Genomic DNA, 57,671 nt, shown 5'->3' on the forward strand with positions numbered 1-57,671 from the left:
GGCGGCAACCGGCAACTGAAACGCGCGATGTTCCTGTCCGCGTTCGCCGCACTGCACGATCCCGCCTCCCGCACCTACTACGACCGATGCCGGGCCCGCGGGAAGACCCACACCCAGGCACTTCTCCGCCTGGCCCGACAACGGATCAACGTGCTGTTCGCGATGCTCCGCGACGGCACCTTCTACGAACCCAGAACCCCACGCCTCGCTTGACGAAAGACATAGAGGCACCCCCCGGGGACGGGCGGGACCGGGAGCCGGGCGGATTCGAGGCGGGAGCGGGGGGTAGGCGCAAGGACGTCCGCCGGGACCGACGGCCGCCCGGCGGGCGGGTACTCCGAGGGCGGGCGGACGGACCGTGATCCACCCGTTAGCCCACGGTGGGCAACCCTTTCGCCCGGCCGTACGTCAAGTTGAGCGAGAGGTCCCGGCGCGGGCACCGCCAGCGGCTCCGCGCCCGTTCCACCATCGGATTGTCCGGCCATTCCGATGGCGTACAAAGTACCGCCGCCGGGTCGCTCCACCCTTTGGCACACCCCTAGACTGAACCTCCAGCACAGGCGGCTACACGCTCGAAAGGCGCCCCCGTGTCCATCGGCAACTCCCCTGAAGACGAGCGTCCGTTCGAAGACGTTTCCGAGGAAGCCCGCCCCTCTGCCCGCCCCTCCGTCGGCCGAGTTCTGAAGGACGCCCGGCTCGCCGCCGGGCTGACCGTCGACGAGGTCAGCGCCGCCACCCGGGTCCGCATCGCCATCGTGCACGCCATCGAGGCCGACGACTTCGCCCCCTGCGGAGGGGACGTCTACGCCCGCGGGCACATCCGGACCCTGGCGCGTGAGGTGCACCTGGATCCCGCCCCGCTGCTCGCCCAGTACGACGCCGAGCACGGCGGGCGCCCCGCGCCGACCCCGGCCGCCCCGCTCTTCGAGGCGGAACGTATCCGCCCGGAGCGGCGCGGCCCCAACTGGACCGCCGCCATGGTCGCCGCGATCGTCGTCGTCATCGGTTTCGTCGGCTTCACCGCCTTCAAGGGCGGCGGCAGCGGTGACAGCAGCGCCAAGGCCCAGGTCGCCGAGGGCTCCACCCCCAGCACCAGCTCCCCGGCCTCGCCCGGTCCGAAGCACACCCGGCCCGCCGACCCGAAGCCCGCCCCCTCCGACAGCGCCATCGCCGCCGCGCCCCAGGACAAGGTGACCGTGCAGGTCAGCGCGCCGAACGGGCGCAGCTGGATCTCCGCCAAGGACCACAACGGCCGCATGCTCTTCGACGGGCTGCTGAGCAAGGGCGAGTCCAAGACCTTCCAGGACAGCACGAAGATCAACCTGATCCTCGGCGACGCCGGCGCGGTCCAGCTCTACGTCAACGGCAAGAAGATCGAGGACCAGTTCCAGCCGGGCGCCGTGGAGCGCCTCACCTACACCAAGGGCGACCCGCAGGTCGGGTGAGCCCGAGCCCGCGGACCGGGGGCGAACCGGTGGGCAGCCCGGGCGCAGGGGCGCGGGCGGACGGACACCGGAGGGGTTGGCCGAGATCGGCCAACCCCTTCGACGTGGGGTGTCGGCGGGACAAAGTAGTCTTGAGCCCATGCCTGAACGCCGTACCGTCGCACTCGTCACTCTCGGCTGCGCCCGTAACGAGGTGGACTCGGAGGAGCTCGCAGGCCGTTTGGAGGCGGACGGCTGGCAGCTCGTCGAGGACGCCGCGGACGCCGACGTCGCCGTCGTCAACACCTGTGGCTTCGTGGAAGCCGCCAAGAAGGACTCCGTCGACGCCCTCCTGGAGGCCAACGACCTCAAGGACCACGGCAGAACGCAGGCCGTCGTCGCGGTCGGCTGCATGGCCGAGCGGTACGGCAAGGAACTCGCCGAAGCCCTCCCGGAGGCCGACGGCGTGCTCGGCTTCGACGACTACGCGGACATCTCCGACCGTCTGCAGACCATCCTGAGCGGCGGCATCCACGCCGCGCACACCCCGCGCGACCGCCGCAAGCTTCTGCCGATCAGCCCGGCCCAGCGGCAGGAGGCGGGTGCCGCCGTGGCCCTGCCCGGGCACGGGCCGGCCGACCTGCCCGAGAGCCCGGCCGACCTGCCCGAGGGCGTCGCCCCGGCCTCGGGGCCGCGCGCCCCCCTGCGCCGCCGTCTCGACGGCGCCCCGGTCGCCTCCGTCAAGCTCGCCTCCGGCTGCGACCGGCGCTGCTCCTTCTGCGCGATCCCCTCCTTCCGCGGCTCCTTCATCTCCCGCCGCCCCAGCGACGTGCTGAACGAGACGCGGTGGCTGGCCGAGCAGGGCGTCAAGGAGATCATGCTGGTCTCCGAGAACAACACCTCCTACGGCAAGGACCTCGGCGACATCCGCCTGCTGGAGTCCCTGCTGCCCGAGCTGGCGGAGGTCGACGGCATCGAGCGGGTGCGGGTCAGCTACCTGCAGCCCGCCGAGATGCGCCCCGGTCTCATCGACGTCCTCACCTCCACCCCGAAGGTCGCCCCCTACTTCGACCTCTCCTTCCAGCACTCCGCGCCCGGCGTGCTGCGCGCCATGCGCCGCTTCGGCGACACCGACCGCTTCCTGGAACTGCTGGACACCATCCGGTCCAAGGCGCCCCAGGCCGGTGTCCGCTCCAACTTCATCGTCGGTTTCCCCGGCGAGTCGGAGGCCGACCTCGCCGAGCTGGAGCGCTTCCTGAACGGCGCCCGGCTCGACGCGATCGGTGTCTTCGGCTACTCCGACGAGGAGGGCACCGAAGCGGCGACGTACGAGAACAAGCTGGACGAGGACGTCGTGGGCGAGCGGCTGGCACGTGTCTCCCGGCTGGCCGAGGAACTCGTCTCCCAGCGCGCCGAGGAGCGCGTCGGCGAGACGGTGCGGGTACTCGTCGAGTCCGTGGACCCCGAGGACGGCGTGTCCGGCCGGGCCGCGCACCAGGCCCCTGAGACGGACGGCCAGGTGCTCCTCACCGACGGCGAGGGCCTGGTCGCGGGCCGTATGGTCGAGGCGAAGGTGATCGGCACGCAGGGCGTGGACCTGGTGGCGGAGCCGCTGGCGGGTGTGCCGGCGGATGCGCCCGGGTGGAGTGAGGAGGCGGGCAGATGACCGGAGTCCCGGCATCCGCGGCGGGCGGCCCCTCCGGCGCGCGGCCGGTGGCCAAGGGAGCGGCGGCACGTCGCTCCGGCGCGGCCGGGCCCTCCGGCGCGGCGGGAAAACCCGGTGCCGCGAAGGCCGGCGCGACGGCGTCCGGTGCCGTGACCTCCGGCGGCGGGACCGAGGGAACCGAGGGCGCGGTGCGGGAAGAGGACGACGCGAGGCCCGCGCGCGGCGGCAAGATCACGGCCGCCGCCGTCAACCAGGCCAGCGTGTGGAACGTCGCCAATCTGCTGACCATGCTCCGGCTGCTCCTGGTGCCCGGCTTCGTGGCCCTGATGCTGGCGGACGGCGGGTACGACCCGGCGTGGCGCTCGTACGCATGGGCCGCCTTCGCCATCGCCATGATCACGGACCTGTTCGACGGACACCTGGCCCGCACGTACGACCTCGTCACCGACTTCGGGAAGATCGCCGACCCCATCGCCGACAAGGCGATCATGGGAGCGGCGCTGATCTGTCTCTCCGGGCTCGGCGACCTGCCCTGGTGGGTGACCGGAGTGATCCTCGGCCGGGAAGTCGGGATCACCCTCCTGCGGTTCCTCGTCATCCGCTACGGAGTCATCCCCGCGAGCCGCGGCGGCAAGCTCAAGACGCTCACGCAGGGCGTGGCGGTCGGGATGTACGTCCTGGCACTGACGGGCTGGCTGGCCACCCTGAGATTCTGGGTGATGGCCGCGGCCGTGGTGCTGACCGTGGTGACCGGACTCGACTACGTGAAACAGGCCATTGTGCTGCGCAGGCGGGGAATCGCCGAGCGCCGGGCCGCGTTGAAGGAATCGGAAGCGTGAGTTCTGGCGCCGCCGAGGTCGTGGAACTACTGACGGTGAGGGGTGAGACGCTCGCCGTCGCCGAGTCGCTGACCGGCGGTCTCGTCGCGGCGGAGATCACCTCGGTACCTGGGGCCTCCAGGGTCTTCCGGGGCTCGGTCACCGCCTACGCCACGGAACTGAAGCACCGGTTGCTGGGTGTCGACGCCACTCTGCTGGCCGAGCGGGGAGCGGTGGATCCGCAGGTCGCGGCCGAGATGGCGGCCGGGGTCCGCAGGGCTCTCGGTGCGGACTGGGGCATCGCGACCACCGGGGTCGCCGGTCCCGACCCCCAGGACGGACAGCCCGTCGGGACCGTCTTCGTCGCCGTGGACGGGCCACCCGGACCGCGGAACGGAGCGGAGGGTGGCGGGAAAACGGCGGCACTGCGGTTGAACGGCGGCCGGGCGGACATTCGTATGGAGAGTGTACGGAGCGTACTCGCACTGCTGATTGAGCGGATCGCGGGCGAACAGAGCGGAAATGAGCGGGCACAGGATACGGAACGGAACGGGGGGTTTTGATGTTTGCAGCCCTGAGTGAACACGACATCGCTCCCCGCACGGCCGCGTCACGAGGCGGTACGGTGGGGCGTGAAGGATGCGGCTACGCGGTCCGAGGAGGGAGCCACCGATGATTCTGCTCCGTCGCCTGCTGGGTGACGTGCTGCGTCGGCAGCGCCAACGCCAGGGCCGTACTCTGCGCGAAGTCTCCTCGTCCGCCCGAGTCTCGCTCGGCTATCTCTCCGAGGTGGAGCGGGGGCAGAAGGAGGCTTCCTCCGAGCTGCTCTCCGCCATCTGCGACGCGCTGGACGTACGGATGTCCGAGCTCATGCGGGAAGTGAGCGACGAGCTCGCCCTCGCCGAGCTGGCCCAGTCTGCTGCGGCCACCGATCGTGTGCCGGCGCCGGTTCGCCCGATGCTGGGTTCCGTGTCGGTGACCGGCGTGCCACCGGAACGGGTGACGATCAAGGCACCCGCCGCCGAGGCGGTGGACGTGGTCGCCGCGTGACGGTCACGTGCGCGTGAGCTGACGCATACGTCGTGAGGCCCCGGCCGGGGCTTCTCCGGGAGGCCGGAGGAGTACGGCCGGGGCCTTCGTGCTGCGGGACGCCCATGGTCACCTCGAGGGTCCGTCGCGTTGCCGGTGTGCGGTGGTCCGGTGATGGTGGAGGCCGGGCCGGGTTTCGGTCGAAGGGCGCCAGGAAGCGGGAGGACGGCACCTCAGCAGCACCTCGTACGAGCCCCGGTGCGCCCTCCTGCACGCGAGGGCGGCGTTCTGGTGGCGTGCGGCGCGTCGGCTCCTCGGCGGCCGGCATCGGGCTGGAGGTGGGTGCGTGGGTGCGGATGCGGGACCGATAGTGCGCGGGGGAGCCGCCCTGGCGCTCGGTGCGGTGTGGTGGTGGGCGGTGGTGCGCCTGGTGCTGACAGGCGGTGGGGGGCTGTGGGAGGCGACGGTCGCGGCGGGCGGTTGGGGTCTGAGCGTGCTGCCCCTGCACTGTGTCCGGGCGCCGCGCCGTTCCGGGGACCTGGACGAACCTGACCACGTCGACGGCCCTGACGCCCCCGGCGAACGTGACGGCCTTGGCGACCGCAGCCCCCTCGGCCCTCGGCGCTCGGGCAGCGAACCGGTGGCGAGCGAACCGATACCAGGCGAACCGATACCGGGCGAACCGGTGGTGAGCGAACCGGGGCCCGCTCTTGGGCGGCCCCCCGCGGCCGCGGAGAGCGGTGACCCGGCTTCCGCCTCCGGGGTGATCGGCGGGGCGGTGCTCGGCGAGTCCGGGGGGTGGCCCTACGGGCACGGTGGGCGCACGCCGTCCGCCGAGGGCGGTGGCTGGCCGTTCGGGGCCGCGGAGGACGCGCTCCGGGACGAGCGGGACGGAGGGGGAACCGGGGGAGGAGGAGAAACGGGGGGAGGAGAAGAAGCAGGAAGAAGCTGACGTGGCGTCAGCGGTGCGCGCGGGGGTACGGGTAGCGCTCCCGCCACTTCTGCGGGGAACCCGGCGGCGGGGCGGGGCCCGCCTGGCAGGACGGGCACCAGTACGTGGGACGCTCCTGGGAGCCGTCGCCCTGGTCGGCCACCCGGACGGAGGTTCCGCAGCGCAGGCAGGGGCGGGGCGCACGGCCGTAGACGAACAGGTCCTGACCCCGCAGGCCCGTGGTCCGGCGGACCATACGGTCGCGGTTGGCCTCCAGGAGCCGCTGGGCGAGGGCGGGCAGCTTCGCCGCGCGGTCGGCGGGCAGGGCGCCCACGGGCAGCCACGGTGTGACGCGGAGCAGGAAGCACAGCTCGCTCTTGTAGACATTGCCGATGCCGGCGAGGTTGCGCTGGTCGAGCAGGGCCTCGCCGAGTTCGCGGGACGGGTCGGCGAGGAGGTTGGTCAGGGCCAGGTCCGGGTTCCAGTCGGGACCGAGGAGGTCCGGGCCGAGGTGACCGACGGCACGCTCCTCCTCGGTGCTGCGCAGCAGCTCCAGAACCGGTAGGCGGTAGCCGACGGCGGCACGGTCGGCGGTGGCGAGGACGGCCCGGATCTGGTGGGCGGGGCCGCCCTTCCAGCGTTCGCCGCTGCCGTAGACCCTCCAGGTGCCCTCCATCCGCAGGTGCGAGTGCAGGGTGAGGCCGCCCTCGAAGCGGGTGAGCAGGTGTTTGCCGCGCGAGACGGTGTTCAGCACCGTCCGGCCGGCCAGATCGGCCGTGGCGTACTTCGGCACCCGGAAGTCGCTGCGGGTCAGCACCTTGCCCGCGAGCGCGTCGTGCAACCGCCTCGCGGCCTGCCAGACCGTGTCACCCTCGGGCATGCGTCAAGGGTGCCACCGGGCCGGTGCTTCCGGTCCGGTCACAGGGTCTCGGCCGTGCGGTTCCGGTCATGGAGGTCAGGCCATCGGTTCCGGTGGGGCGGGCCGCACGGTCGGGTCATGGGCGCAGGCGCAGCCCGCGGGGTGTCGCGATGAAGCCCGCTCCTTCCAGTAGGGCGCCCAAGGAAGAGGTCAGGGCGGAGGCGCCGTTGACCCGCTCCACCGTGATGGTGCCGAGGGAGCCCGCGCGGGCCGCGGCGGCCAGCCCTTCGGCAGCCTCCCGCAGACGGGGATCGTCGGTGGCCGCGGCGTCCGCTTCGGCGGGCCAGGCCAGCAGGGTCTTTCCGCCGCGTTCCATGTAGAGCGTCAGTTCGCCGTCCACGAGCACCACGAGCGAACCGGCCTTGCGTCCCGGTTTGTGCCCGGCGCCCGTCGGCGGCTCGGGCCAGGGCAGGGCGGCGCCATAGGCGTTCGCGGGGTCGGCCGCCGCCAGCACGACCGCCCGGGAACCGGCGGGGACGTCACGCCCACCGCCCCCTCGACTGCCGGCGCCCGTGCCGTACGCGAAGGCGTGCCCGCCGCCTCTCGGCCCGCCCCGGCCCGGATCGGCGAGGTCCGCGGGCGAGATGTGGTCCCCCGGGGAGAGACGGCCGGATGCCGACCAGTCCGGCTCATGATTCCGGCCCGGCCGGTCCAGGTCTCCGGCCGGACCCGCCGCGCCGAAGTCGTCGTGGGACAGAGGTCCTCCGTCGGGCAGCGGGCCGCGGTCGGGGCGGCCGGCGGCGGGCGGCCCGAAGCCGTCGGGGCCCCCGCCGAACCCCGTTCCGGGCAGGCCCTCGCGCCGCTCCCGGGCATTGGCCACCGCCCGCAGCCGGTCCACGGCGCCGTCCATCGCGAACTGGGCGGCGCCCAGCCCCTCGACCACGTAACCGCGACGGGCCTGACCGCTCTCCTCGAAGGCGGACAGGATCCGGTACACGGCGGAGAAACCGCCTTCGACGCCCTCCGCGGACACCGCGCCCCGGGTGACCACGCCGTGCCGGTCGAGCAGGGTGCGGGCCAGGGCATGGGCGTGCACGGTCGGGTCGGCTTCGCGGCCGGGCAGCAGGGACCAGCGGCCGGCGACGGTCGGGGGGCCGCTGCGCGAGGCGGGCCGGGCCGCTGCCGTCAGGGAGCCGTAGCGTCCGCGCGGGACGGCGCGCTTGGCGCGGTGGGCCGTGGATCCGGCGGTGCGGCCGGAACCGAGCAGTGCACGCATCGGGGCCAGGGTGTCGCTGGTGAGCCGTCCGGACCAGGCGAGGTCCCAGAGCGTGTCCGCCAGTTCGGGATCGGTGGCCTCCGGGTGGGTGGTCGCCCGGACCTGGTCGGCGATCTGGCGGAAGAACAGGCCGTACCCGCCGGAGAGGGCGTCGAGCACCGAACGGTGCAGCGCGGTCAGCTCCAGGGGGTGCGGCGGCGGCAGGAGCAGGGGGGCCGCGTCCGCCAGGTACAGCGAGACCCAGCCGTCCTTGCCGGGCAGCGCGCCCGCGCCCGCCCACACCACCTCGCCGGCGGCGGTGAGCTCGTCGAGCATCGACGGGGTGTAGCCGGTCACCCGGGAGGGCAGGACGAGCTTCTCCAGCGCCGATGCCGGCACGGAAGCACCCTGTACCTGTTCGACCGCGCGCACCAGTCCGTCGACGCCCCGCAGGCCGTGCCCCTTGCCGATGTGCTGCCACTGCGGCAGGAACTGGCCGAGAGCAGCCGGCGGGACCGGCTCCAGCTCGTGTCGCAGCGCGGCCAGCGAGCGACGGCGCAGCCTGCGCAGTACGGCGGCGTCGCACCACTCCTGGCCGATGCCCGCCGGGTGGAACTCGCCCTGGACCACCCGGCCCGCGGCGGCCAGCCGCTGCAACGCCCCCTCGGTGACCGCCGCACCCAGGCCGAACCGGGTCGCGGCGGTCGCCGACGTGAACGGGCCGTGGGTGCGGGCGTGGCGCGCGAGGAGGTCACCCAGGGGGTCCTTGACCGGCTCGGTGAACGCCTCCGGGACCCCCACCGGCAGCGCCGTGCCGAGCGCGTCGCGCAGGCGGCCGGCGTCCTCGACGGCCGCCCAGTGGTCGGCGCCCGCGATCCTGACCCGGATGGCCCGGCGCCGGGCGGCCAGCTCCTCGGCCCAGCCGGGCTCCGCCCCGCGTGCGCTCAGCTCCGCGTCCGTGAGTGGCCCGAGCAGCCGCAGGACGTCCGCGACGCCTTCGACGTCCTTGACGCGGCGGTCCTCGGTCAGCCACTGCAGCTCGCGCTCCAGCTCGGCGAGCACCTCGGCGTCCAGCAGCTCACGCAGCTCCGCCTGCCCGAGCAGCTCGGCCAGCAGCCGCGAGTCCAGGGAGAGCGCGGCGGCGCGGCGCTCGGCCAGCGGTGAGTCGCCCTCGTACAGGAACTGGGCGACGTAGCCGAAGAGCAGCGAGCGCGCGAAGGGGGACGGTTCGGGGGTGGTGACCTCGACCAGGCGGACCCTGCGGGACTCGATGTCCCCCATCAGCTCGACCAGGCCGGGGACGTCGAAGACGTCCTGGAGGCACTCGCGGACCGCTTCCAGGACGATCGGGAACGAGCCGAACTCGCTCGCCACCTGCAGCAGCTGGGCGGCGCGCTGGCGCTGCTGCCACAGTGGGGTGCGCTTGCCGGGGTTGCGGCGGGGCAGCAGCAGCGCGCGGGCGGCGCACTCGCGGAAGCGGGAGGCGAACAGGGCGGAGCCGCCGACCTGGTCGGTGACGGTCTGGTCGACCTCCCCCTTGTCGAAGGCGACGTCCGCCGCCCCGATCGGCGCCTGCTCGGCGTCGTACTCCGCGCCGGTCTTCGCGGGCTGTGCGTCGAGCAGGTCCAGGCCCATGAGGTCGGCATCGGGCAGGCGCAGCACGATGCCGTCGTCGGCGTGCATGACCTGCGCGTCCATGCCGTACCGCTCGGACAGGCGGGCGCCGAGGGCCAGTGCCCAGGGGGCGTGCACCTGGGCGCCGAAGGGGGAGTGCACGACGACCCGCCAGTCGCCCAGTTCGTCGCGGAAGCGCTCCACGACGATCGTCCGGTCGTCGGGGACGTGGCCGCAGGACTCTCGCTGTTCGGCCAGGTAGGACAGGACGTTGTCCGCGGCCCAGGCGTCCAGGCCGGCCGCGAGGAGCCGGAGCCGGGCATCCTCGTCGGACAGGGAGCCGACCTCGCGCAGGAACGCGCCCACCGCACGGCCCAGCTCCAGCGGACGGCCCAGCTGGTCACCCTTCCAGAAGGGCAGCCGGCCGGGCACGCCCGGCGCGGGGGAGACCAGGACCCGGTCGCGGGTGATGTCCTCGATGCGCCAGGAACTCGTGCCCAGGGTGAACACGTCGCCCACCCGGGACTCGTAGACCATCTCCTCGTCCAGTTCGCCGACCCGGCCGCCGCCCTTCTTGGGGTCGGAACCGGCGAGGAAGACCCCGAACAGGCCGCGGTCGGGGATCGTGCCCCCGGAGGTGACGGCGAGGCGCTGCGCCCCGGGCCGGCCGGTGACCGTGCCCGCCACGCGGTCCCACACCACGCGCGGGCGCAGTTCCGCGAACGCGTCCGAGGGGTAGCGGCCGGCGAGCATGTCGAGGACGGCCGTGAACGCCGAGTCCGGCAGGGAGGCGAACGGCGCCGCCCGGCGGACCAGGGCCAGCAGGTCGTCGACCTGCCAGGTGTCCAGGGCCGTCATCGCGACGAGCTGCTGGGCGAGGACGTCCAGCGGGTTGGCGGGCACCCGCAGGGACTCGATGGCACCGGAGCGCATCCGCTCGGTGACGACGGCGGCCTGGACCAGGTCGCCGCGGTACTTCGGGAAGACCACCCCGGTGGAGACGGCACCGACCTGGTGTCCCGCGCGGCCCACGCGCTGCAGCCCGGAGGCCACGGACGGCGGTGACTCGACCTGGACGACCAGGTCCACGGCGCCCATGTCGATGCCCAGCTCCAGGCTGGAGGTGGCGACCACCGCCGGGAGACGGCCCGCCTTGAGGTCCTCCTCGACCAGGGCCCGCTGCTCCTTGGAGACCGAGCCGTGGTGGGCGCGGGCGATGACCGGGGGCGCGCCGTGCGCCGCACCGGAGCCGCCCATCAGCTCGGCCGGGGAGTGGTGCTCGTCCAGGGGCTCCCCGGTGGCCCGCTCGTAGGCGATCTCGTTGAGCCGGTTGCACAGGCGCTCGGCGAGTCGTCGGGAGTTGGCGAAGACGATCGTCGAGCGGTGCGCCTGGACCAGGTCGGTGATCCGCTCCTCCACGTGCGGCCAGATGGAGGGCCGCTCCGCGCCGTCGTCGCCGTCGGCGGCCGGGGCGCCTCCCAGCTCGCCCAGGTCCTCCACCGGCACGACGACCGAGAGGTCGAACTCCTTGCCTGACTCGGGCTGGACGATCTCCACCTTGCGGCGCGGCGACAGGTAGCGGGCGATCTCGCCGACCGGGCGGACGGTCGCGGACAGCCCGATGCGGCGGGCCGGTTTCGGCAGCAGCTCGTCCAGGCGCTCCAGGGACAGCGCCAGGTGGGCACCGCGCTTGGTGCCCGCCACCGCGTGCACCTCGTCCAGGATCACCGTCTCGATGCCGGTCAGCGCGTCGCGCGTGGCCGAGGTGAGCATCAGGAACAGCGACTCGGGGGTGGTGATCAGGATGTCCGGCGGGCGGCTGGACAGGGCGCGGCGCTCGGCGGCCGGGGTGTCCCCGGAGCGGATGCCGACCTTCACCTCGGGCTCGGGCAGGCCCAGACGGACGGATTCCTGCCGGATGCCGGTGAGCGGACTGCGCAGGTTGCGCTCCACGTCGACGGCGAGGGCCTTGAGCGGGGAGACGTAGAGCACCCGGCAGCGCTTCTTCGGGTCGGCCGGGGGCGGGGTGGAGGCGAGCTGGTCGAGGGCGGCGAGGAAGGCGGCCAGGGTCTTGCCGGAACCGGTCGGGGCGACCACCAGGACGTCCGAGCCCGCGCCGATGGCCTGCCACGCGCCGGCCTGGGCCGCGGTGGGCGCGGAGAACGCCCCCGCGAACCAGCCGCGGGTCGCGGGGGAGAAGCCGTCGAGGGCCCGGTGTGCGTCGCTGACCATGCGTCCATCCTGCACCCGGCCACTGACAATGCGGGCTGACCTGGGCATTTGCCGCAGTCTGCGGGGCGAAGGGAGCGCGTCGGCCCGGCGGCGACGGAGAATCGACGCATGGCGGCACCGGGCGGCGAACGGGCACGGCACTGGCAGTACGCGGAACTGCCCGGTGTCGACCTGCTCCGTGCCCGCTACGTTCGCAAGGAGTTCGTCCGCCACACCCACGAGCACTTCGTGATCGCCGCCATCGCCGAGGGCGTCGAGGTGTTCCACCACCGCGGCACCGACCAGTACGCGGGACCGGGGGCCCTCGCGCTGGTCGATCCGGACACACCGCACACCGGTCGCGCGGGCGTGCCCGAGGGATGGCGGTACGGCGCGGTGTACCCGGCGCCCGAACTGGTGGCCGAGATCGCCGCCGAGACGACGACGCTCCGCGGGACACCGGGCTTCGTGAGCCCGGTGCTCGACGACCCCCGCGCCGCCGCACTGGTGCACCGGGTGCTGCGCGCGGCCGACGAGGGGAACGCACTCGCCGCCGACACCCTCCTGAGGGTCACGGTGACCCGGCTCCTGCGGCTGAACGGGGGCACCCGGCCCCAGCGGGAGGTCCGCACGGCGGGGCACGGCATCGCGGCACGCGCGCGTGTCGTCCTGGAGGAACGGATGGCCCGGCCGCCGACCCTGGAAGGCCTGGCGAAGGAGCTGGGGACGAGCCCGTTCGCCCTGCTGCGCGCCTTCCGGGACGCCTACGGGATGCCGCCGCACACCTGGCTGACCGACGCCCGGGTGCGCCGGGCCCTGCGGCTGCTGGACGCGGGCACCGCACCGGCCGCCGTCGCCGCGGCCGTCGGCTTCACCGACCAGTCGCACCTCAGCAGGCACTTCTCCCGGATCGTCGGCGTGCCGCCGGGCGCCTACCAGCGGGAGCGCAAGAACGTACAAGACGCGCGGTCGCGGCTGCTCCTACCGTCCGGGGGGTGGCAGAAGAGACAGCTCTCGCAGACATACGCGCCGGCGGCGCAGGAGCCGCCGACGGAGGAAAACCGGACGCCGCCGTCGCCCGGGACGCCCTCGGGGTCGGGGTCGCCGTAGGACTGTCCGGGTTCGCCTTCGGGGTGACCTCGGCGGGCAGCGGGCTCACCCTGCTCCAGACCTGCGCACTCAGCCTCCTGGTGTTCACCGGAGCCTCCCAGTTCGCCCTCGTCGGGGCGCTGGCGGCCGGTGGCGGTCCGCTCACCGCGGCGGCGGGCGCCTTCTTCCTGGGGATCCGCAACGCCTTCTACGGGCTCAGGCTCTCCCAGTTGCTGGCCCTCCCGCGCTGGACACGGCCGTTCGCCGCACAGTGGGTCATCGACGAGACCACCGCGGTGGCCCTCGCGCAGCCCACGCGGCGCAGCGCGCGGATCGGCTTCACGGTCACCGGCGTCACTCTCTACGTCCTGTGGAACCTCACCACGCTGCTCGGTGCGCTGGGGGCCGAGGCCATCGGGGACACCGGCGCCTGGGGCCTGGACGCGGCCGGACCCGCCGTGTTCCTGGCACTGCTCGCACCCATGCTGAAGACCGCCGCCGAACGTGCGGTCGCCGCCCTCGCGGTGCTCCTCGGGCTCGGCCTGCTGCCCGTCCTGCCCGCCGGGGTGCCGGTCCTGGCCGCAGCCCTCGCCGCGCCGGCCGTGCTGTACCTCGACGGGCGCCGCAGGAGCGGCGCGGCCGGCGGCGAGGGGGCCGGCGTAGCGGACGACGCACCACAGAGCGCACCAGACGCACGGAAGGAAGACCGGTGAACACCTGGACCGCGGTCGTCGTGACCGCCCTCGGCTGCTACGCCGTCAAGCTGGCCGGGCTGCTCGTCCCGGCGGTCGCCCTGGAACGGCCGCTGGTGCGGCGGCTCGCCGCCCTGCTCCCCGTCGCCCTGCTGGCCGCCCTCACCGCGCAGCAGACGTTCGCCGACGGGCGCGCGCTCGTTCTGGACGCCCGGGCGGCGGGCCTCGCTGCCGCCGCCGTGGCGCTGGTGCTGCGGGCCCCGTTCCTGCTCATCGTCGCGGTGGCCGTGGCGGTGACGGCCGGGGTACGGGCCATGGCCGGCTGAGCGGTCCTTCAGCCGATGACGCGGCCGTGGGCCCGCAAGGTGCGCAGGGCCTCGATCGTCACCATGGGCCGCGTCTCCAGCGCGGGAGCGGGCGCCCACTGGCGCCACGTGACCGGCCAGCCGCCGTCCTCCTGCTGCCGGCCGGCGAGGAAGTCGAGCGAGCGGGCCATCTCCTCGTCGGTGAACCACGCGCGCGCGAGGGACCCCGGTCCCCTCGCGAAGTCGTGCGGGAAGTGGTGCTCCGCCGGGGCGTAACCGGGTGCGACCGGCCAGTCCTGCGGGCGTGGGGGGTCCAGCACCGCCAGCCGCTGTGCGCGGACCAGGCGGCCGAGCCGGTCGGCGGCGGCCCGCGCGCGCGGGCGGTCGGGCGCGGAGTCCAGGAAGGCGACGGCCGCCTCCACCTCGTACGGGTGGGACGCGTCGAGGGACTCGATCCGCTGCCAGCAGAAGTCGGTCGCCCGGAACAGCCAGGCGTGCCAGACCTCGTTGCGGTGCAGCAGGCCGACCACCGGCCCGGTGGCCAGGAGGTCGCCCGGCGGCTCGTCCACGATCGGCACGAAGGGGGCCGCCGGATACTCTCGCCGGCCGGGCCCGACCGCGGGCAGCGCGCCGTCGGCGGTGGAGACGGAGGTCAGGTAGCGGCACACGCGCTCCACGCGCCGCCCGCCGCAGCGCCCGATGGAGTCGAGCACCCGCAGCGCGTACGCGGTGTGCAGCGGCCGGCTGACCGGACCGCGCAGATCGGGCTCCAGGGCGTGGCCGTACCCGCCGTCCTCGTTGACGTAGGCGTCCAGCGCGGTCTCCACGGGGTCCGCGCCGCCGTTCAGGAAGTGGTGCGCGAAGAGCCGCTGCTCCAGCACGCGCGCGGTCAGCCACACGAAGTGTTCGGCGCGGAACAGCGGGGAGGCCGCCGGGGGCGGCGAGGGAGAGGGGAACACACCTGTCTCGGCCATGGACCCGACCGTAGGGCGCCCGGCCGCCCCCGCAGGCGGTCCCGGCCGGGGCTACCCCCGGGGGCGGGATACTGGGGGCATGCGGTTGACGGTCTTCTGGGAGCGGATGGCGGAGCACTTCGGTGCCGGGTACGCCGACACCTTCGCACGCGATCACGTGATGTCCGAGCTGGGCGAGCGCACGGTGCACGAGGCACTGGCGGCGGGCTGGGAGGCCAAGGACGTCTGGCGCGTGGTCTGCCATGTGATGAACGTCCCGGGGGAGAGACGGTGACCGGTCACAAAGAGGGACGGGCCGTGCGGGACTGTCGGTGGCGTGGGCGACACTGGCACCGTGGCACCCACTGACGAGTCCGGGCAGACGGCCCCGCACGCGACCCCGACCGGTACGACACCGCCCGCCCGGCCCCCCGCCGAGGGCGCTGCCCGGCCGACCGCGCGCATGCCGCGGTGGCTGCCCCGCGCCATGGTGCTCGCCCTCGCGCTCGTCGCCGCCTTCCAGTTCGGCAGCTGGGCCTTCCACCAGGTGACCGGCCTGCTGGTCAACATCCTCATCGCGTTCTTCCTGGCGCTGGCCATCGAGCCCGCGGTGAGCCGTATGGCGGCCCGCGGCATGCGCCGGGGCTTCGCCACCTTCCTGGTCTTCCTGGGGCTGACGATCGCCGCGGCGGGCTTCGTCACCCTGCTCGGGTCGATGCTCGCCGGGCAGATCATCAAGATGGTCGAGGGCTTCCCGGAGTATCTCGACTCCGTCATCCACTGGGTCAACGCCAAGTTCCACACCGACCTGCGGCGGGTCGACATCCAGGAAGGGCTGCTGCACTCCGACTGGCTGCGCAAGTACGCGCAGAACGGTGCCGCGGGCGTGCTCGACGTGTCCACGCAGGTGCTCGGCGGCCTGTTCCAGATGCTGACGATCGGGCTGTTCTCGTTCTACTTCGCGGCCGACGGCCCGAGGCTGCGCCGTGCCCTGTGCTCGGTTCTGCCGCCCGCCCGCCAGGCCGAGGTGCTGCGCGCGTGGGAGATCGCCGTCGACAAGACCGGCGGCTACCTGTACTCGCGCAGCCTGATGGCGCTCATCTCCGGTGTCGCGCACTACATCCTGCTGCAGGCCCTCGGCGTTCCCTACGCGCCCGTGCTCGGCGTCTGGGTCGGCCTGGTGTCGCAGTTCATCCCCACCATCGGCACCTATCTCGCGGGCGCCCTGCCGATGCTGATCGCCTTCACGGTCAACCCCTGGTACGCGCTGTGGGTGCTGATCTTCGTCGTGGTCTACCAGCAGTTCGAGAACTACATGCTGCAGCCCAAGCTGACCGCGAAGACCGTGGACATCCACCCGGCGGTCGCCTTCGGCTCGGTCATCGCGGGCACCGCCCTGCTCGGCGCCGTCGGCGCGCTGATCGCGATTCCGGCGGTGGCCACGTTGCAGGCCTTCCTCGGGGCGTACGTGAAGCGGTACGCCGTCACCGACGACCCCCGTGTCCACGGCCACCGCACCCGGACCCCGGCAGCGGGCCTGCGCACGCGCGTACGGCGGCTGTGGGCGGCGCAACCCGCGGCGGACCCGGCGGCAGGGCGGGCGCGGAGCGGCGCGCAGGAGGAGCCCGGTGCTCCGGCGGGGGTGGCCGGGGCCGGGGCGGCGGACGCCCGGGGGCCCGCGGTGGCCGAGGAGGGCTCCACCGGGGACTGACCCGGCCGGGCAGCCGGACGGTGTCACTGTGCGGGGCCCGGGCGGGCCGCCCGACGCCGGCCGGGTCCCAGCGGCGGACGCCGTCTCCGTACGCGGCTCAGCGGCTCAGTACCGCCCGGAGTCCGGCGCCGGCGACCGCTGCCGCGTAGGCGCCGACCGCTGCGGTGACGATCCGCACGCGGGCCCGCTCGTCCAGGGACGTGCGCGACAGCAGCCAGGCCAGCGCGGGCAGCACCAGCACGGCGGGCAGACTCACGCCGTGCAACGGCTTGAGCGGAGCGGTCGAGTGGTACGCCGCCTGCTGGTGACCGGTCCGGGTGAGCACCACCCCGCGCGCGATCATCGCGGCACCCGAAGCCGGCGCGACGAGCAGGATCGCGAACCCGGAGCGCAGCGCACGGGCCATCCCCGCGGGTCCCTTCGGAAGGTGCCGGAAGGACGCGAGCGCGCACCCGGTCAGGAGCACCACGAGGACCCCGCCGCCCACGGCGAGCGTCATCGACACCGCCGTGTCGAAGGGCGTCTCCATGTTCAGGTGGGAGGGTACCCGGCGCCATGACTGGAGGGTGATCCCGCCCACCTCGACGACACAGTCGGCGGCGAGGACGACGAGCAGCGCGGCGCGGAGCCGTTCCCCCACACGCAGGTACGACGTGACCCAGGTGAGCGCGATCAGTGTCATCCCGAAGGACAGGCCGAAGGTGACCGGCTTGCGCCAGGACACGGGACCGTCCCACGGGCCGCCGTCGACCGCGAACACCAGCAGGTGGACCAGGCCGGAGAGGACGAGGAAGAGACCGGTGATGTGGCACAGCCGTTCGACGGGACGCAGCGCACGGGCGTGCGCCACCAGGGCCGGCGGGCGCGACGGGAGAGCGGAGACTGCCATGGCGCCAGCCTCCCGAGGGCGCCGCTTCCCGGCGTCGTCCGGGTGAAGGCACCTCGCGTACACCGCGCGGAGTAGCGGAGGGGGCGGAGTAGGCGGGGAGCAGGCCCGAGTCAGGGGCCGGACCACGGGGCGGACCGCGGGCCGGTCCGGCGACGGTGTCCGGCGGTGGGCACCGGGGCCGGGCGTGGAGGGGGCACCGGGGCGGGGCGCGGCGCGCTTGACACAAAAATCGAACATCTATTCTTATGGAGGTTCCGGCGAGGCTCAACCGAGGGGATTTCGCCCGACTTTGGGGTACTACATCCCGTGGTTATCCACAGGCCGGACATGCGTCGAGGCGCATTGTCAGTGGCAGGCGTTAGCGTCTTTGACGTGAAGCGATCGACTCAAGCAAACCGGGTGGAACCCATGGCAGGAACCGACCGCGAGAAGGCGCTCGACGCCGCGCTCGCACAGATTGAACGGCAATTCGGCAAGGGCGCGGTCATGCGCATGGGCGAGCGGTCGATGGAGCCCATCGAGGTCATCCCGACCGGGTCGACCGCCCTCGACGTGGCCCTCGGCGTCGGCGGCCTGCCGCGCGGCCGTGTCGTGGAGATCTACGGCCCGGAGTCCTCCGGCAAGACGACCCTGACCCTGCACGCCGTGGCCAACGCGCAGCGGGCCGGCGGCCAGGTGGCCTTCGTGGACGCGGAGCACGCCCTCGACCCCGAGTACGCGAAGAAGCTCGGCGTCGACATCGACAATTTGATCCTCTCCCAGCCGGACAACGGCGAGCAGGCGCTGGAGATCGTGGACATGCTGGTCCGCTCCGGCGCGCTCGACCTCATCGTCATCGACTCGGTCGCCGCGCTCGTGCCGCGCGCGGAGATCGAGGGCGAGATGGGCGACTCGCACGTGGGTCTGCAGGCCCGCCTGATGAGCCAGGCCCTGCGCAAGATCACCAGCGCGCTCAACCAGTCGAAGACCACCGCGATCTTCATCAACCAGCTGCGCGAGAAGATCGGCGTGATGTTCGGCTCGCCGGAGACCACGACCGGTGGCCGCGCGCTGAAGTTCTACGCCTCGGTGCGCATCGACATCCGCCGTATCGAGACCCTGAAGGACGGCACGGAGGCGGTCGGCAACCGCACCCGCTGCAAGGTCGTCAAGAACAAGGTCGCGCCCCCCTTCAAGCAGGCGGAGTTCGACATCCTCTACGGCCAGGGCATCAGCCGTGAGGGCGGCCTGATCGACATGGGCGTGGAGCACGGCTTCGTGCGCAAGGCCGGTGCCTGGTACACGTACGAGGGCGACCAGCTCGGCCAGGGCAAGGAGAACGCGCGCAACTTCCTGAAGGACAACCCCGACCTGGCCAACGAGATCGAGAGGAAGATCAAGGAGAAGCTGGGCGTCGGCGTGCGTCCGGAGGAGCCCGCCGCCGAGCCGGGCGCGGACGCGGCCGCCTCCGCGGCCACGGGCGACGCGGCCAAGACGGTGCCCGCCCCGGCGACCGCCAAGGCCACCAAGCCCAAGGCCGCCACCGCCAAGAGCTGACCCGTGACACGACGAACGGACTGGCCCGAGTACGAGGACGGGTACGCGTACCCGGCTTCCGGTGCCCCACGGGGGAGGGGCACCGGAGACCGCCTCGGCACCGGCGCGGCCACCGGTCCGGGTGTCCACGGGGACGACGCACCGCACGGGCCGGACCGTGACGCCACGTACCGGAGCGGCGCCTACGGGGACGACGCTTTCGGGGACGGCGCCTACGGGGGCAGCGATACCTACGGACAGGACCCTCCCGACGCCGACGCGTACGGAGGCGGCCCTGACGGAGGCGACGCGTACGGAGGCGACGGGCGCGGTGCCGGTCGGCGCCGGGCAGGGGGCGGCCCACGCGGCGCGGCCGGTCCCCGTACGGATGGCGCACGCCGGGGCGGCTCGCGTGACGGCGGGTCGTACGGCGGGCGCGGGCGTCGTCGGCGGAACTCCGGCGGGACGTCCGCGACGGACGGAGACATCTCTTCCTCGCCGAAGGCCGAACAGGGGGAGTCTCCGGGGGACCCGGTGGAGCGGGCGCGGGCGATCTGCCTGCGCCTGCTCACCGGGACCCCGCGCACCCGCAAGCAACTGGCGGACGCCCTGCGCAAGCGGGAGATCCCGGACGACGCGGCCGAGGAGGTGCTGTCCCGTTTCGAGGAGGTCGGGCTGATCGACGACAGCGCGTTCGCGGACGCCTGGGTGGAGTCCCGGCACCACGGGCGCGGACTGGCCAGGCGCGCGCTCGCCCAGGAACTGCGCACCAAGGGCGTCGACGGCGCGCTGATCGACGAGGCCGTCGGACGGCTCGACGCCGAGCAGGAGGAAGCCACCGCACGCGAGCTGGTCGCTCGCAAGCTGCGTGCCACCCGGGGCCTCGACCGTGACAAGCGCCTGCGCCGGCTGGCCGGCATGCTCGCCCGCAAGGGCTACTCCCAGGGCCTGGCCCTGCGGGTGGTGCGCCAGGCGCTGGAAGAAGAGGGCGAGGACACCGACTTCCTCGGGGGCGAAGGGGGCGAGGGGGAGTGACGCCGATGCCTCAGGGGACGGCCGGGGTCACCACCGGGAGACCGGCCGACCGCCAGGCCTGGAAACCGCCGACCAGGTCGGTCGCCCGGCGCAGGCCGAGCTGGTGCAGGGAGACGGCCGCGAGACTCGACGCGTAGCCCTCGTTGCAGATGACGACGACCCGCAGGTCGTGCCCGGTGGCCTCGGGGAGGCGGTGGCTGCCCCGGGGGTCGAGCCGCCATTCCAGTTCGTTGCGCTCGACGACGAGAGCGCCGGGGACCAGTCCGTCCCGCTCCCGCAGAGCGGCATAGCGGATGTCCACCAGCAGGGCCTCTCCGTCCTGGGCGGCGCTGTACGCCTCGCGCGCCTCGATGCGCACGTAGTCCCGGCGTACGCGCTCCAGCAACTCGTCGATCCCGGTCGGCTCCTCGTTCACATCGCTCACTGCCGGTCCTTTCGCTTCTGTCACTGCCAGTCCTCGGGGCGCTCCACCTGCTCCAGGCGCAGCGTCTGTCCGGAGCGGCTGTAGCGGCGGATCCGGGGCAGCGGCGGGTAGTAGGCGTGCACAGAGACAGCGTGCCGGTCGGTCGACTCGTTCAGCACCTCGTGGACGTGGTGTCGGCCGAAGGCGCGCCCCCGGCCGGTCGGCAGCCGCCGCTCGCGGTCCACGTCGTCGGTGAGTTCCAGGGTCTTCCACCCGTCGGTGGGCAGTCGTGCGGCGAGCGAGTTCTCCGTCAGTTCACCGGCGGCGGTCACGAACGCGCCCACCGAGTCGGCGTGGTCGTGCCAGCCCGTACCGGTGCCGGGCGGCCAGCCGATCAGCCAGGCCTCACTGCCTCCCGGACCGTCCAGGCGGATCCAGGTGCGGCCCTCGGGGTCGAGCGGCAGCGAGGCGATCAGCTCCGCGTCGGCTGCCGCGCGCCGGGCGAAGTCGAGGAGTTCCGCCTGAGTGGGCGGCGCCGTGGTGGCGGGGGCGGCGGGAAGCGGAGCGGAAGGGGCGGAGGCGGCGGGAGCCGGCCCGGAGGAGGAAGCAGACATGTGGACCGTCCTGAAGAGGGTTCGCGGAACGCACGCGAGCGGCCCCCGGAACCACTGCGCGGAGCGGCGCGGTGAACGGGACGGAACAGCGCAGTGGACGCTGTGGCGGCGCGTGCGGAAGGAGAAGAGGGTGCGAATTCAGCAGGCCGGGCGACACACGCAGCCCGCATAGCGGACGAGGTCCATATGGACCCTCCGCCACAGGCGCACATCGGTGTCGGTCACGATGCGGAGTAGACCACGTCGGCCGGAAGCGGTCAACTCACCGTCACCATCGGACCCCGGTGACGGTGAGTGGCCGGCCGGCGCCTCAGCGGGCGCCCGCCTCGGCGCGGGCACCGGCGGGCGCCGTCCCGCCCACGGTGGCCTCGGCCGCGGTGTACAGGTCGGCCGGGCGCACCCCGCTCAGCGCGGTGACCAGGTGCCCGTCGGGGCGTACCAGGAGCACGGTGTGCGGGGCGGCGCCCGGGTAGCTCTCGGCGACCAGCAGCTCGGCGCGGTGCGGCAGCGCGGTCACCGCGGCGGCCAGCCGGGGCATGATCCCGGCGCCCACCCAGTGCCGGCGCTCCCACACCACCGTGCCCGGTGCCACCAGCACCACCAGCAGGACGCCGCGGCCCAGCAGGTCCCGCAGCGGCACGAACGAGCCGTCCTCCGCCGTCACCACCACGTTCGCGACCGGTGCCCCGACGGGCGTGTCGACCGGGGCCTCCGTGTCGAAGCGCGGGGGCGCGAGCGGCGAGTCAGCGTACGCCCCCGGCGCGCCCAGTGCTCCGCGCCCCAGGTGGCCGTCCATGAGGGACGCGTCGTGTCCGCGCGCCGCCCCGGGCACGTAGGACCGCAGCCCGCCGCCCCCGCGCAGCACCGGCAGCAACTGGTCGGCGGCGCGCAGCCGGGAGGCGACGATCGCCCGCCGCTCCGTCTGGTAGCTGTCGAGCAGTGCCTCGTGCGGGCCGTGGTGCCACGCCAGACCCAGCTTCCAGGCGAGGTTGCCGGCGTCCCGCAGACCCTCGTCCAAACCCTGCGTGCCGAACGCGCCCAGCAGGTGCGCCGCGTCCCCGGCGAGGAAGACGCGCCCCGCACGCCAGCGGCGGGCCACCCGGTGGTGGACCGTGTGGACACCGGTGTCCACAAGGTCGTAGGCCGGCGAGGCCTCGCCGGTCCAGCCGGTGAGTGTCTCGCGGATACGGGCGATCAGCAGTTCCGGGGTGACCAGGTCCTTGCCGGGCGGCAGCAGCCAGTCGAGGCGCCAGACGCCGTCCGGCAGCGGACGCGCGGTGATCTCCCCGGCCGAAGGGCCGGACGTCCGCCACGGCGGGTTCCGGTGGAGGAACGCTTCCTCGGGCCGGGGGAGCGCGGTGCGCAGCGCGGCCACGGCGTAGCGCTCGACGGCGGTGCGGCCGGGGAAGCGGATGTCCTGGAGTTTGCGCACGGTCGAGCGCGGCCCGTCGCAGCCGACGAGGTAGCTGCCGCGCCACCAGGTTCCGGCCGTTCCACGGGTGTGTGCGCTCACGCCCGCCGTCTCCTGCTCCACTGCGTCGAGCCTGCTGTCGGTGGCCAGGTCGATCAGCGGCTCATGGGCCACGGCGGCGCGCAGGGCCCCGGTCAGGTCGTGCTGGGTGATGTGCAGCGGCGCGGGATCGGCCTCGCCGAAGGTGATCTCGCCGGTCACCTGCTTGCGCCGCATCGACCACCATCCGGACCAGCGCACCCCGACCTGGCCGAGCGGCACCCCGGCCAGCCGCTCCACGAAGGCGGCGGTGTCCTCGCGCAGGACGACGGTGCGCGCGGCGCGTACCGCCTCCGTGCCCGGGGTCTCGTCGAGTACGACGGACGGCACCTCCTGCCGCGCCAGCGCCAGGGCGAGCGCGAGCCCGACGGGCCCCGCTCCGACGACGATCACCGGATCCACGGCGCGGCGCCCCCTGCCCGCGGCGGTGTCCTGACGGACAGACGTGAACAAACGGTTGGAGCAGGGTGCACGATCACAGAACGTATGCAACCCACTGCCGCTGCTTGCGTCAAGTGACGGGGGCAGCGGTGATCACTCCGCTGCCCCCGTGTGCCGCACGCCGCATGACCGTCCGTCAGGCGGCGACCCCTGTCGACTCCGCGCCCGAGACCGCCGCCGGCGGGAGCACCGCCCCGGTGGACTTCTTGGCGCGCCGCAGCCGGCGCTCCAGCCAGCTCGCGAAGCTGGTGAGGCTGAAGTTGAGCACGATGAAGATGACGGCGACGACGGTGAAGCTGGCGATGGTGTTCGCGCCGTAGTAGGAACTCATCGGGGAGACGGACGCCAGCAGTTCGGGGAAGGTGAGGATCGCGCCGCCCAGCGCGGTGTCCTTCACGATCACCACGAGCTGGCTCACGATCGCCGGAAGCATCGCGGTGACCGCCTGCGGCAGCAGGATCGACGTCATGACCTGGGTCTTGCGCAGGCCGAGGGCCTGACCGGCCTCCGCCTGCCCCTTGGGCAGGGACAGGATGCCCGCCCGGACGATCTCCGCGAGGACCGAGGCGTTGTAGAGCACCAGGCCGGTGACGACGGCGTAGAGCGGCCGGTCGTCCGAGCTGACGTTCGTGTACTGGGCGAACAGCGCGTTCCCGAAGATCATCAGGATCAGCACCGGGATGGCGCGGAAGAACTCCACGATCACGGCGGCCGGCGTCCGGACCCAGGCGTGGTCGGAGAGGCGCGCGATACCGAAGACAGCGCCCAGCGGCAGCGCGATGACCATCGACAGTGCGGCGGCGATCAGCGTGTTCTTCAGGCCCGGCAGGATGTACGTGGTCCACGCCTCGCCACCGGAGAAGAACGGCTTCCACTTCTCCCAGTCCAGCTGCCCCTTGTCGCTCAGGCCCTGGTAGACCCACCACAGGAGTGCTGCCAGGGCGAGAACGAACACGATCGAGTAGACGACGTTGCGCCGTTTGGCCCTGGGCCCCTGCGCGTCGTACAGCACCGAGCCGCTCATCGCTTCACCGCCACCTTCTTGCTCACCCAGCCGAGGATCAGACCGGTCGGCAGCGTCAGGCACACGAAGCCGAACGCGAACACCGCGGAGATCAGCAGCAGCTGTGCCTCGTTCTCGATCATTTCCTTCATCAGCAGGGCCGCCTCGGCCACACCGATCGCCGCGGCCACCGTGGTGTTCTTGGTGAGCGCGATCAGGACGTTGGTGAGCGGGCCGACGACCGAACGGAACGCCTGCGGCAGGATCACCAGCGTCAGCACCTGGGTGAAGTTCAGCCCGAGGGCGCGGGCCGCCTCCGCCTGGCCGACCGGCACCGTGTTGATGCCGGAGCGGATCGCCTCGCAGACGAACGCCGAGGTGTAGGCGATCAGTCCGAGCACGGCCAGCCGGAAGTTGATGGTGTCGAAGTTCTCCGAGCCGAGGCGGACGCCGAGGGTCTGGTTCAGGCCCAGCGAGGTGAAGAGGATGATCACCGTCAGCGGGATGTTCCGCACGATGTTGACGTACGCGGTGCCGAAGCCGCGCATGAGCGGCACCGGACCGACGCGCATGGCGGCCAGCAGGGTGCCCCAGACCAGGGAACCGACGGCCGAGAGCAGGGTGAGCTGCACCGTCACCCAGAAGGCCCCCAGCAGGTCGTAGCCTTCAAGAAAGTCGAACACGATCTCCCGCGCTTCCGCGTGTGGTGGGCCCCGGCGTGCCGCCCCTGGGGGAGCGGCACGCCCGGCGGGCGCTGACTCAGCTCTTGACGTCGCCGATCTTCGGCGCCTGCTCGTACTGGTAGTTCGCCGGACCGAAGTTGGCCTTCACGGCCTTCTCCCAGGAACCGTCCGAGACCATGTCCGTCAGGGCCTTGTTGATCTTGGTCTTGAGGTCGCTGCCCTTCTTGACGCCGATGCCGTAGTTCTCGTTGGTCATCTTGAGGCCGCCCAGCTTGAACTTGCCCTTGAACTGGGCCTGGGAGGCGTAACCGGCGAGGATCGAGTCGTCCGTCGTCAGGGCGTCGATCGCCTTGTTCTGGAGACCGTTCAGGCAGGCCGAGTACGTCGGGTACTTCAGCAGGTTCGCCTTCGGCGCCAGCTTGTCCTTGACGTTCTGCGCCGACGTCGAACCGGTGACCGAGCACAGCTTCTTGCTGTTCAGGTCGCCCGCCGACTTGATCGAGGCGTCGTCGGCGCGGACGAGGACGTCCTGGTGGGCGAGCAGGTACGGGCCGGCGAAGTCGACCTTCTTCTCGCGCTCCGGGGTGATCGAGTAGGTGGCGGCGATGAACTCCACGTCACCGCGGGCCAGCATGGTCTCGCGGTCGGCGCTCTTCGACTCCTTCCACTCGATTTGGTCCTCGTTGTAACCGAGCTTCTTGGCGACATACTTGGCCACGTCGACGTCGAAGCCGGAGTAGCCCTGCGGCGTCTTCTGGCCGAGACCGGGCTGGTCGTACTTGATGCCGATGGCGATCTTCTTGCCGCCACCGGAGGATCCGCCGTCCTTCTTGTCCGAACCGCACGCCGTCGCCGAGACGGCGAGGGCGAGCACGACGGCCGAAGCGGCGGTGACCTTGCGGAGCTTCATGCTGAACTTCCTTTGCTGAAAGGCTCAAGGACCCGGTGCGGAGCCGGGCCCCCCGGCTCGGGGGTGTCGGCGCCGCGGGGGCACGTACGAGAGGCCGGCACGGGTGCCGGAGCGAGCGGCTGACGGGCACCGGCGGGCTGAGCGGACCGGGCGTGCCGGACGGGACCGGCAGGCGCGGTGGTCCGTACGGTCAGAGGTGCGTGCGGTCCGCGGGTGGTGCGTCCATCGGTGGGCGCCTCCCCCCCCCCCCGAAGACGCGCCTCGGTCCGCCGGTGTGCGGTCCGCGGGCGGCGCGGGCCGTCAGTGGTGCAGGATCTTCGACAGGAAGTCCTTGGCCCGGTCGCTGCGCGGGTTGCTGAAGAACTGGTCGGGCGCAGCCTGCTCGATGATCCGGCCGTCCGCCATGAAGACCACCCGGTTGGCAGCCGATCGGGCGAATCCCATCTCATGGGTGACGACGATCATCGTCATGCCGTCCCGGGCGAGCTGCTGCATGACCTCCAGGACCTCGTTGATCATCTCCGGGTCCAGCGCGGAGGTCGGCTCGTCGAACAGCATGACCTTCGGCTCCATCGCCAGCGCCCGCGCGATCGCCACGCGCTGCTGCTGGCCGCCGGAGAGCTGCGCCGGGTACTTGTCCGCCTGCGCGCCCACGCCGACCCGGTCGAGCAGGGTCCGGGCCCGCTCCTCGGCCGCCTGCTTGTCCGTGCGGCGGACCTTGACCTGGCCCAGCGTCACGTTCTCCAGGACGGTCTTGTGCGCGAAGAGGTTGAAGGACTGGAAGACCATGCCGACGTCGGCACGCAGCCGGGCCAGTTCCTTGCCCTCGGGGGGCAGCGGGCGGCCGTCGATCGTGATCGTGCCGGAGTCGATGGTCTCCAGACGGTTGATGGTGCGGCACAGGGTGGACTTCCCGGACCCGGAGGGCCCGATGATCACGACGACCTCGCCGCGGGAGATCGTCAGCTCGATGTCCTGGAGCACGTGCAACGCGCCGAAGTGCTTGTTGACGCTCTTCAGGACGACCAGATCGCCGGTCGAGGCCACGTCTTCCTTGGCCACCGATACTTCGGTCATCGCTTTCAGGCTCCGTCCTCATCGGTTTCGGAGGACAGTAGCCATGCCGCGCGACCAGCGTCATTACATCTGAGGTACATCTGAGCATCACGATCCGATAGCAATCGGACACGTGTCGTAGTACGCCGCACCGGAGCACGTACCGGCTGGATAACGACAGCGGGCGCGCAACCGGCAGCCTCTTGACGACGTCCTCGTCCATCGGCGTGACTGCCATCGTGCATCCACGCGCGCGTGCACACCGCTTCGCTGCACCCGACGTATGACGACATGACGATGAACGGGAGGGGCCCGGGTTGAGACTGCTCCTGGTCGAGGACGACAACCACGTCGCCGCCGCACTGTCCGCGATCCTGGCCCGGCACGGTTTCGACGTCACCCACGCCCGCAGCGGCGAGGAGGCACTGCAGGCACTCGTCCCCGAGGGGGACTGCTTCAGCGTGGTCCTGCTCGACCTCGGCCTGCCCGACCAGGACGGCTTCGAGGTCTGCGGCAAGATCCGCAAGCGCACCAGCACCCCGGTGATCATGGTCACCGCCCGGTCCGACGTCCGCTCCCGCATCCACGGCCTCAACCTCGGCGCCGACGACTACGTCGTCAAGCCGTACGACACCGGCGAACTGCTCGCCCGCATCCACGCCGTCAGCCGCCGCACCGTCCACGAGGACCCGGGCGGGGCGGGCGAGAGCGCCCTGCGGCTCGGCCAGGTCCGCATCGAACTGCCCACCCGGCAGGTGAGCGTGGCCGGGACGGCCGTCCAGCTGACCCGCAAGGAGTTCGACCTGCTCGCGCTGCTCGCCCAGCGCCCCGGAGTGGTCTTCCGGCGCGAACAGATCATCAGCGAGGTGTGGCGCACCAGCTGGGAGGGGACCGGGCGCACCCTGGAGGTCCACGTCGCCTCCCTGCGTTCCAAACTGCGGATGCCGGCCCTCATCGAGACCGTTCGCGGCGTCGGCTACCGCCTCGTCGCCCCGGCCGGGTAGCGGGCCCGGGTGCGCACACGACTGCTGCCGCTGCTGATCGTCCTGATGGCAGCGGTGCTGCTCGCCCTCGGCTTCCCGCTCGCCGTCAGCCTGGCCGCCGGAGAACAGCAGAAGGCCGTCGTCGACCGTATCGACGACACGGCACGCTTCGCCGCCCTCGCCCAGTTCGTCACCGACCCGCCCACCGGCTCCCGCCGCACCGTCCCCGACGAGCGCCTGGAGACGCTCCGACGCGAACTCGCCAGCTACCACGAGGTCTACGGCATCCGGGCCGGCGTCTTCTACCGCACCGGGACGCCCATGGCCAGCGCCCCGGCCGACTGGGCCCTGCCCGCCGAGGGCGAGGTCCGCGCGGCCTTCGACGAGGCCGAGCTGAGCCGCCGCAGCCACGACCCCGAGCAGGTCTGGCCCTGGCAACGGCACTGGCTCGTCGTGGCCTCGCCCGTCATCCGGGACGGTGACGTCGTCGCGGTCGTCGTCACCGACTCACCGACCGGGCAGATGCGTTCGCGGACGCTGCAGGACTGGCTGATCCTCGGTGCGGGCGAGACCGTCGCCATGCTGGTCGCCGTCGGCGCGGCCCTGCGGCTGACCGGCTGGGTGCTGAAGCCCGTACGGGTGCTCGACGCCACCACCCACGACATCGCCACCGGACGCCTCAAGTCCCGGGTGGCGGTGGCCGGCGGCCCGCCGGAACTCAGGAGGCTCGCCCGGTCGTTCAACGAGATGGCGGGCAACGTCGAGGACGTCCTGGAGCAGCAGCGCGCCTTCGTCGCCGACGCCTCCCACCAACTGCGCAACCCGCTCGCCGCGCTCCTGCTGCGCATCGAACTGCTCGCCCTCGAACTGCCCGAGGGCAACGAGGAGATCGCCTCGGTCCGCACCGAGGGCAAGCGGCTCGCCCAGGTCCTGGACGACCTGCTGGACCTGGCGCTCGCCGAGCACGCCGAAGCCGACCTCCAGCTCATCGACATCGGGGAGCTGACCGAGGAGCGGGTGGCCGCCTGGTCGCCGGCCGCCGAGGCCGAGGGGGTGCGGCTGGTGGGGGAGTGCCCGGCCACCACGGCCTGGGCCGACCCGGTGGCGCTGTCGTCCGCGCTGGACGCGCTGATCGACAACGCGGTGAAGTTCACGCCGGAGGGCGAGCGCGTCGAGGTGACCGTCTCCGGGGGTGGTGACACCTCCACGGTGGTGGTCGCGGACCACGGCCCCGGCCTCACCGACGAGGAAATGGCCCGCGTCGGCGACCGGTTCTGGCGCAGCGGCCGCCACCAGAACATCAAGGGCTCCGGGCTCGGCCTGTCCATCTCCCGCGCGCTGCTCGCGGCGGGCGGCGGCTCCCTCGCGTACGCGGCCCACCGCGCCGAGGAGCCGCGCGGGCTGAGGGTGACGGTGACGGTCCCCAGGACGGACCCCCGCCCACGGCCGCGCATCGGCCTGCCGGGGGACTGAGGGGGCCGTGGACCTACGGGGCGGGGACCTGGCGGTCACGCGGCGCGCCGGGAGGGGGCCGAGGGCGCGTGGACGTGCCGGGGCGAAGGTCTGGGGGGCTGCGGGCGTGCCGGGGCGGGGACCCGAGGGTCCGTGGGCGTACCCGGACGGGACCTGTGCATCACCCTCGGCCCCGCCGCGGCGAGGGCGCGACGGTTCCTGGGCGTGCCGGAACGGACGCCTTGCGGTCCGCGAGTGTGCCGAAACGGAGGCCTTGCGGTCCGAGGGTGTGCCCGGGCGAGGGCCTTGCGGTCCGCGAGTGTGCCGGGACGAGGGTCTCAGGGCTTGACGGAGCGGTAGTAGCGCCGGGCCCCCTCGTGCAGGATCAGCGGGTCGGTGTAGATCGCGGTGCGCAGGTCGACCAGCTGGGCGGAGTGGACGTGGGCGCCGATCTCGTCGCGGCTCTTGATGACGGCCCGGGTCAGCCACTCGGTGAGCCGCGGATCCACGTCCTCGCGGGTCATGAGCAGGTTGGACACGGCGATGGTCGGCACCGTCGAGCCGTCCTGCACCGCCGGATACGCCGACTCCGGCATGTTGGTCGCGCGGTAGTAGCGCGTGGCGCCGCCCTCGGCGTGCAGCCGGGCCACCAGGCCGGCGTCGATCGGCACGAACCGGAAGGCGAACTTCGAGGCGAGCTGCGTGAGCCCGTCCGTGGGCAGCCCGCCCGACCAGAAGAACGCGTCGATCGCGTGCGTACGCAGCCGGCCCGGTCCGGTGTCGATACCGTCGGCCATGGGCCGGATGCCCGTGTGCGGGTCGATACCGGCGGCCTTGAGCACCCGCTCCGCGATCAGCCGGACGCCCGACTCCGGCGGCCCGACCGCCACCCGCCTGCCCCGCAGGTCGGCCACCGAGCGGATCGGCGAGTCACGCGCCACGACGAGCTGCACGTAGTCGTCGTAGAGGCGGGCGACGCCGCGCAGCCCGGCCGCGCCCGGACCGTGGTCCAGGACGTACGTCTCCACCGCGTCGGCCGCGGCGATCGTGAAGTCGGCCTTGCGGGTCGCCACACGGCTGACGTTCTCCTGTGAACCGTCGCTGGTCAGCAACCGCACCTTCAGGTCCGGCATGTCCTTGGCGAACGCGGTGCGCAACCGCACGCCGTACTCGTGGTAGACGCCGCGCGTGGTCCCCGTACTGAAGGCGATCGTCCCCGTCGGCGGGCTCTCCCTCCACGGCAGGAGCCACCACAGCAGCAGTCCGAGGACCACGGCACCGACGGCCGCGCCCTGCAGACCACGGCGTCTGCCGACGGAGGGGAACAGCTTGGACATGCGCGCGATCCTGCCAGCCGGGTGCGGAGCTGACCAGGCCCGTGTGCCGCGCCGGGGTCCGAGAAGACGGACGGTGGGTCCTCCAGGGGGCGTGGAGGGCGGCCGGCGGGATTCGGGGGGCGGGGAAGGCGGCTGGTGGGACTCCGGGGGAGCCGGGCGGCACGGCCTTCGGAGGGGTGCGGCCGCGGTCGCGGCCGGTCCGGCTGTCGGAGGCGAAGGTTAAAGTCGCCGCATGAGTTCCTCGCCCGCCGACCTCGTCCGTCAGTTCCACCGGGCCTTCGGGCTCGACGTCCGCAGCACACCGGCCCAGGTGCCGCCCGAGCTGGCGGAACACCGGGGCGAACTGCTCGCCGAGGAGGCGGCCGAGGTGGCGGAGGTCTCGGTCGACGGCCCGCTCGACCGGCTGGCGCACGAACTGGCCGACGTGGTGTACGTGGCCTACGGCACGGCGCTGGTGCACGGCATCGACCTCGACGAGGTGATCGCGGAGATCCACCGCTCGAACATGACCAAGCTCGGCCCCGACGGCCGGATCGCCCGCCGCGCCGACGGCAAGGTGCTCAAGGGGGATCACTACGAGGCCCCGGACGTGGCGGCGGTGCTGCGCCGCCAGGGCTGGAAACCCGAGTCCGCCTGACCTGTTCCGGCACTGCCCCGGCGGCCCGAGCCGACTCGGCACGCCCGGCCGCCCCAGCGCACCGGTCCGCCCTCAGCCCACCGTCCCGGCCTCTGAGTACCGGTCCAGGCTCAGCGCACCGGACCCGACAGCTCCGCCACCGGATCGGCGGTCCGTCGTGCGGTGTGCCGGGGCGGTCTCCACCGTGCGCAGCGCACGCCCAGGACCAGTGCGAGCCCGCACAGGGCGACCACGTCCCTGAACGCGCGCCGCGTCGACGCCTCCAGGTGAGGAAACGCGAACTCCGGCACCTGTGGAACCAGCGCGGCCCAGAACCACGGCGAGCGCGTCACCGACCCGGCCTCGAACGCCCCGGCGACCAGCAGCGGCACGACCACCACCAGATAGTGCTCGTAGGACGGCCGCGACACCAGGTACGACCCCAGCATGAGCATGGCGGCCGTGTCCGCGAGCCGCGCCGGACCGGGGTCTGCGCGCCGCCAGCGCCGCCAGGCGCACACCACGCCGGCCGCGGCCGCCGCGAGCGCGACCACCTCGGCGAGGACCGGCGGCACCCCGAGCCGGGGCAGTACCGCGGGCAGCGAGCAGTCGAACGGCCGCATCAGGGCGTCACCGCCCCTGAGCAGGAACGGCAGGGTGCGGGTGAAGAAGCCGCCCGGGTCCGGCATGACCAGCGCCATTCCCACGGACAGCGCCAGCGGCAGCGTCACCATCCAGGCCAGCGCCCGCCACTGCCGGGCCAGGACCAGCAGGACGGCGACGGGCACGAGCAGTGGCTTGACCGCCACGGACAGGCCCAGGACCGCCCCGGCGACGCCCCAGCGCCCGCGGTCGGCCAGCAGCAGCGCCAGCGGCAGCGCCAGGACGCTGACGGCGGTCCAGTTGCCGAGGTCGACCAGGTGTCCGACCGGAGCCCAGCACAGCACCAGGCCGAGCAGCCCCAGCACCGCGAACCGGCTCCGCGCCGGAACCTCGAACAGCCGCACGGCACACCACCAGCCGGCCACGACCAGCCCGACGCAGACCACGGGCGCGGCGACCCTCAGCACGCCCGCGGGCAGCGCCGCCTGACCCGCGGCGAAGAGCACGGCGCTGGGGAGATACAGGAAGCGCCGGTCGGCGTACGGGGCACCGCCGTTCAGCCACACCTGCCCGGCACGGACGACGAAGGCGTTGTCCATGCCCCCCTGGGCGTGCACGACCGCCACGTGTGCCGCACGGGCCACCAGGACCGCGGCGAGGAGGGCGGCCCAGGCCGCCCCGGCCGGACGCAGCAGCCACCCCCGCAGCGCGGCGGCCGGGGCCGCGTCCGGGGCGGAGGACCGCAGGGCGTCACGAAGCTGCATCACACGTACCTGTCCGGGAGGGGCTGCCCCGAGCGGGAAGCACCGCTATGAGCGAATCCGCCCCATTCTGGGCCCGCGGCGCCCGGCCCGGAGTCAACGACCGGTCGTGTCGCGGCCCCGTGGCCGCGCCGCGCGCCCCGGTGACTCGGCCGTCCGGGTGCACTTCCGCGAGCGCCTACCCTTATGGGCATGAGCAGCATCGACCGGAGCCGAGAAGTGGGCGTCACGCGCAGCTACGAGATCCGCACCTACGGGTGCCAGATGAACGTCCACGACTCCGAGCGGCTGGCCGGGCTGCTCGAGGACGCGGGTTACGTGCGGGCCCCGGAGGGGGCGGACGGTGACGCGGACGTCGTCGTCTTCAACACCTGCGCCGTCCGGGAGAACGCCGACAACCGGCTCTACGGCAACCTCGGCCGCCTCGCGCCGAAGAAGACCCAGCGGCCCGGGATGCAGATCGCGGTCGGCGGCTGCCTGGCGCAGAAGGACCGCGACACCATCGTGAAGAAGGCGCCCTGGGTGGACGTCGTCTTCGGCACGCACAACATCGGCAAGCTGCCCGTCCTGCTGGAGCGCGCCCGCGTCCAGGAGGAGGCGCAGGTCGAGATCGCCGAGTCCCTGGAGGCGTTCCCCTCCACGCTGCCGACGCGACGCGAGAGCGCGTACGCGGCCTGGGTGTCCATCTCGGTCGGCTGCAACAACACGTGTACCTTCTGCATCGTCCCGGCGCTGCGCGGCAAGGAGAAGGACCGCCGTCCCGGCGACATCCTCGCCGAGGTCGAGACGCTGGTCGGCGAGGGCGTCTGCGAGATCACGCTGCTCGGCCAGAACGTCAACGCCTACGGCTCCGACATCGGCGACCGCGAGGCGTTCGGCAAGCTGCTGCGGGCCTGCGGGGCGATCGACGGCCTGGAGCGCGTCCGCTTCACCTCCCCGCACCCGCGTGACTTCACCGACGACGTCATCGCCGCCATGGCCGAGACACCGAACGTGATGCCGCAGCTGCACATGCCGCTCCAGTCCGGCTCCGACACGGTCCTGAAGGCGATGCGCCGCTCCTACCGCCAGGAGCGCTACCTCGGCATCATCGAGAAGGTGCGCGCCGCCATTCCGCACGCGGCGATCACCACCGACATCATCGTGGGCTTCCCCGGCGAGACCGAGGAGGACTTCGAGCAGACGCTGCACGTCGTGCGCGAGGCGCGGTTCGCGCAGGCGTTCACCTTCCAGTACTCCAAGCGGCCCGGGACCCCGGCCGCCGAGATGGACGACCAGATCCCCAAGGAGGTCGTCCAGGCACGCTACGAGCGGCTGGTCGCCCTCCAGGAGGAGATCTCCTGGGAGGAGAACAAGAAGCAGGTCGGCCGCACGCTGGAGCTGATGGTCGCCGAGGGCGAGGGCCGCAAGGACGGCGCCACGCACCGCCTGTCCGGCCGCGCCCCCGACAACCGGCTGGTCCACTTCACCAAGCCGGACCAGGACGTCCGCCCCGGCGACGTGGTCACGGTCGAGGTCACCTACGCCGCGCCGCACCACCTCCTCGCCGAGGGCCCGGTGCTCGACGTGCGGCGCACGCGCGCGGGAGACGCCTGGGAGAAGCGCACGACGGAGGCGGCGGCCAGGCCGGCGGGCGTGATGCTGGGGCTGCCGAAGATCGGCGTACCGGAGCCGCTTCCGGTCGCGGCGGCCAGCGGCTGCGGCTGCGACTGACCCCTCGCGCACACTCCGCCGGGCGTTCCCTCCTTGGCCGCCTGCCGCCTGCCGCCTGCCGCCTGCCGCCTGCCGCCTGCGGTCGGACGTCGGGCGTCGGGCGTGCATGCCGGTCGCCGGTCGCCGCGTGTCGGCCGTTCCTGCCGGTCGGTCGGCGCCGGTCGCCCCTCATGCGGGTGCGGGTCGCCGGTCGTGCGTGCCGGGTGGGAGGGACGGCAGTCCGGCGGTCGTCGTTCCGCGTTACGCTGCCGATCATGCTCGTCGCCGCCGCAGTCTGCCCCTGCCCGCCCCTCCTCGTGCCCGCGGTCGCCGAGGGAGCCGCCCCCGAACTGGACGCCGCGCGCGCCGCGTGCGCGGACGCCCTGGGAGTGCTCGCCGCCGCACGGCCGGACCGGCTGGTGGTCATGGGACCCGCCGAGCAGTCCGGGCGCGGCCCGCACCCGCAGGGCGCCCGGGGCTCGTTCCGCGGTTTCGGCGTGGACCTGGACGTACGGCTGGGCAGTGACACGGGCAGCGCACCCGAGCGCGCGCTGCCGACCTCGCTCGCCGTCGCCGCGTGGCTGCTGGAGCGGACCGGCTGGTCCGGTACCCCCGTCGAGGGGCTGGGCGTCGGCGAACCGCTGGCGACGGAACGGTGCGTGGCGGCCGGGCGGGACATCGCCTCGCGCCCGGAGCGGGTGGCCATGCTGGTGATGGGCGACGGCAGCGCCTGCCGGTCGCTGAAGGCGCCGGGGTACCTCGACGAACGGGCCGAGCCCTTCGACGCGGAGGCCGCCCGGGCACTCGGCGCGGCGGACGTGGCGGCCCTCATCGCGCTCGACGTGGAACTGGCGTACGAACTCAAGGCGTCTGGCCGTGCCCCCTGGCAGGTGCTCGCGGGTGCGGCCGAGGGCACGGGCCTCTCCGGGGCGCTCCTCTACGACGAGGCGCCGTACGGTGTGGGCTATCTGGTGGCCGCCTGGTCCTGAGCGACCGGCACCGGCCCCGAGGGTGACGGGCGGCGAGCGGCGAGCGGAGGGGCAGGCGGCGAGCGGCGGCCGGCGAGCAGCGGGCGGCGGACGACGGGCGGCCGGGAGACGCTTCGCTCCGGGCCGCCCGCCGCCCGCCCTAGGTCACCCGCCGTCTCCCGCTGCTCAGGACACGGGCGGTGGCCCTTGCGGCGGCTCCTGGGGTGCCGCCCGCCCGGTGCTGCCGCCCGGCGCCGGACCGGAGTCGGCAGGACCGCCCGTCCCTGAACCACCCGGTGCCGGCCCCGGCGCCGCCTGCGTCCCGGCGCCCTCGTCCGGGCCGGCACCCCCGGGACCGGCCGTGCCCGGGTGGGCGAGCCGGTCCATGGCCTGCTTGGCCTTGCCCGTGCCCGCGTGGATCTTGTCGCTGTACTTGCCCTTGGTCTTCTCGTCGACCACCCTCGCGGCCTTGTCGAGCCCGTGCTCGATCGAGCCCCCGTGCCGCTGCGCGAGGTCCGACACCTTGTCCCTGGCCGGGCCGAGCCTGGCCCTGACGTTGTCCAGCAGACCCATGGTTCACCTTCCCTGACGGGAGAGATCACGTGCGGGCGTCCTCGCCGGCTCCGTGCTCGGCCGCCTCGTCGGCGGACTGCTGCTTGGGGATCTCCACACCCTCGGCACCAGCACTCCCGGCCCCCTCGACCACGGCGCCGACACTCACGGCACTGTCTCCGTCGGCGTCCGGCCCCGCGGCGTTCGCCGCGTCCCTCCCCGCGTCGTCGGCGACACCGCCGTCCATGACGTCGCTGTCCGGGCCCTTGCCGTTGGTGCCATCGCCGTCCGTGGCACCGCCGTCCGTCCCGGAACCGACCTTCGCCGTGTCGGCCGGTTCCTCGGCGACCGACGCCTCCTCAGTGGCCTTCGACCTCCGAAAAAGTCGCGCGAAAACGCCCATATCAACTCCATACGTTACTCGTGCGGGCGGCATCCCGCGTGGCCCGGTGCGTCTCTACGCGGTGCGCGTACCACCGCCCGTCGGCATCCGCCCGCCGGCGTCCGGCCGCGGGAACCTCGCAACGGGCAACGACCCCGCGCGTGCGCCGTCACGTAACTCCTTCGAGGCGTCCGCCGGAGGTTTGCGAGACTGGTGCGGTGAGCAGCGCATCCCCCGCCCCCCGCGTCATCGCCGTCGTAGGCCCCACCGCGGCCGGAAAGTCCGATCTCGGCGTCTTCCTGGCCCAACGCCTCGGCGGTGAGGTCGTCAACGCCGACTCCATGCAGCTCTACCGCGGGATGGACATCGGCACCGCCAAGCTGACGCCCGAGGAGCGCGGCGGTGTCCCGCACCACCTCCTGGACGTCTGGGACGTGACCGTCACGGCCTCCGTCGCCGAGTACCAGCGGCTCGCCCGGGAACGCATCGACGCATTGCTCGCCGACGGGCGCTGGCCGATCCTGGTCGGCGGCTCCGGGCTGTATGTCCGCGGCGCCGTCGACAACCTCCAGTTCCCCGGTACCGACCCCGAGGTGCGGGCCCGGCTGGAGGAGGAGCTGACGCTGCGCGGCTCCGGGGCCCTGCACACGCGCCTCGCCGCCGCCGATCCGGAGGCCGCCCGGGCCATCCTGCCCGGCAACGGCCGCCGTATCGTCCGCGCGCTGGAGGTCATCGAGATCACCGGCCAGCCCTTCATGGCGAACCTCCCGGGCCACGACTCCGTCTACGACACCGTGCAGATCGGCGTCGACGTGGCGCGCCCCGAACTGGACGAGCGCATCGCGCGCCGGGTCGACCGGATGTGGGACGCCGGGCTCGTGGAGGAGGTGCGCGCGCTGGAGGCACACGGCTTGCGCGCCGGGCGCACGGCCTCCCGCGCACTCGGCTACCAGCAGGTCCTCGCGGCGCTCGCGGGCGAATGCACACAGGAGGAGGCGCGCGCGGAGACGGTGCGTGCCACCAAACGCTTCGCGCGCCGCCAGGACTCCTGGTTCCGGCGCGACCCGCGCGTGCACTGGCTGAGCGGGGGCGCCACGGACCTCCGGGAACTTCCCGACCTGGCGCTGGCGTTGGTCGAACGACCGGTTACAGCCTGATCACGTGATGGCATCGGGAAGCCCAGGCCGTCATCCAGGCCTCCGGCGCCGTGCCATCATCGAGCTTCGATCGACGAATGAGTCCTAGTTGGGAGGGCGCGTGGCGATGGAGGCCGGCCCTCGCGACACCGCACAAGGCACCGAGCGCATCACCGTGGAGCACGCCGTCCCGGAGCCGGACGACGACTCACTGAGTCCCGACGGCCCCGACGAGACCCAGGGCGGCGTCACCGCCGACGGCCCGGAGCCCGAGGAGATGTTCGCCGGGCCCGAGGTCGAGGTCGAGCTGCGTCCGCAGCGGCGGCTGCGCATCTGGCAGCTCGCCCCCATCGTGGGCCTGGCCGCCGTCGGCTCCCTGATGTTCGCCTTCCCGCTGGCCTTCGACGGCGACAGCGGAGCGATGATCGCCATGCTGGGGCTGCTGATCTGCTCCTGCGCGGCCGGCTGGGGCACGATGGCCGCCCGTCGCGTCGGGTACACCTGGCCGGGACTGCCGCCGCGAGGGACCGGCCGGCGACCCGACTGGCGCCTGATCGGCGCCTACGTCCTGCTGGTCGCCGTGGTCGTCGTCCTGGCGGTCTGGCGGGTCGCCGGGCTCCGCTGAGCGCGGCCCGCACACCGACGCGGCCCGCACGCCGACGAGGCCCGCGCCTGGCAGCGCCCGCACCTCGGCAGCCCTCGCACCTGAGCAGCGTGCGCACGCCGGCGCCGGTGCTGCGCGCGAGGCCCCGGCCGTGGTCGTACGGGGTGATGTCGTACCCACCCCGTACGATCGAGGCATGAGCACCCGTATCGCCTTTCTCAAGGGACACGGCACGGAGAACGACTTCGTGATCGTCCCCGACCCGGAGAACGCCGTGGAGCTGTCCCCGGCCGCCGTCGCCGCCCTGTGCGACCGCCGCGCGGGCATCGGCGGCGACGGCGTGCTGCACGTCGTGCGCGCCGCCGCGCACCCGGAGGCCCGGGAGATGGCGGCCGAGGCGGAGTGGTTCATGGACTACCGCAACGGCGACGGCTCGGTCGCGGAGATGTGCGGCAACGGCGTACGCGTGTTCGCGCGCTACCTCCAGCACGCCGGGCACGCGGCGGAGGGTGACCTCGCCATCGCCACGCGCGGGGGCGTGAAGACGGTGCACATCGCCAAGGACGGTGACATCACGGTGGGCATGGGCAGGGCCCGGCTCCCCGAGGGCGACGTCACGGTGAGCGTCGGCGAGCGCGCCTGGCCCGCCCGCAACGTCAACATGGGGAACCCGCACGCGGTCGCCTTCGTCGACGACCTCGCGGACGCGGGGGACCTGCTCTCCCCGCCCCCGTTCCGCCCGGCCGCCGCCTACCCGGACGGTGTGAACGTCGAGTTCGTGGTCGACCGAGCCCCCCGCCACGTGGCGATGCGGGTGCACGAGCGAGGTTCCGGCGAGACCCGGTCGTGCGGCACCGGCGCGTGTGCCGTCGCCGTGGCGGCGGCCCGCCGCGACGGCGCCGACCCGACCACCACCGGCACCCCGGTGACATACCGGGTCGACGTGCTCGGCGGCACCCTGGTCATCACCGAGCGGCCGGACGGCGAGATCGAGATGACCGGTCCGGCGGTGATCGTCGCCGAGGGCGAGATCGACGCGGAGTGGCTGGAAACAGCGGCTGTCTGACCTCGGACCTGCCCGGGACATCACAGGCCCGGACGTACCGCGGAGGGACACGATCCAGGCCGACGGCCCAGGTGGCGGCGGGAATCCACGGAGCCCCGCCTGACCCCTGACCGAAAACCGTAAACCTCCGGAACCGTCGCTCGAATGGGTGATCCGTTTCACGCTCTCCGAGAGGCGGTCGGCGGAGTGTGCTGGGCTCGGTAGCATCAAGCACCGGCCCGGACGGGGGATCCGACGCCAACCCCTGAGCCGCGTACGCCCTGGGGCACCCCGTCCGCCGGTCCACGCAGCCGGAGGTGCCCATGAGTGCGGATGCCACAAACCCTGCGGCCCCGGGCCCGGTGGCGCCGTCGGCGCCCCGGAGGCGGGCCCGCCCGCGGATCGACCTGCGCCGTCTGGGCCGGGCCGCTCTGCTCGGCCCCACCGCCCGCGACCGCCTCCCCGACGCCATCGGGCACGTCGTCGAGGCGCACCGCGCCCACTTCCCCGACGCCGACCTCGAACCGCTGCGCCGCGCCTACCTCCTGGCCGAGTCCTCGCACCGCGGCCAGATGCGCAAGAGCGGCGAGCCCTACATCACCCATCCGCTCGCCGTCACCCTCATCCTCGCGGAACTCGGCGCCGAGACCACCACGTTGACGGCGTCCCTGCTGCACGACACGGTCGAGGACACCGACGTCACGCTGGACCAGGTCGGCGAGGAGTTCGGCGCGGAGGTCCGCTACCTCGTCGACGGCGTCACCAAACTGGAGAAGGTCGACTACGGCGCCGCCGCCGAACCCGAGACCTTCCGCAAGATGCTCGTCGCCACCGGCAACGACGTCCGTGTGATGTCGATCAAGCTCGCCGACCGGCTGCACAACATGCGCACCCTCGGCGTCATGCGCCCCGAGAAACAGGCCCGCATCGCCAAGGTGACCAGGGACGTGCTCATCCCGCTGGCCGAACGGCTCGGCGTGCAGGCGCTCAAGACCGAACTGGAGGACCTGGTCTTCGCCATCCTCCACCCGGAGGAGTACGAACACACCCGCGAACTGATCGCGGAGAACGCGAGTCGCCCGAACGACCCGCTCACCGAGGTCGCCGAACAGGTCCGCGGCGTACTGCGCGAGGCCGGTATCTCCGCCGAAGTCCTGGTCAGGCCGCGCCATTTCGTCTCCCTGCACCGCGTGGCCCGCAAACGCGGCCGACTGCGCGGCTGCGACTTCGGACGGGTGCTCGTGCTGGTGAACGAGGACGCCGACTGCTACGCCGTCCTCGGTGAACTGCACACCTGCATGACGCCGGTCGTCGCCGAGTTCAAGGACTTCATCGCCGTACCCAAGTTCAACCTGTACCAGTCGCTGCACACCGCGGTGGCTCTCCCGCCGTCCCGCACGGACACGCCCGACGGCACGGTCACGGACGGCCAGGTCGTCGAAGTCCTCATCCGCACCCACCAGATGCACCAGACCGCCGAGGCCGGCGTCGTCGCGCTCGGCAACCCCTACGCGCCCTGCGCGCAGCCCGCCGAGGACCCGTCGGCGGCCGACGGCGAGCGCGTCGACCCGACCCGGCCCGGCTGGCTCTCCCGGCTGCTCGACTGGCAGCAGGCGGCACCCGACCCGGACACCTTCTGGTCCACACTGCGCGAGGACCTCGCACAGGACCGCGAGATCACCGTCTTCCGCCCAGACGGCGGCACGCTCGGCCTCCCCGCCGGCGCCAGCTGCGTGGACGCCGCCTACGCGCAGTACGGCGAGGACGCGCACGCGTGCATCGGCGCCCGGGTCAACGGACGTCTGGCCAGGCTGAGCACCGTCCTCCAGGACGGCGACACCGTTCAGCTCCTGATGGGCCAGGACCCCGCCTCCGAGCCGTCCAGGGAGTGGCTCGAGCACGCCCACACCCCCGTCGCCCGCATCGCCATCCAGCGCTGGCTGGCGGCCCACCCCGCCCCGGCCGAGGACCCGCCGGAGACCCGCGAGGTGGTCCCCGGCGGCGCGACGGACACCGCGGCGGGCTTCGATCGGTCCGCCGGGTCGGACGGATCCGACAGTTCGGACGGGCCGCACCGGCCACACGGGTCGCTCGGGTCGCTCGGGTCGGACGGAACCGTTGAGCCCGATGGGGCCGATGGGGCCCACCTGGTCGAGGGTGCCGACCGGATCGGCGGCGCCGACGGGGCCGTGTCACCCGCACCGGACGGCGGCCGCGCCGGCACGGCGACCGTGGTCGTCGCCGACCGGCCCCGCGCCACCGTGCGGCTCGCCGGCTGCTGTACGCCCGTACCGCCCGACGAGATCACCGCCTTCGCGGTTCGCGGGGGCGCGGTGACCGTGCACCGCGTCGAGTGCGCGACGGTCGCGCGGATGAAGAGCGCGGGGCGCGCGGAGATCGACGTGCGATGGGGAGACACCGCCGCCTGCCGCGTCACCCTGCTCGCCGAATCGTTCGGCCGCCCCCACCTGCTCGCCGACCTGACCGAGGCCATCGCCCTGGAGGGCGTCGAGATCGTCTCGGCCACCGTGGCCCCGCCGACCCAGCAGCGCGTCCACCACACGTACACCCTGCACCTCCCCGACGCGGCGCGTCTGCCCTCCCTCATGCGGGCGATGCGCAATGTCCCGGGTGTCTACGACGTGAGCCGCGCCCAGCCGCAGCCGCCGGACAACTGAACGGGCGCACACCACGCGCGCGCACTCCTTGCGCGCCCCGGGAAAGCTCGCACGCTCCGGGAAAGCTCGCACGCTCCGGGAAAGCTTCCGCGCGCCGGCGCAGCGCCGTGCGTACTCCCGAAGGCCCCGTTCGGGTGGGACGGGCGCGCGTCGCCGCAGTGGCGGCGCCGCGCGCTGATAGCCGTGGTGCATGCCGCGCACCCCCCGTTCCCGCGTCCCGTGCCGTCCCGGGACCCTCAGGGCGACCCTCCTCGCGTCCGCCGCCTCCGTCTGCCTCCTCGCCGCGAGCGCCCCGCCCACCGCGCTCGGCCTGGGCGACCGGCTCTTCCCCGACCTGGGCAACCCCGGGTACGACGTGACGTCGTACGACCTCGCCTTCATCTACCCCGGGGACAACAGCAAGCCGCTGCGGGCCGTCACCACCATCGAGGCCCGGGTGACCCACGACCTGGAACGCGTCAACCTCGACTTCGCGCACGGCGAGGTCGACTCCGTGGAGGTCGACGGCCTGCCGGCCACGTTCGCCACCGCGGGGGAGGACCTGGTGGTCACCCCGCGGGTCCCGCTGCCCGAGCACAGCTGGATGCGCATCACGGTGCACCACACCAGCGACCCGGTGTCCGAGAAGGGCCGGGACGGCGGCTGGGTGCGCACCACGGACGGCCTCGCCATGGCCAACCAGGCCGACGTCGCCCACCTCGTGTTCCCGTGCAACGACCACCCCTCCGACAAGGCGATGTTCACCTTCCACGTCACCGCCCCCGAGGGATACACGGCCGTCGCCAACGGCCTGCCCGGCACAGTCGCCAGGGCGGGCCGGTCGACCACCTGGACGTACCGCACCCGGCACCCCATGGCCACCGAGCTGGCGCAGGTCTCCATCGGCCGTTCCACCGTGCTGCACCGCACCGGCCCGCACGGCCTGCCCCTGCGGGACGTCGTCCCCACCAAGGACCGCAAGGCGCTGGAACCGTGGCTGGCCAGGACGCCCGACCAGATCGCCTGGATGGAGAGCAAGGTCGGACGCTATCCGTTCGAGACGTACGGCCTGCTCATGGCGTCGGCCACCACCGGCTTCGAACTGGAGACACAGACCCTCTCGCTCTTCGAGAGAGAGCTGTTCACCGACCCCGCCTGGCCGAAGTGGTACGTGGAGTCCGTCATGGTGCACGAACTGTCGCACCAGTGGTTCGGCGACAGCGTCAGCCCGCGCAGCTGGTCCGACCTGTGGCTCAACGAGGGACACGCGACCTGGTACGAGGCCCTGTACGCCGACGAGAAGGCGCACAAGTCGATGGAGGCCCGTATGAAGGCCGCCTACGGGGTCTCCGACCGCTGGCGCGAGGCCGGCGGGCCGCCCGCGTTCCCCAAGCCGCCCAAGGCCGGTCAGAAGATCGGCATCTTCCGCGCGAACGTCTACGACGGCGCCGCGCTCGTCCTGTACGCCCTGCGCCAGGAGATCGGCAGGCCGGCCTTCGAGCGCCTGGAGCGCGCCTGGGTGCGCGACCACCGGGACTCCACGGCGAACACGGCGGACTTCGAACGCCTGGCCTCCGCCGTCGCCGGACGTGACCTCAGCGGCTTCTTCAAGGCCTGGCTCTACGGTGCCAAGACGCCACCCATGCCCGGCCACCCGGACTGGACGCAGGCGCCGCCCCCGAAGGCCGCGCAGAAGAAGGTGGCCGGCAAGAAGGCGGCCGACGAGAAGGCCGCGCAGGGCGGGACAGTGCGGCAGGCGGTGGCGCGGAGGAGGCAGTGAGAGGCACCAGTCGGAGGAAGCAGTGAGGGGACGCGGGAAGGGGGCGGCGGCCGGGAATAACGCCGTGACGAGACGGGCCGTGCCGTGCGACCATCATCGGGTCGGCACGGCACGGCGCACGGGAATCTCCCGGGGCTCCCGAGCGTTGTGAGAAGTGACGGAACGGCTGTCGAAGTACGTCGGTTCTCGCCGCGACTCCGTCGCCGCACCAAGGATTCCCAACGACGTAAGGACCCAATGACCTCCTCTTCTTCCTCTTCCCAGGCCACCAAGCGCCTCGCGCACACCCATCCCGAAGGTCTTCGGGCCGATGCCCTGATGGAAGAGGACGTCGCCTGGAGCCACGAGATCGACGGAGAGCGGGACGGCGATCAGTTCGACCGCTCCGAGCGCGCGGCCCTGCGCCGTGTCGCGGGCCTCTCCACCGAGCTCGAGGACGTCACCGAGGTCGAGTACCGGCAGCTCCGCCTGGAGCGGGTGGTGCTCGTCGGCGTCTGGACGTCGGGGACCGTGCACGACGCGGACAACTCCCTGGCCGAGCTGGCCGCCCTCGCGGAGACCGCCGGCGCGGTCGTGCTCGACGGCGTGATCCAGCGCCGCGACAAGCCCGACGCGGCCACCTACATCGGCTCCGGCAAGGCCGGCGAGCTGCGTGACATCGTCCTGGAATCGGGCGCGGACACCGTCATCTGCGACGGTGAGCTGAGCCCGGGGCAGCTGATCCACCTCGAGGACGTCGTCAAGGTCAAGGTCATCGACCGCACGGCCCTGATCCTGGACATCTTCGCCCAGCACGCCAAGTCCCGGGAGGGCAAGGCGCAGGTCGCGCTCGCGCAGATGCAGTACATGCTGCCGCGGCTGCGCGGCTGGGGTCAGTCGCTGTCCCGGCAGATGGGCGGCGGCAAGGGCGGCGGTCTCGCCACCCGAGGTCCCGGTGAGACCAAGATCGAGACGGACCGGCGGCGGATCCGCGAGAAGATGGCCAAGATGCGCCGGGAGATCGCGGCCATGAAGACGGGCCGTGAGATCAAGCGCCAGGAGCGACGCCGCCACAAGGTGCCCTCCGTCGCCATCGCCGGCTACACCAACGCCGGCAAGTCCTCCCTGCTCAACCGCCTCACCGGCGCGGGCGTCCTGGTCGAGAACGCGCTGTTCGCGACCCTGGACCCGACCGTGCGCCGGGCCGAGACGCCGAGCGGGCGGCTGTACACGCTGGCCGACACGGTCGGCTTCGTCCGGCACCTGCCGCACCACCTGGTCGAGGCGTTCCGCTCCACCATGGAGGAGGTCGGTGACTCCGACCTGATCCTGCACGTGGTGGACGGCTCGCACCCGGACCCCGAGGAGCAGCTGGCCGCCGTGCGCGAGGTGATCAGGGACGTCGGCGCCACCGACGTGCCCGAGATCGTCGTGGTGAACAAGGCGGACGCGGCCGACCCGCTGGTGCTGCAGCGGCTCCTGCGCATGGAGAAGCACTCGATCGCCGTTTCGGCCCGTACCGGCCGGGGCATCGCCGAGCTGCTCGCCTTGATCGACGGCGAGCTGCCCCGGCCCGCCCTGGAGATCGAGGCGCTGGTGCCCTACACCCACGGCAAGCTGGTCGCCCGTGCGCACACCGAGGGCGAGGTGATCTCCGAGGAGCACACCGCGGAGGGCACCCTGCTGAAGGCCCTGGTGCACGAGGAGCTGGCCGCGGATCTGGCACCGTACACGCCGGTTCCCGCGCTCTGACCCGCTCGCCGTCCGCCACCGGGTGAGCACACGGGCCCGCCCCCTTCGCGCGAAGGGGGCGGGCCCGTGTCGTGTCGGCGTGGTGCCCAGGTCACCGGCCGCCGTAGGTCCGGCTCATGTTCTCGTACAGGGACTCGGCGCCCTTGCCCAGCTGCGGGCCGGCCAGCCAGGTGTTGTCGGACGGGCCGATGGAGGTGTTGGAGACCATGACGGTCTTCCCGCCGGCCACGCGGAACCAGCCGCCGCCGGACGAACCGCCGGTCATGGTGCACCCGATGCGGTACATCGTCGGCAGGGACGGGCTGAGCGACAGCCGGCCCGGCCGGTCCAGACACCGGAACATCTTCAGACCGTTGTACGGCGGTGCGGCCGGGTACCCCCACGCGCCCATCGTGGCGACCTGGGGCGCCTGCGGTGCGGAGAAGTCCACGTCCAGTGCCGCCCCGACCGTCTCCTCCAGCGACTTCGCACCGGACTCCGGCTTCACGTGCAGCACGGCGTAGTCGTACGCGGCACCCGCACCGCCCGTCTCGGAGCCGCCCTGGATCCACTGGCCCGAGGTGGAGGCCCAGTCCGCCCACCAGGCGCCGTAGGGAGCGACCTCCGTGGGGCTGGCGTCGCCCAGCTCGGACGCGGACCGGCCGAGGTCGTTGTAGGCCGGGACGAACGCGATGTTGCGGTACCAGCCGCCGCCCTGCCCGGCGTGCACGCAGTGCCCCGCCGTCCACACCAGGTTCGACTTGCCCGGGTGGTTGACGTCCTTGACGACCGTGCCGGAGCAGACCATCGAACCCTGGGGCGAGTCGAAGAAGACCTTGCCGACCGGGGCCGCGTGCTGGTGGTACGGGGTCTGCTCGGCCTGGGCCTGCACGGGCGGCGGCGCCGGGTCGCTGACCCCCTGGTCCGCGGCGGCGTCCTTGGTGGAGACCGTCTTGTTGGCCTCCTTGGCGGATTTCATCCGGTCGGGTTTCCAGAGCCCCTTGATCACCGGGTTGACGAAGTCCTTGGCCGCGCTGAGCCACTTGTCCTTGTCCCAGTTCTTCCAGCCGCCGTCGCGCCACTGGTCGACGTCGATCCCGTGTTCCTTGAGCTTGTTCGCGAGATCGGCCGGGATCCGGGCCTTGCCGTCGCCGCTGTCCGCGGCCTGCGAGGCGCCGACGTCGGGCTTGCCGCTCGCGTCGTCCTTGCCCGAGTCGTTGCAGGCGGTGGCGGTGAGCGTCAGAGCCGCGACGAGCCCGGTGGCGGCGAGGGCGGTGCCCCGTCGCGTGCGCCGGGGCACCGAGGAGGTAGATGTGGAACGCATGGTGCGATGAACCCCCGTTGGTTCGTGTTCTGTTGTGCGCGTTACGTCTGCGTGTTGCGTCTGCGTGTCAGGTCGGCCGGGCGTGTCTGTGTGTTCTGTCTTCGTGCTTCAGCGCGTGGCTGGGCGGGAGTGCTGGCCCGAGCTGAAACGCAACGGCCTTATGTCATGAACTTGTCAGAGTGACATGGGTCGGTTCCGTGCGGAACCACCGGCGGACGACACCCCACTATGCACGGGGCGCCGAGTACGAACGGCGGTGGGGTGGTGAAGGTTCTTGTCGGACACCCCACCGCCGCCGTCCGGTTCACCGGCTGGTTCGGGGCGCGCTCACCGCCCGGCGAACTTCTTGCTGACCGAGGCGTAGACCCCCTTGGCCACCGTGCCCAGCCGCGGACCGGCCAGCCAACCGGCCGTCACCGGGCCGATCGAGGTGTTGGAGACCAGTGCGGGCTTGCCGTCCGCGCCCTTCTCGACCCAGCCGCCACCGGAGGAGCCACCGGTCATGGTGCAGCCGATGCGGTACATCGTCGGGTCGGAGGCCGTGACCGACAGTCGTCCCGGCTTGTCCTGGCACTGGTACAGCGACTGCCCGTCGTAGGGCCGCGCGGCCGGGTAGCCGGTCGCCGTGATGTTCTGCACCTTCGGTACGGCCGGGGCGTCGAAGTTCACCGGGAGCGCGGAACCGACGGTCTCCTCCAGGGACTTGCCGTTCCCGCCCTTCTCCGGCGTCACGTGGATGACGGCGAAGTCGTAGCTCGCCCCCTGCCCGCCGGTCGCACCGCCCTGCTCGATCCACTGGTCGGAGGTCTGCGCCCAGTCGCCCCACCACACGCCGTACGGAGCGACCTGCTCCCGGGCCGCGCCCTGCAACTGGGCGGTGCTCCGGCCCGCGTCGTTGTACGACGGGACGAAGGCGATGTTGCGGTACCAGCCGCCCTTCTTGCCGGCGTGCACGCAGTGCCCCGCCGTCCACACCAGGTTGGACTTGCCGGGGTGGGCCGGGTCCTCGACGACCGTCGCCGAGCAGACCATCGTGCCCTCGGGGGAGTCGAAGAAGACCTTGCCCGCCGTCGCCGCGTTGGCGTGGTAGGGCGGCGCCACCTTCAGCGCCTTCACGGGCGCCGGCGTCGGGTCCGTGACACCCTGGTCACCGGAGATGTCGTTGGTGTCCACGCCCTTGTCCGGGTCGTTGGCCCGGCGCATCCGGTCCGGGTTCCACAGGCCCTGGATGATCGGGTTGACGAAGTCGTTCGCCTCGCGCAGCCAGTCGTCCTTGTTCCAGTTCTTCCAGGCGCCGTTCTTCCACTTGTCGATGTCGATCCCGTGCTCTTTGAGCTTCTTGCGGATGTCGTCCGGGATCTTGATCTTGCCGTCGCCCGTGGCGCCCGAGTCGCCGGCGGCCGTGGAGGCGGAGGGCTTGCCCGCCGCGCCGGTGTCGTCCGAGTTGCAGCCGGTGGCGGTGAGCGCCAGGGTCGAGACCAGAGCGACGGCGGCCAGCACCGGGGAGGCCGTGCGCCGGGCGCGCCCTCCCCCGCGAGCGGTGACGGACGGGCGTATGGGTCGCATGTTTCGACTCCCCCTGCTGTGAACGGACTTGCTGACACCGCCGTGCCCCGCCCCGATCCCGGACGGCATGCGGGCGGGGACCACGGCGGCGGAACGGCACCACACACTATGCGGTCGCTGTGGGCGACTGCCCACGGAACGGCAACGGTTCGGATACAAGCCGTCTGACCTGGCCAACCATCCGCGGATCTACCGGTTGGGCGTCGCTTCACCCAGTGGGGAGCGGAAACGCCGCCGGTACTCGGTGGGCGTCGTCCCGAGCCTGCGGCGGAACGCCCGCACGAGCGTGTCCGTCGTCCCGAACCCGCACACCGTCACGATGCGTTCAAGGGTCGCGTCGGTGGACTCCAGCTGACCACGCGCCGCTTCCACCCGGGCCGCTTCCACGTAGGCGCTGGGGGTCGTGCCCAGTTCGGCCTTGAAGACACGGGTGAGCTGCCGCTCGCTGAGATGGACGTGCTCGGCCAGGTCCGCCACGGTGAGGGGGCCGTCGAGGTGGCGCAGGATGTGGTGGCGGAGCTCCTCGACGCGCCGCGTCCGGGAGACGGGTTCCAGAGGAACGCTGAACTGGCTCTGCCCGCTCGGCCGCTTCAGGTACATCACCAGCTGCCGGGCAACGCGGAGCGCGATCGTCTCGCCGAAGTCGTCGGCGACGAGGGCGAGCGACAGGTCGAGGCAGGCGCTGATCCCCGCGCCGGTCCAGGTATCACCCTCCCGGATGAAGATCGGATCGGCGTCGACCTCCACCGCCGGGTGCTCGTCGGCCAGTTGCCGCGCGGTCGACCAGTGGGTGGTGGCGCGCTTGCCGTCGAGGAGGCCGGCGGCGGCCAGGAGGTGCGCCCCGACACAGACGGAGGTGATTCTCCGCGCCCGGCGGGCGAGCGTCTTCACCCGCTCGACCACCGCCGGATCGGTGCGGGCCCGTACGCCGCACCCGCCGTCGCCGTCCGTCTCGACCGAGCCGGGCACCAGCAGGGTGTCGATACCGCTGCCCGCCACCTCGTCGAAGGTGGTGTCGGGCAGCACGCGCACCCCGGCGGAGGTCGTGACAGGGTCCATGGTCTCCGCGGCGAGGACCACCCGGTAGCCCGTCGGTCCCGGCATCTCCCGCCGCACCAGCGAGAAGACCTCGGGCGGGCCGGTGACGTCGAGCAGGTCGACGCCTTCGAAGAGAACGATGACGACGAGTCGTTCCACGACGCTCAAGGGATCTCCGCCCAGCCGGTGCGAGTGAGGCCCGGTACGAGGCCCGGCCCTTGGGTGGGACCCCGGGGGCCGGGCCCGAGACCGGGGTCTGATGTCCGGATCTGCATGTTAGGCGACATTGCCGACACGCGGCGGTGGCTCGTACGTTCGTACGCGTGGCCGGCCCCCTCCGCACGGGCGGGCTCCGCACGACGGATCCGAGTGACAGCTCGGTGCATCTGCTGAGGGGTATTTCCATGACCACGACGACGACCCTGCGTGAACTCAACGGCTTCGACGAGACACCGCCGTCGCTCGCCGACTCCACCCTGATCCTCGTCGACTACCAGAACACCTACGTCGGCGGCGTGATGGAACTGGAGGGCTGGCAGGCCGCGCTCGACTCCGCCGCCGCCCTGCTGGCCCGGGCCCGGCAGGCCGGCGCGCACGTCATCCACGTCGTCAACGACGGCGGCGAAGGCACCCCGTACGACATCAGGGCGGAGATCGGCCGGATCCACCCGAGCGTGGCACCGGCCGAGGGCGAGCCCGTCGTCGTGAAGAAGGTGCCGAACGCGTTCGTCGACACCGAACTGGGCGAGCACGTCGACGCCGCCGGCCACAAGGATGTCGTAGTCATCGGGTTCATGACGCACATGTGCGTGCTGTTCACCGTGGAAGGCGCGTTCCTGCGGGGCAACCGCGCCACGGTGGTCGCCGACGCGTGCGCCACGCGCCCGCTCGGAGCGGCGGGCACCTGGCTGGGCGCGCGCCAGGTCCACCACGCCGCGCTGGCCACCGTCGGGGACCTCTACGGGATCGTCGTCGAGTCGGGGGCGTCCTTGAGCTGACGCGGCGGAGTCCCTGACTCGGCACGGGGGAGTGCCTGGCCCTGTCCCGGTGGTTCACTCCTGCCGGTACCCGGGTCCTGCCAGTGCCACTGGTGCCCATGTCCCTGCAGCGTCACTGGTGCCCGTGACGCTGCCGAGTCAGGACCCCGCGAACCATCTCGCGCCCACCCGTAACCGTACGGATCATCCGCGGTTATAGCGGTGGGGTCCCCGCTGTCCATGACCAGACCCACGCGCCCTCGACCGCCGCGCCGCACCGCCGACGACACCGTCGCCAACGCTCTGGAGCTCGCCGGGTGTTCGGCCTCTCCGGCGCCGCGACATCGACGCCACGCGGCCGAGGAGACCGCAGGCGAGCGATGCCATGCGCCGGTGGGGCCTGGAGTTCGGCCCGCCGCCGGGGCGGAGGCCGACGCCTTGGGACACCGGAGGACAGGGAGCCGCAGCGGTGACGGAGTCTGTTGAGGCCGCGCACGAGGGGTGCGCGTCGGGAGACGCGCGCCTCCTGCACGACGGGATCCTGCGGCGCCAGTCCGCGCGCGAGTCGGCGGCGCGCACCTATGCGCGTGCCCTGCCGATCGTGCCGGTCAGGGCGCGCGGACTCACCATCGAAGGAGCGGACGGCCGCCGCTACCTGGACTGCCTCTCGGGCGCGGGCACCCTGGCCCTGGGACACCACCACCCCGTCGTCCTGGAAGCCGTCCGCGACGTCCTCGACTCCGGCGCGCCCCTGCACGCCCTCGACCTGGCCACTCCCGTCAAGGACGCCTTCGTCACCGAGCTGTTCCGCACCCTGCCGCCCGGGCTGGGCGAGCGGGCCCGCGTACAGTTCTGCGGCCCGGCGGGGACGGACGCCGTGGAGGCCGCCTTCAAGCTGGTCCGCGCCGCCACCGGACGCACCGGCATCATGGCCTTCGCCGGTGCCTACCACGGGATGACGGACGGCGCGCTCGCCGCGTCGGGGCACGCCCCGGACGTACGGGTCACCCGGCTGCCCTACCCGCAGGACTACCGCTGCCCCTTCGGCGTCGGCGGCCCCCGCGGGGCCGAACTCGCGGCCCGCTGGGCGGAATCCGTGCTGGACGACCCCAAGTCCGGAGTGCCGCTGCCCGCCGGGATGATCCTCGAACCCGTGCAGGGCGAGGGCGGCGTGCTCCCCGCGCCGGATGCCTGGATGCGCCGCATCCGGCAGCTCACCGAGGAGAGGTCCGTCCCCTTGATCGCCGACGAGGTCCAGACCGGAGTCGGCCGCACCGGCGCCTTCTGGGCGGTGGACCACAGCGGGGTGACACCGGATGTGATGGTGCTCTCGAAGGCCATCGGCGGCAGCCTGCCGCTGGCCGTCGTCGTGTACCGCGACGACCTCGACGTGTGGCCACCGGGCGCCCACGCGGGAACCTTCCGCGGCAACCAGCTCGCCATGGCCGCGGGCACAGCCACCCTGGCGTACGTCCGCGAGAACCGCCTCGCCGAACGCGCCGCGACCCTCGGCGCCCGCATGCTCTCCCGCCTTCGCGAACTTTCCAGTCAGCACCCGTGCGTCGGAGACGTACGCGGCCGCGGACTGATGCTCGGCCTCGAACTGGTCGATCCGGAGGCGGGGGCGGGCGCGGGCACGGCGGCAGGGGCGGCGGCGAACGCGGGCACAGGCACAGGCACGGGCGCGGTGCCGGAAGGGGGCAGCGGTATGGGCGCCGAAACCACTGGCCCGGCGGAAGCGTCCGCGCCGGGCGACTGCACCGCACGGCCCATCGCGCTGCCGGCCGACCACGGGCGGCGCCCGCCGCCCGCCGCGCCCGAGATCGCCGCGGCCGTGCAAAGAGAGTGCCTGCGCCGGGGCCTCATCGTCGAACTCGGCGGACGTCACGCGAGTGTCGTACGCCTCCTGCCCCCGCTGACCCTCACCGACGAGCAGTCGGCGGCGGTGCTCGACAGGTTGGCCGACGCGGTCGAAACGGTGGCCCGGAGCGACACCGGACGAGTGGGAGGGCGGTCCCGGCTGCCCGGACGGCAACTGCCGCCGACGGGCTGCCCCGACGGAGCCGGCTAGCGCCCGACGGCAGCCCCCAGCAGCAGCCGGTGAACCGATCGACGGAAGCGGGCCACACGCCCGCACCCGCTTCGGCCGCTGAGGCGGGCACGCCAGAAGCCCGAGCACGCCAGAAGCCCGAGCACGCCAGAAGCCCCGAGCACCCCAGAAGACGCGGCCGAAGCGGACGAGTCCCGGCCCCGACACCGAGGAACCGCCTTGAACACCACGCCCACACACCGCGGTCACTCCGTACCTCCTCTCGAGACGGACGAGACGGACGAGACCCATGGGACCAGCGAGACCAGCGCGACCAGCGCGACCAGCGAGACCCACGAGACAAGCGAGGCCGCAGAGGCGACCCGGGCCACCGAGGCGACCGATGCCAGCGAAACCCCCGAGGCAAGCGAAACCACCGAGGCGTCCGCGACGATCCCTCTTCAGCCGAGCGGCCCCTCTCCCCACCAGCCACCTCAGGTGGCAACCCCCTCCGATCACTCCCTCCAGGCCGACCCGCTGGAGCACCCCGACCCGTCCACCGCCGCCCACGCCGCAGGCGTCGAGAACCTGCTGCGCTGCTGGGTTCGCGAGACCGACGTCCCCGACCCTCATGACGGCGTCCTCCGACACGGCGGCGTCCTCCGCATCCCGCTCCCCGCAAGTGGCACCGCGCTCCTCGTGCCGGTCCGCCACTGGTCCCCGACCGGCTGGCACCGCTTCGGGCCGGCGCGCCTGGCCCACGCGCCCGAGTCCGCCGCACCGGCGGACGCCGTCACGGTCGCCGCGCTCCTCGTCCGGGAAGCCGTCCCTCCCGCCGCCGCACCCCTGTCACCGCAATCGTCGACGGCTCGCGCCCGTACGGCGCCCCAGGCCGAAGCGACCGATCTGGTAGCCCGCGTCGCCGACTCCGTCCGGCGTACCGCTCTCTTCCTCACCGACCGCCGCGAGCGCCCCTGTGACGGACCTGACCGTTTCCTCTCCGCGGAACAGTCCCTTCTCTTCGGACATCCGTTGCATCCGTCGCCCAAGAGCCGAGAGGGCTTCTCGGAAGCCGAAGTCCCGCACTACTCACCCGAGTCGCGAGGCTCCTTCTCCTTGCACTGGATGGCGGTGGCGCCTTCCGTACTCGCCACCGACTCGGCCTGGACGGAGGCCGGGCGCCCCGTGCCCGCCGACCGCGTCACCGCACGGCTCGCCGGACCAGAGCTGCGGGCCCCCGACGGGCATGCCGTTCTGCCTCTGCACCCTTGGCAGTTGCGCGAGGTACTGCATCGCCCCGAAGCGGTGGCACTCCTCGACGCGGGACTGCTGCGTGACCTCGGGCCGCACGGCCCTGCCTGGCATCCCACCTCTTCCGTACGAACCGTCCACCGCAGCGGCGCGCCCGCCATGCTCAAACTGTCCCTGGCCCTGCGCATCACCAACTCCCGTCGGGAGAACCTCCGTAAGGAGCTGCACCGCGGCGTCGAGGTCCACCGCCTGCTGCGCAGCGGCCTCTCCCAGCAGTGGCGGGTCGCCCACCCCGGCTTCGACATCGTGCGCGACCCGGCCTGGCTGGCGGTCGACGGCCAGGACGGCGCTCCCGTGCCCGGACTGGACGTGATGATCCGTCACAACCCTTTCGGTCCGGCGGACGACGTGTCCTGCGTCGCCGGCCTCGTCGCCCCCCGGCCGTACCCCTGGAGCGGGCCGTGCCCGCCACCGGCACGGAGCCGGCCCCAGCCGGCCGACAGCCAGGCCACCCGGTCCCGCCTCGCCGAGGTCATCGCGCGGCTCGCCGCCTGTACCGGACGGCCGCGGGGAGCCGTCGCCGCCGAGTGGTTCCTGCGCTATCTCGAGCAGGTGATCCGCCCGGTGCTGTGGCTGGACGGCGAGGCGGGGATCGCCCTCGAAGCGCACCAGCAGAACACGCTGGTTCTGCTCGATCCCGACGGCTGGCCCACGGGCGGCCGCTACCGCGACAACCAGGGCTACTACTTCCGAGCCTCCCGCCGTGCGGAACTCGACGCGCGGTTGCCCGGCATCGGTGCACGGAGCGACACCTTCGTCTCCGACGAGGTCACGGACGACCGCTTCGTCTACTACCTCGCCCTCAACAACGTGTTCGGCCTCATCGGCGCCTTCGGCTCGCAGCGCATCGCCGACGAACGCCTGCTCCTGGCCGCCTTCCGCCGCTTCCTCGCCGAGGCCGCCGCCGGTCCGCGGCGCATGCGCTCCACCCTGCCCGCCCGGCTTCTCGACTCGCCGGTCCTGCGCTGCAAGGCCAACCTGCTGACCCGGCTGCACGGCCTGGACGAACTCGTCGGCCCGGTCGACACCCAGTCCGTCTACGTCACCGTCACCAACCCCCTCCACACCTGAACGCCCCCGGCCTCGGCCACCGGCTCCTGGTCATCACCTCCCCGCACCCGGCTCCGCCGAGGCCCCGCCCCCCCTCGCCTCCGTCACCACCACTTCCGAACCTTCGCCACCACTTACGAGCCTTCGCCCCCACCGACCCTCCGCCACCATTTCCGACCCTCTGCCGTCATTTCCGACCTTTCGCCCTCGCTTCCGAGCCCTCGCCACCCCTGCCGAGCCTTCACCCCCGCCCTCCGAGAGGAGCGCCCATGATGCCCACCGACGCCGGCGCCGCCCCCAGCCGCGCCTCCGCCACCCCCTCCGCCGCCGGTACGGAGCTGAGCCCCACGGTGACCCTCTTCGACACCGGAGTGGGCACGCCCGGTGCCGTCACCGGGGCCCGGCCTGCCGAGGTGGGCGGCGACGGTGAAGACACGCTCGACCTGCGCCTGCCCGACGACTTCGTAGCGCTCTTCGCGGATCCGGGACCGGCCCGCCCCGCCACCGACACAGTCGGTGCGTCCGCCACCGGACGGGCCGACCTCCTCGACGGAGCCGGAGACTGGGGACCCACCCCCACACCCGTCGGCACCTTCCAACTGGTCACCGTACGGATCGAGCGTGACCTACCGGTCGTCAGCCGCTGGATGAACGAGCCCGCGGTCGCCGAGTTCTGGCACCTGGCCGGGCCCCGGAGCGTGACCGAGGAGCACCTGCGCGCGCAGCTGGACGGCGACGGGCGCAGCGTTCCCTGTCTCGGGGTGCTGGACGGCACGCCGATGAGCTATTGGGAGATCTACCGGGCCGACCTCGATCCCCTGGCACGGCACTACTGCGCACGGCCGCACGACACCGGCGTCCACCTCCTCCTCGGCAGTGCCACCGACCGTGGCCGCGGTATCGGCAGCACCCTGCTGAGAGCCGTGGCCGACCTGATCCTCGCCGAGCGCCCCAGCTGTTCCCGCGTCGTCGCGGAACCCGACGTCCGGAACGCGCCCTCCGTCTCCGCTTTCCTGACCGCTGGTTTCCGGTTCTCCGCCGAGGTCGACCTGCCCGGCAAGCGGGCCGCCCTCATGCTTCGGGACCGCGCTGCGGGCAGGCCGCGGTGACAGCCGGACACGTCCTGGCCACGTTCAGCACACCGGCCGCGTCGATCCGGGTCCCACTCCGCCGCCCCGAGGTGGTCCCGCCGCCGCGCACCGGACGGCGTAGTGCCCGACTCGGTACCGGACGGAAGCGGCACCGCATCGGTGCTCCGCCGCCGGTCCCGGCCTCTGGCACTCGTTTGTCAGTCCGGCGCCGTAGGGTGGTCGCGCTATGACGAAGCCCTCACTCCCCGAACTCCTGCATGCCGCTGTCGCTGCCGTCGGCGGTACGGAGCGCCCCGGCCAGGTGACCATGGCCCAAGCCGTCGCCGACGCGATCGACGACAGCTCGCACCTGCTGGTCCAGGCCGGCACCGGTACCGGAAAGTCGCTCGGGTACCTGGTGCCGGCGCTCGCGCACGGAGACCGGGTCGTGGTGGCCACGGCCACCCTGGCCCTCCAGCGCCAGCTGGTCGAGCGGGACCTGCCGCGCACGGTCGACGCCCTGCATCCGCTGCTGCGCCGCCGCCCGGAGTTCGCGATGCTCAAGGGCCGGTCGAACTACCTGTGCCTGCACCGTCTGCACGAGGGTGTCCCGCAGGACGAGGAGGAGGGCCTGTTCGACCAGTTCGAGGCGGCCGCGCCCACCAGCAGACTGGGCCAGGACCTGCTGCGGCTGCGTGACTGGTCGGACGAGACCGAGACCGGGGACCGCGACGACCTCACGCCGGGCGTGTCGGACCGGGCCTGGGCACAGGTGTCGGTCTCTTCCCGGGAGTGCCTGGGCGCCTCGAAGTGCGCTTACGGGGCGGAGTGCTTCGCCGAGACGGCCCGCGAGCGCGCCAAGCTCGCGGAGGTCGTCGTCACCAACCACGCGCTGCTCGCGATCGACGCCATCGAGGGCGCGCCGGTCCTCCCGCAGCACGAGGTGCTGATCGTCGACGAGGCGCACGAACTGGTCTCCCGGGTGACCGGCGTGGCCACCGGCGAGCTGACCCCGGGGCAGGTCAACCGCGCCGTGCGCCGCGCCGCGAAGCTCGTCGACGAGAAGGCCGCCGATCAGTTGCAGACCGCGGCCGAGGGCTTCGAGCGGCTGATGGAGCTGGCCCTGCCCGGCCGTCTGGAGGAGGTCCCGGAGGACCTCGGCTACGCGCTGCTGGCGCTGCGGGACGCCTCCCGCAACGTCATCTCGGCGATCGGCGCGACCCGGGACAAGTCGGTCCAGGACGAGGACGCGGTCCGCAAGCAGGCACTCGCCTCCGTGGAGAACGTGCACGACGTGGCGGAGCGCATCACCAACGGCTCCGAATGGGACGTGGTCTGGTACGAGCGCCACGACCGCTTCGGCGCCTTGCTGCGCGTCGCCCCCATGTCCGTGTCGGGCCTGCTGCGGGAGAAGCTCTTCACGGACCGCTCCGTCGTGCTCACCTCCGCGACCCTGAAGCTCGGCGGCGACTTCAACGGCGTCGGCGCCTCACTCGGCCTCCCCCCGGAGGGCACGGAGGGCGAGGACGTACCGCAGTGGAAGGGCGTGGACGTCGGGTCGCCGTTCGACTACCGCAAGCAGGGGATCCTGTACGTCGCCAAGCACCTGGCTCGCCCCGCGCGGGACGGCGACCGCGGGGACATGCTCGACGAGCTGACGGAGCTGATCCAGGCGGCCGGCGGCCGGACCCTGGGCCTGTTCTCTTCCATGCGGGCCGCCCAGCTGGCGGCGGAGGAGCTGCGCTCGCGCGTCCCGGAGTTCCCGATCCTGCTCCAGGGCGAGGAGACGCTGGGCGAGCTGATCAAGAACTTCGCGGCCGATCCGAAGACGTGTCTGTTCGGCACGCTCTCGCTCTGGCAGGGCGTCGACGTACCCGGCGCCAGCTGTCAGCTGGTCGTCATGGACAAGATCCCGTTCCCGCGCCCGGACGACCCGTTGATGAGCGCCCGCCAGAAAGCGGTCGAGGACGCCGGGGGCAACGGCTTCATGGCCGTCGCCGCGACCCATGCGGCGCTCCTGATGGCCCAGGGCGCCGGCCGCCTCGTCCGTGCCTCCGGAGACCGGGGCGTGGTCGCCGTACTGGATCCGCGACTGGCGACGGCACGCTACGGCGGCTACCTGAAGGCATCGCTGCCGGACTTCTGGTACACCACCGACCGCAACCAGGTACGGAAGTCGCTCGCGGCCATCGACGCGGCGGCGAAGCCGACGGAGGAGGAGCAGGACGCGGAGTGATCGCGGGGTGGCCTGAGCGGCGCCGCTCAGGCCACCCCGCGATGCGGAGACGCCGGTCGTCGGCGCCGGTTGCCGGGGCGCCCTCGCGCAAGGGGTGACCCCGGCGCGGACAGAGCGCGACACGCCGCTCGCACACGGCGCGGTATCGGGAGACGGCAGAGGTGCCGGAGACAGCA

Annotated in this window: 47 protein-coding genes and 1 pseudogene; 29 read left to right on the forward strand and 19 right to left on the reverse strand. The window is 72.8% G+C overall.

The features are described 5' to 3' along the window. The 6 genes and pseudogenes from AB0G56_RS04185 to AB0G56_RS04210 all read left to right on the forward strand — a co-directional run. Window positions 1-213, forward strand: a pseudogene (locus AB0G56_RS04185) (IS110 family transposase); the annotation flags it as partial. 374 nt (window positions 214-587) lie between these two features. Next, window positions 588-1,445 carry a helix-turn-helix domain-containing protein gene (locus AB0G56_RS04190; protein ID WP_360963343.1) on the forward strand — a complete coding sequence of 286 codons (858 nt, stop codon included), beginning with the start codon at window positions 588-590 and terminating at the stop codon, window positions 1,443-1,445. 139 nt (window positions 1,446-1,584) lie between these two features. Beyond that, on the forward strand, window positions 1,585-3,090 hold the full coding sequence (rimO, locus tag AB0G56_RS04195) for a 30S ribosomal protein S12 methylthiotransferase RimO (RefSeq protein ID WP_360963346.1): 1,506 nt from the start codon (window positions 1,585-1,587) through the stop codon (window positions 3,088-3,090). Continuing rightward, window positions 3,087-3,929, forward strand: a complete 843-nt coding sequence (gene pgsA, locus AB0G56_RS04200) for a CDP-diacylglycerol--glycerol-3-phosphate 3-phosphatidyltransferase (RefSeq protein ID WP_360963348.1) — start codon at window positions 3,087-3,089, stop codon at window positions 3,927-3,929. The genes rimO and pgsA overlap by 4 nt, the downstream gene beginning before the upstream one ends. Then, window positions 3,926-4,471 (forward strand): CinA family protein, encoded by a 546-nt coding sequence (locus tag AB0G56_RS04205; protein WP_360963350.1) that lies wholly within the window; start codon window positions 3,926-3,928, stop codon window positions 4,469-4,471. Before pgsA ends, AB0G56_RS04205 begins: the two co-directional genes overlap by 4 nt. A 109-nt stretch (window positions 4,472-4,580) precedes the next feature. After that, complete coding sequence (locus AB0G56_RS04210) at window positions 4,581-4,958, forward strand: helix-turn-helix transcriptional regulator (protein ID WP_360963353.1); 378 nt, start codon at window positions 4,581-4,583, stop codon at window positions 4,956-4,958. Window positions 4,959-5,896: 938 nt separating this feature from the next. Here the strand turns inward: AB0G56_RS04210 and AB0G56_RS04215 are convergent. Next, the gene (locus tag AB0G56_RS04215) at window positions 5,897-6,748 is read right to left on the reverse strand and encodes a DNA-formamidopyrimidine glycosylase family protein (RefSeq protein ID WP_360963356.1); all 852 of its coding nucleotides are present in this window, start codon (window positions 6,746-6,748) and stop codon (window positions 5,897-5,899) included. Window positions 6,749-6,863: 115 nt separating this feature from the next. Continuing rightward, on the reverse strand, window positions 6,864-11,828 hold the full coding sequence (locus AB0G56_RS04220; protein WP_360963359.1) for an ATP-dependent helicase: 4,965 nt from the start codon (window positions 11,826-11,828) through the stop codon (window positions 6,864-6,866). Window positions 11,829-11,936: 108 nt separating this feature from the next. Here AB0G56_RS04220 and AB0G56_RS04225 point away from each other — a divergent pair, with 108 nt between their 5' ends. From AB0G56_RS04225 to AB0G56_RS04235, 3 genes are read left to right on the forward strand one after another with little or no spacing between them, the layout of a single operon-like run. Then, a complete protein-coding gene (locus tag AB0G56_RS04225; RefSeq protein ID WP_360963362.1) occupies window positions 11,937-12,917 on the forward strand; it encodes an AraC family transcriptional regulator in 981 nt (326 codons plus the stop codon). Further along, window positions 12,803-13,609, forward strand: coding sequence for an AzlC family ABC transporter permease (locus AB0G56_RS04230; RefSeq protein WP_360963365.1), 807 nt, complete (start codon window positions 12,803-12,805; stop codon window positions 13,607-13,609). Before AB0G56_RS04225 ends, AB0G56_RS04230 begins: the two co-directional genes overlap by 115 nt. After that, on the forward strand, window positions 13,606-13,914 hold the full coding sequence (locus tag AB0G56_RS04235; protein ID WP_360963368.1) for an AzlD domain-containing protein: 309 nt from the start codon (window positions 13,606-13,608) through the stop codon (window positions 13,912-13,914). The genes AB0G56_RS04230 and AB0G56_RS04235 overlap by 4 nt, the downstream gene beginning before the upstream one ends. An 8-nt stretch (window positions 13,915-13,922) precedes the next feature. On the opposite strand, the gene AB0G56_RS04240 is transcribed toward AB0G56_RS04235, so the two are convergent. Beyond that, window positions 13,923-14,867: a hypothetical protein gene (locus AB0G56_RS04240; RefSeq protein ID WP_360963371.1), complete on the reverse strand. Its 945-nt coding sequence runs from the start codon at window positions 14,865-14,867 to the stop codon at window positions 13,923-13,925. A 79-nt stretch (window positions 14,868-14,946) separates the two neighbouring features. Between AB0G56_RS04240 and AB0G56_RS04245 the strand changes: the two genes are divergently transcribed. After that, complete coding sequence (locus AB0G56_RS04245) at window positions 14,947-15,141, forward strand: DUF3046 domain-containing protein (RefSeq protein WP_360963374.1); 195 nt, start codon at window positions 14,947-14,949, stop codon at window positions 15,139-15,141. 60 nt (window positions 15,142-15,201) lie between these two features. Next, window positions 15,202-16,557 (forward strand): AI-2E family transporter, encoded by a 1,356-nt coding sequence (locus AB0G56_RS04250; RefSeq protein WP_360963377.1) that lies wholly within the window; start codon window positions 15,202-15,204, stop codon window positions 16,555-16,557. Window positions 16,558-16,654: 97 nt separating this feature from the next. Here AB0G56_RS04250 and AB0G56_RS04255 read toward each other — a convergent pair whose 3' ends face one another. Then, window positions 16,655-17,446, reverse strand: a complete 792-nt coding sequence (locus AB0G56_RS04255) for a hypothetical protein (RefSeq protein ID WP_360963379.1) — start codon at window positions 17,444-17,446, stop codon at window positions 16,655-16,657. A gap of 408 nt (window positions 17,447-17,854) precedes the next feature. Here AB0G56_RS04255 and recA point away from each other — a divergent pair, with 408 nt between their 5' ends. Both recA and recX read left to right on the forward strand, forming a co-directional pair. Further along, window positions 17,855-18,982 carry a recombinase RecA gene (gene recA / locus AB0G56_RS04260; protein WP_360963382.1) on the forward strand — a complete coding sequence of 376 codons (1,128 nt, stop codon included), beginning with the start codon at window positions 17,855-17,857 and terminating at the stop codon, window positions 18,980-18,982. Between the two features lie 3 nt (window positions 18,983-18,985). After that, window positions 18,986-19,996, forward strand: coding sequence for a recombination regulator RecX (gene recX, locus AB0G56_RS04265; RefSeq protein ID WP_360963385.1), 1,011 nt, complete (start codon window positions 18,986-18,988; stop codon window positions 19,994-19,996). A gap of 10 nt (window positions 19,997-20,006) precedes the next feature. Here recX and AB0G56_RS04270 read toward each other — a convergent pair whose 3' ends face one another. The 8 genes from AB0G56_RS04270 to AB0G56_RS04305 form a co-directional block, all read right to left on the reverse strand. Then, a complete protein-coding gene (locus tag AB0G56_RS04270; RefSeq protein WP_360963388.1) occupies window positions 20,007-20,420 on the reverse strand; it encodes a rhodanese-like domain-containing protein in 414 nt (137 codons plus the stop codon). Between the two features lie 20 nt (window positions 20,421-20,440). Beyond that, window positions 20,441-21,013, reverse strand: a complete 573-nt coding sequence (locus AB0G56_RS04275) for a cysteine dioxygenase (protein ID WP_360963391.1) — start codon at window positions 21,011-21,013, stop codon at window positions 20,441-20,443. Window positions 21,014-21,151: 138 nt separating this feature from the next. Next, on the reverse strand, window positions 21,152-21,352 hold the full coding sequence (locus AB0G56_RS04280; protein WP_360963394.1) for a putative leader peptide: 201 nt from the start codon (window positions 21,350-21,352) through the stop codon (window positions 21,152-21,154). Then, the gene (locus AB0G56_RS04285) at window positions 21,324-22,925 is read right to left on the reverse strand and encodes an FAD-dependent monooxygenase (RefSeq protein WP_360963397.1); all 1,602 of its coding nucleotides are present in this window, start codon (window positions 22,923-22,925) and stop codon (window positions 21,324-21,326) included. Before AB0G56_RS04285 ends, AB0G56_RS04280 begins: the two co-directional genes overlap by 29 nt. 175 nt (window positions 22,926-23,100) lie before the next feature. Beyond that, entirely contained in the window at window positions 23,101-23,988 is an 888-nt protein-coding gene (locus AB0G56_RS04290) for an amino acid ABC transporter permease (protein ID WP_360963400.1), read from the reverse strand. Beyond that, complete coding sequence (locus tag AB0G56_RS04295; protein ID WP_360963403.1) at window positions 23,985-24,650, reverse strand: amino acid ABC transporter permease; 666 nt, start codon at window positions 24,648-24,650, stop codon at window positions 23,985-23,987. The genes AB0G56_RS04290 and AB0G56_RS04295 overlap by 4 nt, the downstream gene beginning before the upstream one ends. A 76-nt stretch (window positions 24,651-24,726) precedes the next feature. After that, entirely contained in the window at window positions 24,727-25,560 is an 834-nt protein-coding gene (locus AB0G56_RS04300) for a glutamate ABC transporter substrate-binding protein (protein WP_360963406.1), read from the reverse strand. 300 nt (window positions 25,561-25,860) lie between these two features. Further along, window positions 25,861-26,637, reverse strand: a complete 777-nt coding sequence (locus tag AB0G56_RS04305; protein ID WP_360963409.1) for an amino acid ABC transporter ATP-binding protein — start codon at window positions 26,635-26,637, stop codon at window positions 25,861-25,863. A 296-nt stretch (window positions 26,638-26,933) separates the two neighbouring features. Between AB0G56_RS04305 and AB0G56_RS04310 the strand changes: the two genes are divergently transcribed. Both AB0G56_RS04310 and AB0G56_RS04315 read left to right on the forward strand, forming a co-directional pair. Next, window positions 26,934-27,620 (forward strand): response regulator transcription factor, encoded by a 687-nt coding sequence (locus tag AB0G56_RS04310; RefSeq protein WP_360963412.1) that lies wholly within the window; start codon window positions 26,934-26,936, stop codon window positions 27,618-27,620. A gap of 9 nt (window positions 27,621-27,629) precedes the next feature. Next, entirely contained in the window at window positions 27,630-29,072 is a 1,443-nt protein-coding gene (locus AB0G56_RS04315; protein WP_360963415.1) for a HAMP domain-containing sensor histidine kinase, read from the forward strand. Window positions 29,073-29,389: 317 nt separating this feature from the next. Here AB0G56_RS04315 and AB0G56_RS04320 read toward each other — a convergent pair whose 3' ends face one another. Further along, window positions 29,390-30,388, reverse strand: a complete 999-nt coding sequence (locus AB0G56_RS04320) for a TAXI family TRAP transporter solute-binding subunit (protein WP_360963418.1) — start codon at window positions 30,386-30,388, stop codon at window positions 29,390-29,392. 232 nt (window positions 30,389-30,620) lie between these two features. Between AB0G56_RS04320 and AB0G56_RS04325 the strand changes: the two genes are divergently transcribed. After that, window positions 30,621-31,025, forward strand: a complete 405-nt coding sequence (locus AB0G56_RS04325) for a MazG nucleotide pyrophosphohydrolase domain-containing protein (protein ID WP_360963421.1) — start codon at window positions 30,621-30,623, stop codon at window positions 31,023-31,025. A 110-nt stretch (window positions 31,026-31,135) separates the two neighbouring features. Here the strand turns inward: AB0G56_RS04325 and AB0G56_RS04330 are convergent, their stop codons facing one another. Further along, a complete protein-coding gene (locus AB0G56_RS04330; RefSeq protein WP_360963424.1) occupies window positions 31,136-32,371 on the reverse strand; it encodes a glycosyltransferase family 87 protein in 1,236 nt (411 codons plus the stop codon). Between the two features lie 189 nt (window positions 32,372-32,560). Between AB0G56_RS04330 and miaB the strand changes: the two genes are divergently transcribed. Then, entirely contained in the window at window positions 32,561-34,081 is a 1,521-nt protein-coding gene (miaB, locus tag AB0G56_RS04335) for a tRNA (N6-isopentenyl adenosine(37)-C2)-methylthiotransferase MiaB (RefSeq protein ID WP_360963427.1), read from the forward strand. 254 nt (window positions 34,082-34,335) lie between these two features. Next, entirely contained in the window at window positions 34,336-35,049 is a 714-nt protein-coding gene (locus tag AB0G56_RS04340; protein ID WP_360963430.1) for a class III extradiol dioxygenase subunit B-like domain-containing protein, read from the forward strand. 165 nt (window positions 35,050-35,214) lie between these two features. Here AB0G56_RS04340 and AB0G56_RS04345 read toward each other — a convergent pair whose 3' ends face one another. Together AB0G56_RS04345 and AB0G56_RS04350 are read right to left on the reverse strand one after the other, a co-directional pair. After that, entirely contained in the window at window positions 35,215-35,601 is a 387-nt protein-coding gene (locus tag AB0G56_RS04345) for an antitoxin (RefSeq protein WP_360963433.1), read from the reverse strand. Between the two features lie 25 nt (window positions 35,602-35,626). After that, on the reverse strand, window positions 35,627-35,983 hold the full coding sequence (locus tag AB0G56_RS04350) for a hypothetical protein (RefSeq protein WP_360963436.1): 357 nt from the start codon (window positions 35,981-35,983) through the stop codon (window positions 35,627-35,629). 197 nt (window positions 35,984-36,180) lie between these two features. Here AB0G56_RS04350 and miaA point away from each other — a divergent pair, with 197 nt between their 5' ends. From miaA to hflX, 6 genes are all read left to right on the forward strand, one after another. Continuing rightward, window positions 36,181-37,119: a tRNA (adenosine(37)-N6)-dimethylallyltransferase MiaA gene (gene miaA, locus AB0G56_RS04355; RefSeq protein WP_360963439.1), complete on the forward strand. Its 939-nt coding sequence runs from the start codon at window positions 36,181-36,183 to the stop codon at window positions 37,117-37,119. Window positions 37,120-37,225: 106 nt separating this feature from the next. Next, on the forward strand, window positions 37,226-37,723 hold the full coding sequence (locus AB0G56_RS04360; RefSeq protein ID WP_360964230.1) for a hypothetical protein: 498 nt from the start codon (window positions 37,226-37,228) through the stop codon (window positions 37,721-37,723). A gap of 175 nt (window positions 37,724-37,898) precedes the next feature. Then, entirely contained in the window at window positions 37,899-38,768 is an 870-nt protein-coding gene (dapF, locus tag AB0G56_RS04365) for a diaminopimelate epimerase (RefSeq protein ID WP_360963441.1), read from the forward strand. 302 nt (window positions 38,769-39,070) lie between these two features. Then, the gene (locus AB0G56_RS04370) at window positions 39,071-41,425 is read left to right on the forward strand and encodes an HD domain-containing protein (protein WP_360963444.1); all 2,355 of its coding nucleotides are present in this window, start codon (window positions 39,071-39,073) and stop codon (window positions 41,423-41,425) included. A gap of 190 nt (window positions 41,426-41,615) precedes the next feature. Continuing rightward, window positions 41,616-43,184: a M1 family metallopeptidase gene (locus AB0G56_RS04375; RefSeq protein ID WP_360963447.1), complete on the forward strand. Its 1,569-nt coding sequence runs from the start codon at window positions 41,616-41,618 to the stop codon at window positions 43,182-43,184. Between the two features lie 237 nt (window positions 43,185-43,421). Beyond that, window positions 43,422-44,915 carry a GTPase HflX gene (hflX, locus tag AB0G56_RS04380; protein WP_360963450.1) on the forward strand — a complete coding sequence of 498 codons (1,494 nt, stop codon included), beginning with the start codon at window positions 43,422-43,424 and terminating at the stop codon, window positions 44,913-44,915. A 91-nt stretch (window positions 44,916-45,006) separates the two neighbouring features. Here hflX and AB0G56_RS04385 read toward each other — a convergent pair whose 3' ends face one another. The 3 genes from AB0G56_RS04385 to AB0G56_RS04395 all read right to left on the reverse strand — a co-directional run bounded on the left by AB0G56_RS04385 (window position 45,007) and on the right by AB0G56_RS04395 (window position 48,990). Further along, window positions 45,007-46,218, reverse strand: coding sequence for a hypothetical protein (locus AB0G56_RS04385; RefSeq protein ID WP_360963453.1), 1,212 nt, complete (start codon window positions 46,216-46,218; stop codon window positions 45,007-45,009). 327 nt (window positions 46,219-46,545) lie between these two features. After that, complete coding sequence (locus tag AB0G56_RS04390; RefSeq protein ID WP_360963456.1) at window positions 46,546-47,784, reverse strand: hypothetical protein; 1,239 nt, start codon at window positions 47,782-47,784, stop codon at window positions 46,546-46,548. Between the two features lie 189 nt (window positions 47,785-47,973). After that, a complete protein-coding gene (locus AB0G56_RS04395) occupies window positions 47,974-48,990 on the reverse strand; it encodes a DJ-1/PfpI family protein (RefSeq protein ID WP_360963459.1) in 1,017 nt (338 codons plus the stop codon). Window positions 48,991-49,226: 236 nt separating this feature from the next. Here AB0G56_RS04395 and AB0G56_RS04400 point away from each other — a divergent pair, with 236 nt between their 5' ends. The 5 genes from AB0G56_RS04400 to AB0G56_RS04420 all read left to right on the forward strand — a co-directional run bounded on the left by AB0G56_RS04400 (window position 49,227) and on the right by AB0G56_RS04420 (window position 57,495). Next, window positions 49,227-49,820: an isochorismatase family protein gene (locus AB0G56_RS04400; RefSeq protein ID WP_360963462.1), complete on the forward strand. Its 594-nt coding sequence runs from the start codon at window positions 49,227-49,229 to the stop codon at window positions 49,818-49,820. Window positions 49,821-50,268: 448 nt separating this feature from the next. After that, window positions 50,269-51,870, forward strand: a complete 1,602-nt coding sequence (locus AB0G56_RS04405) for a diaminobutyrate--2-oxoglutarate transaminase family protein (protein WP_360963465.1) — start codon at window positions 50,269-50,271, stop codon at window positions 51,868-51,870. A gap of 456 nt (window positions 51,871-52,326) precedes the next feature. Further along, a complete protein-coding gene (locus AB0G56_RS04410; RefSeq protein WP_360964233.1) occupies window positions 52,327-54,210 on the forward strand; it encodes an IucA/IucC family protein in 1,884 nt (627 codons plus the stop codon). A 248-nt stretch (window positions 54,211-54,458) separates the two neighbouring features. Beyond that, the gene (locus AB0G56_RS04415) at window positions 54,459-55,298 is read left to right on the forward strand and encodes a GNAT family N-acetyltransferase (protein ID WP_360963468.1); all 840 of its coding nucleotides are present in this window, start codon (window positions 54,459-54,461) and stop codon (window positions 55,296-55,298) included. Window positions 55,299-55,506: 208 nt separating this feature from the next. Beyond that, a complete protein-coding gene (locus tag AB0G56_RS04420; RefSeq protein WP_360963471.1) occupies window positions 55,507-57,495 on the forward strand; it encodes an ATP-dependent DNA helicase in 1,989 nt (662 codons plus the stop codon). Window positions 57,496-57,671: the final 176 nt, after the last annotated feature.

The organism is Streptomyces sp. NPDC021356, from assembly GCF_040641015.1.
Lineage (GTDB): Bacteria > Actinomycetota > Actinomycetes > Streptomycetales > Streptomycetaceae > Streptomyces.

Coding starts and splice junctions, on each gene's coding strand:
- dapF (WP_360963441.1), top strand. CDS start 37,899: ATGAGCACCCGTATCGCCTTTCTCAAGGGACACGGCACGGAGAACGAC.
- AB0G56_RS04325 (WP_360963421.1), top strand. CDS start 30,621: ATGAGTTCCTCGCCCGCCGACCTCGTCCGTCAGTTCCACCGGGCCTTC.
- AB0G56_RS04350 (WP_360963436.1), bottom strand. CDS start 35,983: ATGGGCGTTTTCGCGCGACTTTTTCGGAGGTCGAAGGCCACTGAGGAG.
- AB0G56_RS04210 (WP_360963353.1), top strand. CDS start 4,581: ATGATTCTGCTCCGTCGCCTGCTGGGTGACGTGCTGCGTCGGCAGCGC.
- AB0G56_RS04330 (WP_360963424.1), bottom strand. CDS start 32,371: ATGCAGCTTCGTGACGCCCTGCGGTCCTCCGCCCCGGACGCGGCCCCG.
- AB0G56_RS04360 (WP_360964230.1), top strand. CDS start 37,226: ATGGAGGCCGGCCCTCGCGACACCGCACAAGGCACCGAGCGCATCACC.
- AB0G56_RS04255 (WP_360963379.1), bottom strand. CDS start 17,446: ATGGCAGTCTCCGCTCTCCCGTCGCGCCCGCCGGCCCTGGTGGCGCAC.
- AB0G56_RS04225 (WP_360963362.1), top strand. CDS start 11,937: ATGGCGGCACCGGGCGGCGAACGGGCACGGCACTGGCAGTACGCGGAA.
- AB0G56_RS04245 (WP_360963374.1), top strand. CDS start 14,947: ATGCGGTTGACGGTCTTCTGGGAGCGGATGGCGGAGCACTTCGGTGCC.
- recA (WP_360963382.1), top strand. CDS start 17,855: ATGGCAGGAACCGACCGCGAGAAGGCGCTCGACGCCGCGCTCGCACAG.
- AB0G56_RS04220 (WP_360963359.1), bottom strand. CDS start 11,828: ATGGTCAGCGACGCACACCGGGCCCTCGACGGCTTCTCCCCCGCGACC.
- pgsA (WP_360963348.1), top strand. CDS start 3,087: ATGACCGGAGTCCCGGCATCCGCGGCGGGCGGCCCCTCCGGCGCGCGG.
- AB0G56_RS04415 (WP_360963468.1), top strand. CDS start 54,459: ATGATGCCCACCGACGCCGGCGCCGCCCCCAGCCGCGCCTCCGCCACC.
- AB0G56_RS04390 (WP_360963456.1), bottom strand. CDS start 47,784: ATGCGACCCATACGCCCGTCCGTCACCGCTCGCGGGGGAGGGCGCGCC.
- hflX (WP_360963450.1), top strand. CDS start 43,422: ATGACCTCCTCTTCTTCCTCTTCCCAGGCCACCAAGCGCCTCGCGCAC.
- AB0G56_RS04400 (WP_360963462.1), top strand. CDS start 49,227: ATGACCACGACGACGACCCTGCGTGAACTCAACGGCTTCGACGAGACA.
- AB0G56_RS04345 (WP_360963433.1), bottom strand. CDS start 35,601: ATGGGTCTGCTGGACAACGTCAGGGCCAGGCTCGGCCCGGCCAGGGAC.
- AB0G56_RS04215 (WP_360963356.1), bottom strand. CDS start 6,748: ATGCCCGAGGGTGACACGGTCTGGCAGGCCGCGAGGCGGTTGCACGAC.
- miaB (WP_360963427.1), top strand. CDS start 32,561: ATGAGCAGCATCGACCGGAGCCGAGAAGTGGGCGTCACGCGCAGCTAC.
- AB0G56_RS04275 (WP_360963391.1), bottom strand. CDS start 21,013: ATGTCTGCTTCCTCCTCCGGGCCGGCTCCCGCCGCCTCCGCCCCTTCC.
- AB0G56_RS04240 (WP_360963371.1), bottom strand. CDS start 14,867: ATGGCCGAGACAGGTGTGTTCCCCTCTCCCTCGCCGCCCCCGGCGGCC.
- AB0G56_RS04385 (WP_360963453.1), bottom strand. CDS start 46,218: ATGCGTTCCACATCTACCTCCTCGGTGCCCCGGCGCACGCGACGGGGC.
- AB0G56_RS04290 (WP_360963400.1), bottom strand. CDS start 23,988: ATGAGCGGCTCGGTGCTGTACGACGCGCAGGGGCCCAGGGCCAAACGG.
- AB0G56_RS04300 (WP_360963406.1), bottom strand. CDS start 25,560: ATGAAGCTCCGCAAGGTCACCGCCGCTTCGGCCGTCGTGCTCGCCCTC.
- AB0G56_RS04340 (WP_360963430.1), top strand. CDS start 34,336: ATGCTCGTCGCCGCCGCAGTCTGCCCCTGCCCGCCCCTCCTCGTGCCC.
- AB0G56_RS04320 (WP_360963418.1), bottom strand. CDS start 30,388: ATGTCCAAGCTGTTCCCCTCCGTCGGCAGACGCCGTGGTCTGCAGGGC.
- AB0G56_RS04375 (WP_360963447.1), top strand. CDS start 41,616: ATGCCGCGCACCCCCCGTTCCCGCGTCCCGTGCCGTCCCGGGACCCTC.
- rimO (WP_360963346.1), top strand. CDS start 1,585: ATGCCTGAACGCCGTACCGTCGCACTCGTCACTCTCGGCTGCGCCCGT.
- AB0G56_RS04420 (WP_360963471.1), top strand. CDS start 55,507: ATGACGAAGCCCTCACTCCCCGAACTCCTGCATGCCGCTGTCGCTGCC.
- AB0G56_RS04305 (WP_360963409.1), bottom strand. CDS start 26,637: ATGACCGAAGTATCGGTGGCCAAGGAAGACGTGGCCTCGACCGGCGAT.
- AB0G56_RS04370 (WP_360963444.1), top strand. CDS start 39,071: ATGAGTGCGGATGCCACAAACCCTGCGGCCCCGGGCCCGGTGGCGCCG.